The sequence below is a fragment of the Pseudoalteromonas thalassia genome (genome assembly GCF_049257215.1).
GTDB lineage: Bacteria > Pseudomonadota > Gammaproteobacteria > Enterobacterales > Alteromonadaceae > Pseudoalteromonas > Pseudoalteromonas lipolytica_C.
Map to the genome: position 1 here is coordinate 1 of NZ_JBMMUE010000023.1, position 53919 is coordinate 53919.

Consider the following 53919-nt stretch of genomic DNA (forward strand, 5'->3'; position numbering starts at 1 on the left):
TATTAGTAATTATTTGATGAATTATTATAACTGGCGCAGGCCACATAGCCATAATCAAATGGTTGCCCCTGCTATAGCAGAAGAAAAACTTAATTCACTGTCCGGAATTAGTTGACCACAACACTTTGTGCAAAAAATTATTGAACCACAGAGTACACCGAGGCGCTTCGCGCTACATAAAAAAAGTAATACTCACAAAGAGGAAAAGAGACGCTACGCTTTAGAGGAAAGTAACTAATAGTTTTATTGAGTTGCTCATTCACTTCTCATTGTTTTCTCTTTGTGCAAAAGAATATTGAACCACAGAGAGCACCGAGGCGCTCCGCGCTACATAGAGAAAGTAATAATCACAAAGAGGATAAGAGACGCTGCGCTTTAGAAGAAAAACTACATAGCTTTATGGTCTTTCTCATTCTTTTCTCATTATCTTCTCTTTGTGCAAAAAATAGTGAAACGTTGGGTTTCGCTCCGCTCTTCCCAACCGACAAGCTAATAAATCAAACAATGTAAGTCGTCATTTATGGCGACACATAATAGTTAAAATTGACGGGCTAAAGCCAGACCTACGACTTACCCGTTGATTTGAAGAATATCGCGCGAAATAAATTTCACGCCTACAGGTGAGCATTTCAATTTAACTATGCGCAGGCACAATCTAACTAAAGGTTATAGCTTCTTTCTCCTTTATTCTTTCTAACTCGCTAACTTTTGAATCTGATAGCTGATGGCTCGAGACGTTGTGTTTCGCTCCACCTATTAAGTTTTACTTAACACCCCCCCAAACCCAATATCGTAATACAATACTACTGTATTTATTATAAGTGATTTAATTCATAAACTTACAGTTCATACCTGTTTTATTACAAATAGGATTGATTCGCATTACTTTACATGTTTTAATTGCGCCGGTTAAAAAAATCTAAACATACACAGGACACACAATGACACCTAAGTTTATTGTTTCTACGCTTTCTACTGCGGTCGCTTTATCTTTAAGCGCTAATGCTTTTGCAAAAGATGTAACTAAAGAAGAGAAAAACTTCGAGCAAATCACTGTAATTGGCTCTGCATCTGCAATTAACGATATTCCTGGCTCTGCTACTTTTATTGATGAGCAAGAACTAGAAAAGTTTGAATATACTGATATATCTCGTGTTTTAAGTGCTGTACCGGGTGTATATGTACAAGAAGAAGACGGCTATGGCCTTCGTCCTAACATCGGTATGCGTGGTACGGGTACGGGTCGTAACGACAAAATCTCAGTAATGGAAGATGGTGTACTTGTAGCACCAGCACCTTACTCAGCGCCTTCTGCTTACTACTTCCCTACTATGGGTCGTATGGAGTCTATCGAAGTACTTAAAGGTGCGGCATCTGTTAAGTATGGCCCGCGTACAACAGGCGGTGTTTTAAACTTAGTTTCTCGTAGCTTACCAACTGAAGGTTCTAAAGGTTTACTTAACGCTGAACTTGGTAGCGACGGTTTCTACAAAGGTCATGCTTACTTCGGTAAAAAGAAAAACAATGCTGCCGGCCTTGTAGAAGTATTCACTTACGGTGCAGATGGCTTTAAAGATTTACCAGTAGGTAGCGACAACACAGGCTTTGAAAAGAACGATTTCTTATTAAAGTTTGGTTTTGACTTTGGTGATAACGAAGCACACAGCCTAGAAATGAAGTTAAAGTACTCAGACGAGCGCTCTGACGAAACGTACATGGGTTTAACTGACGCTGATTACAAAGAAAACCCTTACCGTCGTTATGCTGCATCGCAAAACGATGAGATGAACACTCAACATAATGCATACCAAATCAACTATGCATACCGCTTTGGTAAAGGTTACGAGTTACTTGCTACTGCTTACCTAAATGACTTCCACCGTAACTGGTATAAAGCAAGCAAAGTAGGCACAAGTAACCTTGAGCAATACAGCGAGTTTGAAGCAAACCCAACGAGCGAAGGTATTGAAGGCGTTGCAGTAAAAGCAAACAACCGTGATTACCAAGCGAAAGGCTTACAAACTGAGTTCCATATTCCAGCAGGTAGCCACTACATCACTGTTGGTGCACGTTACCACGAAGATGAAATGGATCGCTTCCAATGGCAAGACAAATACACGCTAAATCAAGACCTATCAATGACGCTAACTGAAAAAGGCGTGCCGGGTTCTGATAGCAACCGTGTAGACAGCGCCGAAGCGACTACCCTATTCATTCAAGATGAGTGGTCACTTGATGCATTAGTCATTAGCGCGGGTCTTCGCTACGAAGACATCACAATCACACGTGTTGAATGGGCAAAATCTGATCCAAACCGTGAAAATGGTCTAACAAAAGACATCAGCAACGACACAGAGATCTTAGTACCATCACTAGGTGCGACTTACACTGTAAGCGATAACCTAACGCTTCTTGCTGGTATTCAAAAAGGTTACGCACCAGCTGCCCCGGGTAATGCGGATCAAGAAGAAGAAGAGAGTGTTAACATTGAGCTAGGTGGTCGTTACGATTACGCGGGTATTCAAGGTGAAGTAATTTACTTTAACTCTGACTACACAAACATGCACGGTAACTGTACTGCGGCTGTAGGTTGTAGCGATGACAACATTGGCGACCAATACAACTACGGTGAAGTATCTGTGTCTGGCTTTGAGCTAAGTGCAGGTAAAGTGTTTGCTACTAACGCAGCTTCGTTCCCTGTTCGCTTAACTTACACTTACACGGATTCTGAGTTCGACAACGCGTTTGAATCAGATCTTTGGGGTAGCGTAGAAAAAGGCGATGCAATGCCATACGTGCCTGAAAACCAATTAGCGCTTTCAGTGGGTGCTGAGTTCTCAAGCTTTGTATTCGATACGCAAATGCGTTATGTGTCTGATGCACACGCAGACTTAACTAGCTCAGGTCGCAATGCAATCGACAGCCGCGTGGTATGGGATTTAGCTGCTAAATACCTAATCGACGACAAACAAAAAGTATACTTAACAGTAGACAACCTGTTTGACAAAACCTACGTTGCAAACCGTGCAAACGGCGGTATTCAACCGGGTAAACCACGTACCCTACAACTAGGTTACAGCTACTCGTTCTAATAAAACGACTTAGCGAAATATCAAAAGCCGTGTGATGAAAATCCCACGGCTTTTTTGTGAGTGAGAGTTAGCGAGATTGTAGCCGCGATTTTATATCGCGTGACTCAATAGATACTCACAAAGAGGATAAGAGGCGCTGCACTTTAGAGGATAAGAGACGCTCCACTTTAGAGGAAAAACTACATAACTTTATGGTCTTTCTCATTCTCTTCTCATTGTCTTCTCTTTGTGTAAAAAATAGTGAACCACAGAGAGCATCGAGGCGCTTCGCGTTGCATAGAGAAAACAGAATTTAAAAATAATTTTCACAAAGAGGATAAGAGACGCTGCACTTTAGAGAAAAAACTACATAACTTTATGGTCTTTCTCATTCTCTTCTCATTGTCTTCTCTTTGTGAAAAAAATAGTGAACCACAGAGAGCACCGAGACGCTTCGTGTTACATAGAGAAAACATAATTTAAAATAATAATCACAAAGAGGATAAGAGGCGCTGCCCTTTAGAGGAAAAACTACATAATTTTATGGTCTTTCTCATTCACTTCTCATTGTCTTCTCTTTGTGCAAAAAATAGTGAACCACAGAGAACACCGAAACGCCTCGCGTTGCATAGAGAAAACAGAATTTAAAAAAAATTTTCACAAAGAGGATAAGAGACGCTGCGCTTTAGAAGAAAAACTACATAGCTTTATGGTCTTTCTCATTCTTTTCTCATTGTTTTCTCTTTGTGCAAAAGAATATTGAACCACAGAGAGCACCGAGGCGCTCCGCGCTACATAAAAAAGTAATACTCACAAAGAGGAAAAGAGACGCTCTGCTTTAGAGTTAAAACTACATAACTTTATGGTCTTTCTCATTCTCTTCTCATTGTCTTCTCTTTGTGTAAAAATAGTGAACCACAGTGAAAAACAGTAAATTACGCGGGGTAAACCCGCTGCTACGAATTCGGCGCTAAAACGCCTCCTCCACCTCGTATCTCGTCCCTTTCCCCTTGCTAACTCGAAACTCGCTAACTTTTACACACAAAAAAGCCGCGATGATGGGCGTAGCGCGGCTTTGTCTAACTTGAAAAATTAGTTTGCTGGGTTACTTCCAGCTTCTCATCTTATGGCCTTTTAAGGCGTAGAATAAAATGAATACATAACTTGGGATCATCACAATGTAAGCGCCTTGTGCGCCTAGGCCTGCTACGTTTCCTAAACCGATTAATAACGGGCCTAGTGCGCCACCAGCAATACCCATGATCAATAAGCCTGATGCGGTGCCTGTTAAGCGACCTAAGCCAGCTAAAGCCAGTGGCCAAATTGCAGGCCAAACCATAGCATTAGCAAAGCCTAGTAACGCAATGCATAACAATGGGTCTGGTAATTGTGGGCCACCAAATGGCACTAATAATAGGTTTGAAATAATGAACGAGTCATTGCTGCCAAGTACCACTAACAACACGGTGATAATACCGGCAATACCCGACATTAATAACGCCGTTTGTTGGCTCATAAAGCGTGGAATAGTTAAAATACCAATCGCGTAACCAATCAACATACACGCCATGGTGTAAGAGGTCATAACTGAGTAATCAGCAACGCCAATTTGTAATGCGTACGAGCCAATGGTGTCTGCTGCAATAACTTCAACAGCAACGTATAGCGCAATCCCCACTACACCTAAAACTAAGTGAGGGTGTGCTAAGGTTTCTTTAATTTCGCCTTTGCCGTTTGATGTTTCGTCTTCATCAAATACTAAATCAGGCAATGGTGCAAATTTGGCAAATGCTGCAAATAACATAATTAAAGCGGCAATCAACACATAAGGCATGATAAGGCTATTTGCCATAATGTCTTTTTGTTCTTGCGATAATTTACCTGCGCCATCAACAACACCGCTTACAACTACAGCGGCAAAAATAACAGGCACAATAACACCCGCAAATTTGTTTAATAAGCCCATGATACACACGCGCACTGCGGCTGATTTTTCAGAGCCCATTTTAACCACGTATGGGTTAACAGCGGTTTGTAGTACGGTTTGTCCAACACCTATCATTAACTGTGCGAACAAGAATATTTCGATCATTTGCAGTTTCGCAGCAGGAATATACATCAGCGCCGATAAAGCCATAATCGCACAACCAATCGCCATGCCATTCTTATAACCAACGCGTTTGATCAGCATCGCCGATGGTATGCCGGCAACTGTTACCGCAATATAAAAAGAAGAGATGATAAACGAAGCTTGTAACGGCGAAAGCTCAAGCATTTGCTGCAAAAATGGTGTAATTGCACCATTAAGCCACGTTATACATCCTAAGATAAAAAACATTGAGCCAGCCAATACCATTGGCAGCCAGATGCTTTGTTTTGTGTTGTTGTCACACTCAACCGTTGCTTCCATAATTGTTCTCTTAGTTTAATTATTTTTATTTGGTTGGAATCTAGTATACAACTCAAAAGAGCTGTTTAATTTCCATACCATCACAAAAATTTAATCATACACTAACAAAAATGACAGCGCTATCATTTTGCGTTCATATAAGTGCAAAAAAGCCGCAGCTAATTGCTTAGCTGCGGCTTAAACTAAATAGTAACAACTAGTTAGGCGTTATTTACCAATTGCTTCTTTTGCGAACAAATGTTTAATTGGGCCAAGGTTGTCTACAAGGCTTAAACCAACACCACGTACGAGTTTTTTCAGTGGGTTAGCGCCTGCAAATAGCTCTTTTAAGCCTTGCATCATTGCAATGTGTTTTTGTGCATCAAGCTTGCGAGTACGTTCATAATCACGCAGCGTGCGTGCACTTGCAAACTCGCCTTGCTCATTACTTAATAGCTCAATTAAATAAGCGGCGTCTTTTAGGCCAAGGTTCATACCTAAACCAGCTAATGGGTGAATGGTATGCGCTGCATCGCCTATTAATACCACTTTGCCCGACACCCACTGCTGGGCATAACGCATCTTAAGTGGAAACGCCATGCGCTCACTTTGCACTTCACATAAACCACATTGGCCATCGAGAGCTGCCATGACCGCTTTATTAAAGTTGCTATCATCAAGTGCTAAAAGTGTGTCGCAATGCTCAGGGCTTGTTGACCAAACAATTGAGTGCGTATGTTTATCTGGCAGGGGTAAAAACGCCAGCGGCCCGCTTGGTAAAAACACTTGGCGTGCCGTGTTGTTATGCTCATCAGCGGTTTTAACTGTGGCAACAATGGCGTGATGGTCATAATCTTTAAAAGTAATTGGCATATTGAACTGCTTGCGAATAGCCGAGTTAGCCCCATCAGCCGCCACTAATAACTTAGCAATTACAGGCTCGCCGCTTTCAAGAGTAATAAACACATCAGAATCAGTTTGATGAATTTGCTGGTAGCGGGTTTCGAACAATAAAGTGGCATTACTTTGCTTTTCAAGTTCGCTAATTAAAGCGTAGCGAATAATGTCGTTTTCAACGATATGACCTAACTGCGGTAAATCGAGATCGTTATGATCAAAATGAATTTTGCCAAAGCTGTCTTGATCACGTACATCCATCGACGTATACGGTGTAGCACGTTGTTTAATGATCTCTGGCCATACATTTAATGACTCAAATAAGCCCTGACTAGCTAGGCTTAATGCGCTCACGCGAAGTGCGTAATCATCACCCGGTAAAGTTTGATTTTTACTCGCATCAATCACCACAACGCTGATATCTGCTTTTGCTAAACCAAGCGCTAGCGTAAGGCCAACACAGCCACCACCGACAATACAAACTTGTGCTTGTTTCATATCCGTTTACCTTGCTTAACCTGACCCATAAGCTGTTTTGCCAGTGGGGTTTTTAACGAGGAGAATAAATCCATTGAGAAAAGACCAATGCTGCGACCAAGCGCAAGCAATCGTGATGAGTTTGAGAACAAACGCACTAGGCTGTCTGTGAGTGTCATCACGGTAGTAATATCTTTACTGCGAGTTTGGCTGTAATAACGAGTAAAAGCGTAATCACCAAGGTCGCTTCTATTTGCCATATCACACAATAATTGCACATCACGTAGCCCTAAATTAAAGCCCTGTCCGGCAATTGGGTGGATTGCATGGCCTGCATTACCAATTAATACTGTACGGTGGTTGCTCAGTGATTCTGCTTTACCGTACACAAGCGGATAACTTGCACGCATACCCACTTTACTAAATGAGCCACCGCAATAACCAAATGCTTTTTGCAGCGCAGCTAAAAAGGCATCATCTTCAAGTGCCATATGGTGCTCAATTTGCTCAGGCTCCATACACCATGCCAGTGAGTATCGATTGTTACTCATTGGCAACAGTGCCATTGGGCCGTGCTCGGTAAAACGCTCAAAGGCATGATGATGATGACCACCAGCCACTTCGATGTTGGCAATAATCGCCGCTTGCTGATAAGCGCGAGTATTAAACTCAATATTAGCCAGTTTACGACTTTGCGAATGAGCACCATCGGCAATCACCACAAGTTTTGCGCTTAACTGCTCGCCCGAGTTTAGCGTGATGATGGCACAGTCGCTTCGGTATTCAAGCTTGGCAACCGTATCTGGGCAATACAAACTAACATCAGTACGGGTAAGTTGCTGGTGAAGGCTACGACCAAATGGATTCACTTCAACCACATAGCCAAGGGCATCATGACCATATTCTTGGCAATCAATATGTGTTTTACCAAAATGACCACGATCAGATACGGTTACTTTTTCAATCGCTGCTGCAAATGGCGCATGACAATCAAAAGCATTGATTGATTTTAAGTATTGAACAGACTGCTGAGCCAGCGCAATGCTTCTATCATCAAAGCTTGGGTGATAGTCTGCGCTTACTTCATTTGCTTCAATTACAGCGATTGATAACTGATTATTGCTCTGTTTTAGACCCAGAGCACAACTTGCTCCCGCCATTCCACCGCCGATAATGACAACATCAAACTGCTTTGCCACGCTTGCTCCTAGCCTTTATTTGCTTGCATCACTGCTTCAATGTCACTAATGGTTTTAGGAACCGAAATGGTCAGGTTTTCATAGCCATCTTCAGTGACAAGTAAGTTATCTTCAATACGAATACCGATGCCTTTATATTGCTCTGGTGCTTTTGCATCTTCGCTAATATATAAACCCGGTTCGATAGTGAGCACCATGCCCGGCTCAAATACGCGCTCTTTTTCATCAAGCTTGTATTCGCCAACATCGTGTACGTCTAACCCTAACCAGTGACCAAGGCCATGCATGTAAAACGCTTTGCATGCTTGGTTTGCCATAAGCTCATCAAGCTCGCCGGTTAAAATGCCTAAATCAATAAGCCCTTGCGTTAATACCGTTGAAGCCAGTTCATTTGCTTTAGATAAACTACCGCCCGGCTTAACTTGGCTAAATGCTGCTTCTTGGGCTGCTAATACAATGTTGTAAAGCGCCGCTTGTGGTTCGCTAAATTTGCCATTAATTGGGAAGGTGCGTGTAATATCTGCCGCATAACCTTCAAGTTCACAGCCAGAATCAATTAATACTAAATCGCCATCTTTTAGCTCAGCATCATTTTGTGTGTAGTGCAAAATGTTGGCGTTGTCGCCACTGCCGACAATCGTGCCATAAGCAGGGTGACGAGCACCATTCATTGCATAATGATGATGAAGCTCTGCTTCTAATTGGTATTCAGTTGCGCCTGGTTTGGCAAACTGCATAGCGCGAATATGGCCTTGTGCACTAATTTCGCAAGCTGTACGCATAATGTTTAATTCTGAATCAGATTTAAACAAACGCATTTCATGCACTAAACCACGAATGTCTTTAATAGTGTGTGGGGCTTTGTAGCCTTTTTTAGGTGCGCTGCGAAGTGTGCTTAATAAATCCCAAATTTTTGCATCGAAATTTACGTAAGTACCTTGTGCATAAAATAAAATCTGCTGGCCGTTCACCAAATCTAATAATTGTTCATCTAGTTCACTAAGTGGGCAAGTTGCGTCGAATAAGTACTCAGATTTAGCTTTTTCGAAGCCAATTCGACGGCCATGCCAAATTTCAGCTAGTTTGTCTTTGTTACGACAAATAAGCGTACTTGGTGTATCGCTCGACGGGCAAAGCACTAAAACCGCATCTGGTTCGTTAAACCCAGTAAGATAGAAAAAGTCACTGTCTTGGCGAAATGCATATTCAGTATCACGGCTGCGTGTTACTTCTCCAGCAGCTGGAATAATAGCCACGCTGTTTTTATCCATCATCGCAAGCAAGCGCTCACGACGGGCTTTAAATTCAGCTTTATCGATAGCAATAGACGACATGCTAAACCTCTGTAATTTGATTAGTGAAGGGTCTTTTTAGTGCTTTTTCCTACTGGCTCTTTACCTAGCTCAGCAAAACATAGCAATGCAGAAACACGCACATACTCAATCACTTCGTGCAGTGCTTGGCTGTCTTCTTCGGTCTCTTCAAACATGGTGTCTAGGCGGGTAATTTCACTAAAGTCGCTGATCACTTCTTTCACATCAGCTGATAACTTGCCGTAATCTTTTTGTTTTAAACCAAAACCAAGCATAAAACCCGATACCCAAGATACTAAGCCATTGGCTAAATCGATCAGCGTTTCATCATCGCTTGGTAAAAATAGGTCAAACTGAAATTCTTCATCACTAAAACTGGCAACAACCTGAGAATACACATCAGCAAAAAATGCTTTTAAATCTTTACTAAAAGCTTGGCCATCGTTGAATACATCACTTAATAAACCTAAGTATTCATCGGCTTCAATATTGATGCCACAGGCTAATAAACCACTTATCACACCATGGGCTTCTGACGGTGCGACAAAAATTTCATTTTTTTCTAATAACAATTGGGCTTGTTGGTAATCAGGTAACGTGCTCATAACTTTTTCTTTGTTCGGCTAAGTAACGTCATGCTACCACTCGATAAATCGCAACTCCAATTAATTGTATGATTGAGGTCAAAAAGCAATCTGAAAAGTAAATAAGCAGTTAAAGGTGGGGAAAAACTACGCGAACGATCCGCTTTTTTTGCTTCTATGGTTTAAGGATTGAAACTTGTCTTATATACTGAAGGTGTTCCCTAGGGTGCAGGAGCTTGGTTAAGTCCCTGAGCCGATAAATTTTATGTTAGGGTTTCTGTTCGTTTACTATTGTGCAAGCTCGGCATGTACCGAGAAGCCTACGGTAGACCGCAGATCCCCGCCCTGAAACCTCAAGGTTTCAGGACTGACACCGGGCACCGCATACTTGGGGAACACCATCAAGCTATCAGCTATCAGCTATCAGCTATCAGCTATCAGCTATCAGCTATCAGCTATCAGCTATCAGCTATCAGCTATCAGCTATCAGCTATCGAAAATCTTCCATGTAGTTTTTCTCTTATACAAGAACTTATTATTCTTATTCGCGCGAAATAAATTTCACGCCTACGGTATCGGGTTTAGCCATAGCAATGTGCGGGCACAATCTAACTTTACTCTTTCCCCTTGCTAACTCGCTAACCTTATTCTTTTAAAACAAAAAACGCGGGATAAATCCGCCGCCACATCGTTACCTGTAGCAGCGGGTTTACCCCGCGTCCTAGAACCTAGCTTCTAGCGCCTGGTCTCAACCAAGCGCTAATTTTTAACTTCGGGCTCTACTTAAACCATCCCTGAAAGCGCTCCATTAATAGGTAATTAACTGGCACTAATAGCAAGGTGATAAGCGTTGCGAAGATAATCCCAAAGCCAAGGCTTACCGCCATAGGAATAAGGAATTGTGCTTGCGTTGCTTTTTCAAATAGCAATGGCATTAAACCAATAAAGGTGGTTAAGCTGGTTAACATAACTGGGCGGAAACGTGCAGCCCCTGCAATCTTAACGGTTTCAAGTAAGTCACCGCCTTCTTCACGCTTCTTATTGATAAAATCAACCAGTACTAGTGAGTCATTCACTACCACGCCTATCAAGGCTAACATGCCAAGTAAGCTCATAATGGTTAACTCCATACCCATTACCCAGTGGCCCATTACCGCACCTATCATGCCAAACGGAATAACACTCATCACTATCAATGGCTGAGTATACGATTTAAACGGTATCGCTAATAACGCATAAATAATAAAGAATACAAACACGAGGCCCCAAGCCAGTGAACCAAATGACTCACGCTGCTCTTTGGCTTCACCTTCGAGTGTGTAATCAACACCTGGGTATTGCACCATTAGCTCATCTAAGTAAGTTTTTAAGTCTGCTTGCAGTACCGTCATATTGGTATTTGATTTTTCAACATCAGCTGTGACATTCAATGTTCGATAGCGGTCAATACGGTAAATAGACGATGGGCTTTGCCCCGGCACTAAAGTAGCCACATGCGAAAGCGGCACAGTCCCACCAGCAGGTGTTTTAATAAGTATGTCTTTTAAGTCTGCAACCGAGCGACGCTCTTCAATCGGTAAGCGTACCATTACCCGCACATCGTCGCGCCCACGTTGAATGCGCTGTACCTGCGCTCCAAAAAACGAGTTACGCACTTGCTGCGATACATCAACACGGTTTAATCCAAGCGCTAAACCTTGCTCTGTAAGCTCAATTTGCAACTCTTCTTTACCATCTGACATGCTATCGGCTATTTCGTACACAGTTGGATACGTCGATAAACGCACTTTAACTTTTTCAGCAACTGCTTCGAGGGTGTCGATTGAGCTACCGCTTAGCTGTACATCAATCGGGCTAGATGTTCGGCCAAACTCAGCACGGAAAGTGACACTCTCTGCTCCCGGTATAATACCGATAAGATCACGCCATTCGCTGGCAAGTTCTCGTGAGCCTATATCTGATTCACGCTTTTCTGCTGGCATGATCTCAAATCTAACACTACCGGTATTTGACGAACCACCACGGCCACCTGTGGTTGCCAAAATATTTAGAATTACACTTTGGCCGTCTTCATCGCGGTATTTATCTTGTAATTCTTTTGCCTTGTCTGACATTTTAATGACGTATTTATTGGTCACTTCAAACGGTGTTCCGGCAGGGAAAGTTATAGATGCACGTACAGTTTCACTTGGAATACGCGGGAAAAAGGTAAATTTAGTCCAACCACTTGTGATCAAGGTAACAATAATTACAAAAATCCCCACAAATAAGCTAACCGTAGCCATTTTATTCTTTAAAGCTAGATTCAATAATGGTTGGTAATACTTCATTATTGCGTGTTCAAAACCATCAGCAAAACGCTGTTGAAGGCGCTCTAGTCTCGATGGCTCGCCCTTTTCATGACGTAGCTTTAAGTATTTTAAGTGTGCAGGTAATACAAACTTAGACTCAATCAAAGAGAACAGTAAAACCGGAATAACCACGACAGGAATTTGTGCAAAAATGGCGCCTCGAGCACCTTCAATAAAAGCGAGAGGTAAAAATGCCGCAACGGTTGTAAGTACACCAAAGGTGACTGGAGTTGCCACCTCTTGCGTTCCACGAATAGCGGCTTGCTCACCACTTTCTGCAGTTTTTAAATGGGTATAGACGTTTTCTCCGGTAACTATGGCATCGTCAACAACAATACCGAGTACCAAAATAAAACCAAATAAACTGATAACGTTAAGTGTAATACCAAATATCGGCATCATTAAAAACGCGCCCATGAATGACACTGGGATACCAATAAACACCCAAAATGCAATGGCTGGACGCAAGAATAAGGTGAGTAGTGCCAGGACTAAAATTCCGCCCTGAATAGCGTTACTGGTAAGCGTTGCTATTCGGCTTTTTACAACTTCTGAGTCATCATCCCAATAACTTAACTCAAACCCTTCTGGAAGCTGGCTTTGATGCTCAGTTATGTAATTTTTTACCGCATCAGCAACTTCAATCGCACTTTGCGGACCAATACGATACACATCAATAAATGCAGCTTGCTTACCATTAAAGCGAGTGCGAACTGGGGTTTCTTCAAAATCATCACTAATACGGGCTATATCACCTAAACGAATAATCGTGCCATCAGCTTGGTTTTTTACCACTATATTAGCAAATTCATCTTTGCGATAAGCTTGGCCTTTCGAGCGGATGAGTACATCACCCCCTTCTGTTTTTAAGTTACCGGCTGATACATCAGTACTTGAATTGCGAATTGCTGATGATATGTCAGCTAAGCTTAAATCATACTGGCGTAAGGTATCTTGGCTCACCTCTATTGCTATTTCGTAATCACGAACCCCACTTAGCTCAACTTGAGTTACACTTGGTAAACGCAGTAGCTCATCACGCACGGTTTCTGCGTATTCAAGGGTTTCTTTTTCGCCATAAATACTTGAAACAGAAACGGCAATTACTTCTCGCTTCCATTCAGCAAGCGATACTATTGGTTTTTCAGCATCGACGGGAAAGGTGTTAATTGCATCTACTCGGCTTTTAATGTCAGCCAAAAGCTCCCTAGGATCATACCCAGTCTCAACTTCAATACTTACCGAAGAAGAACCTTCAGAAGAGCGGCTAGTGATACGCTTAACTCCCTCAAGATCTTGCACCGCTTCTTCTATGCGAATTGATACCCCTTTTTCAACATCTTCAGGAGTTGATCCTCGAAGTGATACACTGACACTAATTCGGTCAGACTCAAACGATGGAAACACTTCAAGTGGTATTTGCGTCGAAACGCTAAATAAACCCGCTAATAAAATGCTGATCAGCAATAAGTTTGCTGCAACATGATTCTTTGTAAACCAAGCAATCATTATTGCGCTCCTTGCTCTTTAGGCGGCTGTTGATTGCTTGAACGCTTAGCTTTTCCTCTGGTCGCCTGATACTCTTCGCTACCCATAACGGTAACTTGCGTACCAGAGCTCACTTGACCAAGCGGTGTAATCACCAAGTTATCGCCTGCAGACAAACCATCCGCGACAACAGCTTGGTTAGCGTTTTGCCAAGCAAGTGCAATATTTTTACGACGCAGAACACCCTGCTCTTCTACGTAAACATAGGTGCCTTGGTAAATTGCGCTATTTGGGATCACAATGGCATTTTCAATGGCTTTACCAGTAATTTGTGCTTTGATGTACTGACCAATTTTAATTGGATACTGATTCACAGTTGTGGCTTTATAAGGGTCGTTAATTTGCGCAACCACATAAAGCTGCTGCGCATTTTCATCTATAGCACCTTCAGTACGAATAACTTGACCTTGCCAATGCTGTTTACCAACAAGGTCTGAGCTGAATTCAACTAATGAACCCGCGCTATTTTTAGCCCCATCACGAAATTGCTCTGGCAAATTAATAAACGGTAAGTCTTTATTTTTGATTGGTAAACGGATCTCAACTCTATCGATAGCATAAATACTGGCAAGCTCCATGTTATTACTCACCACTTGGCCTAAATCAACGCTACGACTTAAAACACGACCCGCATATGGTGCTGTGATCTTTGTACGCTCTAAATCAAGTTTCGCTTTTTCAAGTGTCGCTTGCGCAGACAACACACTGGCTTCGGCTGCTGCTAATTGTGGTTTACGAAGTACCAAGCTACTTGCTTGCTCGCCTTTACCTAAGCGCTTCCAGTCAGTTTCGGCCTGCCGACCACGAGCCTGTTCTTCAAGTAAACCTTGCTCGGCTGTTAATAAGGCCGCTTGCGCTGATTTTACTTCGGCACGGTGATCTCTATCATCTAATCGCAACAACACATCGCCTTTTTCAAAAAAGCCACCTTCGCGAAATTGCTCACTTATTTCAATAATTTGCCCTGATGCTTGCGCGACTAACATACTTTGCGTTCGCGGTTTTACGGTACCAAAACTATCAATCATCACTTGATAAGTTTCTGGCGTTAAGGTTTTAACAGCCACATTTACTTTCGCTTTCGGTGGTGAAGAAAAACGATTTGCTTGCGGCGGGTTACCTTTAATAAACATGACGAGTAATACCGTCACGACAATGACTGGAATTAATATTTTACGTGTCTTAGTATTCATGATTATTGCTCTGCTACTTCGCTATTTGCTTCACTAAAGTCACCGCCAAGGGCAATGTGTAAGTTGATTCTATTTTTAATAAGTTGGTTTTTGAGTTCGATAACAGAGCTTTGCGCGTTAAAAGAGCGATCTTGCGCATCAAGCACTGTCGTGTATGTTACTAAACCACTTTGATATTGCTCAAAAGACAAACGCTCTGCGGCAATTGCATTTTCTTGTGCTTCTAAGGTTTTTTCATAACGCACTTTCAAGGCTTGCTCTTGACTGATTGCAGTTTCAACTTCATTAAATGCATCATAGAGTGTGGCAAGGTAAGCTTGCTCCTGACGTTTAACGCTAAGCCTTGCCTGCTCTTCATTGGCTTTTAAGCGACCACCTTCAAAAAGCGGCATTGAAATACTACCTATCAGTGACCAAGCTAAGCTTGAAGGCGAAAATAAATCACTCACTCTATCTGTGCTATCACTGATAGATGCTGAAAGATTCAAACTCGGAAAACGTTGTTTGTGCGCGTAAGCAAGTCCTGCATCAGTACTTAACAACTGATACCAGCTTGCCATTAACGCTGGTTTGCGGGTGATAAGCTCTGAAGGTAAACCCAAAGGAATTGTGTTCTCAAGTAGTGGCAAATCGGCACTAACCGATAATGCCCCAGCAGGATATTGGCCTGTTAAACGCTCTAAATCACGAATTGATTTAGTTAAGGTAGCTTGCTGTGCAGCAATATTCGAGCGCTCAGTATTTAGCTCATTACGGGCAAGGTAAACGTCAAGCGCTTCATTTAAACCTTGACGATAACCCGACTCAATAATATCTAAGTTTTTCTCGGCGTTTTGTTCGCGCTGCTTATATAGTTCAAGTAATTTGTGGTTAGTAATTACATCAAACCAACCCGAAACCACATCAGCTACTAATTGTTGTTTGCTTTGCGAAAATGTGGCTTTTTCAGCTAAATATTCAAGGTTTGCTTGCCGTTCAGAGGCCGATAATTTACCCCATAAATCAACTTCGTAGCTTAATTCTAATGATGCTGAACTAGCGTTGTTATAACTAACAGGGCGATTATCTTTACTACGGCTCGCTCGTGTTGATAAATCAAGGCTTGGCCATAAATCGGCTCCAGCAGCAATAAGCTGTTGCTCTTTAATCGCCACATCATAACCTGCTTGTAAAATTGCTTGGTTATGGGCTAATGCTTGTTCCACTAAATTAAAAACTTGAGGGTCTTGTAACTGCTGCAACCAATTATCTTCAACAGCAAGAATTTTGTTGTCCGTAGGTAATTGCTGCCATGCACTTGGCAAGGCCTCAAGCTCAGCGACTCGTTCATTATGAGTCGTCTGGCTTGCACATGCACTTAGCAAAATTACACTTAAAGCCAATAAACTCGGCTTATATTGCCAATTCATTCTAAAAACCTGAAAAACATCTATTTATGATTGTAATTCAAGCACTACCTTAAGTTTTGCTCAACTGACTTTACATAACATTACACAGTCTGGTATTTGGTAAGGATGAACTGTAGAAAAATAGGGATAAGCTGCGAGCTTACAAAATTGTAGCGATTATATATCGCATAGAAATGGTTTAAATGGTGAAGAATTTAATTTGATAACATGGGGTAAACCCGCTGCTACGAGTTCGGCGTTGAAACGCCTCCAACTTCTCGAGTCTCGCTCCTTGTAACTCGCTAACTTTACTCTTTCTCCTTGCTAACTCGTATATTTTAAATCTGATGGCTGATAACTCTGAGTTGGTTGGGTTTCACTCCGTTCTACCCAACCTACAAGGAAACAGAAACAAAAAAGCCTCGCGATTGCGAGGCTTTGAATCAATGGTGCCCAGAGGCGGAATCGAACCACCGACACGAGGATTTTCAATCCTCTGCTCTACCGACTGAGCTATCTGGGCATTTTAAACTTTCGTTTAAAAATAAATGGTGCCGACTATCCGAGTTGAACGGATGACCTACTGATTACAAGTCAGTTGCTCTACCAACTGAGCTAAGTCGGCACACTAAAATCGTGTGCGCTGTGCACTATAATCACTTTAAAAGAGATTATCAAATAATGGTGCCCAGAGGCGGAATCGAACCACCGACACGAGGATTTTCAATCCTCTGCTCTACCGACTGAGCTATCTGGGCAATATTCGGTTTTTGTGCTGAACATCCAAAGAGGATTTTCAATGCAATTCCCAATGGCTCTACTGACTGAGCTATCTGGGCAATATTTAGTTTTATGCATAATATCCATAAGGATTTTCAATGCAATTCCCGATGGCTCTAGCGACTGAGCTATCTGGGCATAACAAAAAGCTATAAGCTTGATGTTTAAATAAATGGTGCCGACTATCCGAGTTGAACGGATGACCTACTGATTACAAGTCAGTTGCTCTACCAACTGAGCTAAGTCGGCACACTAAATCTGTGTGCTATGCACGATACTGATGCTTAGTCTTAAGCACCAATATATAAATAATGGTGCCCAGAGGCGGAATCGAACCACCGACACGAGGATTTTCAATCCTCTGCTCTACCGACTGAGCTATCTGGGCAAACTTCGGTTTTAAGCTGAAAATCTTATAGGATTTTCAATACAACTTCCACAGTGCTCTACCGACTGAGCTATCTGGGCGTGCGGCGTATTAAACGGGTTTTGCCTTCTCAAGTCAACTATTTTTTGAGGATTCTATCTGTTTGCACAGTTTTCAATCAAGATTGCTGTTTTTAATGGTTTTTAGACTATTTATTCAACAAACTTATGCGCTTTTACAACGTCTTATGTTTTTAATCAATTTCCTAGTCTAAAAACGTGGTGAATTTTTCTTCATTGATGGTAGGATTATCTAATTATCAAGAATATACCTACTATTGCAGTATAAATTGTTGGATTAAAGCTATGCGAAGTAAATCAACTTCTCCTGTAAAAGGCCTGTTACCGCTTTTTATTATTACGAATCTTGTTATCACACTTTTAGCAGTTACTGCTCTAGCTTTTTACCCTTCCAACAATTCTGAAAAACAAACATCACAACCCAAACTCACCGCATCACAAGTTGCATCTCAGTTATCAGCTCCTTTAATAAGCGCATTAACAATGCCAGGACAAGATAAAGTAAAAGAGGTATTAGATGTTAGTTTGTTGCTAAACAATAATTTTGATTACTACTTATACCGGTATGAAGTAAATGGTGATGTCTCACTGGTGTTTGCAAGTAATCAAGAGCGAATTGATGCAAGTAAAGTTAATCAGCAACTCGAACAAAACATGCTTGTTCATACTGTGCTTGAGTTTAACGACCAACCAGTCGGCGAGCTTATAGTTAAACAGCATCCAACTGAACAGCCTGTAGTTCAATCAGCTGGGGTTTCATATGCTTTAGCCGCTTTAGCTGTATTAGCGCTGATAATTTTGTCAATTGCGATGAGTATATTTATCAATAAGCGTTTTACTAAAAGTAGCGGCTCTTTAAGCCAAGAGTTAATTGCGATCACGAATAATGCTGACTACAACACGCATGTTACAGAGAATCTTGAGTTCGGATTAGATATTGTTGCTGAAAATATCAATCAATTGCTGAGAAAGGTTCAATCCGCAATTAAAGAAAACAAAGCAGCGCAAGCCGATCTGCAAAAACTACAAAGCGGCCTAGAAACAGAAGTACACAACAGAACTCTCGCGCTTGAACAAGCAACTTTAAAAGCAGAACAAGCGAATGAGACCAAAACAACCTTCTTAGCAACCATGAGTCACGAAATTCGTACACCGATGAATGGTGTGATTGGTACCATTGATTTACTTCGCCAAACTGAGCTTGATGGTGCCCAGCACAGGCTAAGTACTATTATCCGTGATTCTGCGTTTTCTTTATTAGGTATTTTAGACGATATTCTCGATTTCTCGAAAATTGAGGCAGGTAAGCTTAATATTGATAATATTCCATTTTCTGTTTCGGATACTGTTGAAGAAGTAGCTCGCGTTCTGTCATCAGTTGCAAAAAAACGAAACCTTGAACTTGAACTTGCTATAGCACCCGATATTCCCACAAACTTAATCGGCGATACCGTTCGAGTTCGTCAGGTACTCTATAACCTTTGTAGTAATGCTATTAAGTTCACAAGCACAGATGAAAACAAAAAAGGTCATGTAAAAATATCTGTTGAGGTTGCTCAGAACACAACCGATCATTACACATTGCGTTTTACTGTTTCTGATAATGGTAAAGGAATGACACAAGCCCAGCTTCGTGAAATTTTTAACCCCTTTATTCAAGCCGAAGGCTCTATTACTCGAGAATATGGCGGTACCGGTTTAGGATTATCAATTTGTAAAAGCTTAACAGAACTTATGTTGGGCAGCATTTCTGTTAGTAGTGACTTAGGTATTGGTAGTGAATTTGTTGTCGATTTACCATTTAGCACCGAAGGTAAAGTAGATCTCGCCCACAGACATACAATGAAAGGCCATCGTGTTGTTGTGGTAACACAACATAGTGGCCGTAAAGCTTTGCTTGCCCGTTATTTATCTTTTATGGGAGCGACTCATGTTTTTGCCGATAGCAATGATTTAATAGAAGCGGAACAAGATAACGAAAACATTATCTGGATCCTCGATGGTATAGAGGGAATGGAGGATATTAACTATATCTTGCGCCGTTTACTCTACACACTAGAAGATAATAACCAGCAAGTTATCGTGTTGAGTAAATTAGATGAAGCGGCGGTAAATCATAAAAATATCTTCTACTTAAATGCGTCACCATTTTGTAAGTCAAACTTCATGATGTCGCTGTTAGTGGCTGCGGGTTTACACACACCGAAACAAGTTGTCTCAACCAAATCTTTCAATGATTACTTGAGCGTTGACCAAGCTCGTGACGAAAACAAACTTGTGCTTTTAGTAGAAGATAATGTGCTAAACCAGCAAGTATTAACAGATCAACTTCACTTGTTAGGCTATGGTGTTGAGCTTGCTGAAAATGGCGAAAAAGGTCTTAATATATGGCGAGCAGGCCATCACTCAATTATTTTAACTGATTTGCACATGCCAAAAATGTCAGGATATGACATGGTTGAAAAGATCCGCAATGAAGCATCTCAACTCGAAGACATTAATGCTCAACCTTACATAATTGCTATCACAGCAAACGCTCTTAAAGGCGAAAAAGAGCGCTGTTTAAATGTAGGAATGAATGACTATATAACAAAGCCTGTTGAGTTAAATGTACTTGAAGCCGCACTTCATAAATGTGCTTATAAAGCTAACCCTGAAGAGGTGAAACTGGCTCCACCTAAACCTGCAATCCCTATTGATATGAGCGTATTATCTAAATACGTAAATAATGATGAAGCTAAAAAGCTACGCTTTTATAAAATGTATTTAGAGCAAAGTAATCAACTTAGTCGTGAAGTAAATGCAGGGGTTATCGAGCTTGATCTTGAGAAAATAATAAACTCATGCCACCAGTTAAAATCTATCTCAAAAACGATAGGTGCAATGAAAGTCGCTGAGTTAGCTGAACAATTTGAACATCGCTGTAAAAATGAAGACCCTACAAGTGATGAATTAATTGAGCTTAGAGATAATTATGAAATTGAATACTCTAAAGTCGCTCAATATATAAAAGAGCAAATACAAAAAGCCGAACAAGAAAACAAATAGTACTTATCAAAAAAGGGCCATAACGGCCCTTTTTACTTTATTTTATTGGTTTATTTTTCTGGTGGACGGTAGCCTTCTATTTCTACGTCTTTACCTTCAAATAAGAAACCGACCATTTGCTCTTCTAAAAAAGCACGGTGCTCTGGGTCCATCATGTTTAAATGCTTTTCGTTAATCAACATCGTTTGCTTGTGTTGCCATTGGCCCCACGCTTCTTTACTGATGTTGTTGAAAATCTTTTCACCAAGCTCACCTGGGTATAGTTGGAAGCCTAAGCCTTCAGCTTCTTTTTGTAACTTTTGACAAAATACTGTACGTGCCATAATTGCTCTCTACTCTTATTGCGTGATGCTATTGTAATCTATTGTGCTTAATTGTTTAACCAGCTTTTTCGTTGGGGCTGCAAGGCCAACTTCAACTGACTCATCAAGCGGATACCAAACCAGTTGTCGCTCATTGATAAGGTCTGGAATATTTGGCAATGTTAAAACATGCGGATTAATGGTCAGTTCAAAATGCGAAAACACATGGGTAAAGGCTTCAAGTGCCTGCGTATTTGCAGTTAAACCGTGCTGAGCTAAAAATGTTTCTAGTTCAGTTAATTCGCTAAACTCAAAAAAGCCAAACAAGCCGCCCCATATTCCAGAGCTCGGGCGTTTTTCCATAAGTACTTTATTGTCACAGGCTAGGATCAGCTGATGACATGACTTTTTAGGCACTGCCTTTTTCGGTTTTGAATGTGGGAACTCTTTAACTTTGCCTTCATTAAAAGCAAGGCATTTACTATTTAAAGGGCACGGCTCACAATCAAATTTACTACGCGAACAAAGGCTTGCACCTAAATCCATCATTGCCTGATTAAACTCAGTGACCGACTCTTTAGGGGTTAATTGCGATGATAATGACCAAAGCTGGTTTTCGACCTTTTTCACCCCATACCAGCCTTCAATCATAAAAAAGCGCGCCAGTACTCGTTTTACATTACCGTCTAGAATTGGGTGATGTTGGCCAAGCGATAAAGACAAGATAGCCCCTGCAGTAGAGCGACCAATGCCCGGCAAGTCCATCACCTCTTCAAGTGTGGTTGGAAATTGCCCTTGGTACTTATCACGAACTATTTTTGCTGTTTTATGTAAGTTGCGTGCACGAGCGTAATAGCCAAGGCCAGTCCAGTGGTGCAACACCTGATCTTCATCCGCATTTGCAAGCGCAATGATGTCAGGAAAGCTTTGCATAAACTTTTCAAAGTAAGGAATAACAGTTACGACTTGAGTCTGCTGTAGCATGACCTCAGAGATCCATACCTTATAAGGGGTTTTATTTAACTGCCATGGAAGAGTTTTACGGCCGTGAAGGTGATACCAGTCAACCACTTGGTTTGCAAACCAAGTTGACTCCTTATTGCTTAAATTCAAAATAACATCTTTACTTGCTGAAGCTCATTGCGGCCAAGTCTATTGCAGTTAGTTAGGCCAAGCAAGTCGAACAGACTCCGCCTTGCCTAAATAGCCCACATATGGCTGCAAAATTAATCTCGAAAGATAAACAGGTTCTTACTATTGTACTCAAGGCGCAGGTCAGGGATAATATGCAACCTTTTTCTATAGTCAGTGTTTTTTATCAGGCCAAATTATATGAATGACTCAAGTAACCCAAACCTCGAGCAAGCAAAGCAAGAGGGTAAATATATCCGCACGATTCGTAGTTTCGTTAAGCGCGAAGGTCGCCTAACAAAGGGCCAAGCAGCCGCCATCGAAAAGTGTTGGCCAACAATGGGCCTTGAGCATAAAAATGGTATGCTCGATCTAAAAGAAGTATTCGGTAACGATAACGATGTCGTACTAGAAATCGGCTTTGGTATGGGTAAATCACTGGTTGAAATGGCTAAAAACGCACCAGAGCTTAACTTTATTGGTATTGAAGTTCATCGCCCTGGTGTTGGCGCTTGTTTAATGGACGCTGACGAAGCAGGGATCACCAACTTACGTGTATTCGAGCATGATGCAGTTGAAGTGCTTGCTGATTGTATTGCTGATGAGAGTTTATCTAAACTGCAATTATTTTTCCCTGATCCATGGCATAAAAAGCGTCACCACAAGCGTCGTATCGTGCAGCCTGAGTTTGCGCAAAAACTACGTAGCAAATTAAAAATTGGTGGTGTTTTTCACATGGCGACTGACTGGGAAAACTATGCCGAGCATATGCTTGAAGTAATGCAAGTTGCTGAAGGTTACAAAAACCAATCAGAAACCAATGATTACGTTCCTCGCCCAGATTCACGTCCATTGACAAAATTTGAGCAACGCGGTCATCGCTTAGGTCACGGCGTATGGGACTTGATGTTTGAGCGTACTAAGTAATAAAAGGTAAAGCAGCATGAGTAAGTTAACCAACCCAAGTTTATTATTGCTTCGAAATGAAGACGAACTTGTTGGGCAGTCGATTTTAGTGGTTAACTTTGAGCAAGATGGCTTTTTACGCGAACTTAAAACGCTAAACCCAGACGCAAAAATTACTGCGTTCAGTTATAACCACGCTAATGCCATGTATGCCAGCAAAATTGCAGGTGTACATGCTGTGGTTGATCACACTATTCCAAATGGTAACTACGATTTAGTTATCTATTACTACCCAAAAGCTAAGCCAGAGGCACTAATGTGCCTTGATAATATCCGTGCTGTTTGCCAGCAAGATGCTCAGCTTTTTGTGGTTGGTGAAAATAAAAGCGGCGTTAAATCAGCAGAGAAACAACTAAAAGACTACTGTGGCTTTAGTAACAAAATCGATAGTGCTAAGCATTGTATTTTGTATATGTTCTCTGAGCTTACGTTAAATGATAACTTCGATATCAGCCGCTATCACAAACAATTCCAAGTTAAAGCTGGTGATGTTGAATTCACTGCTATCAGTGTACCAGGGGTATTTAACCACGGTGCTCTTGATGTTGGTACCGCGGTACTACTTAACCATGCCCCTTCTATTAACAAGGGAAAAGTGCTCGATTTTGCTTGTGGGGCAGGCATAATTGCCACCTACTTAGGTTTAAAGCAGCCTGAGCTAGAATTTGTTTGTAGCGATGTAAGCGCCCTTGCAACTTACGCCACAGAACAAACACTGGCACTAAATAACCTCAAAGGTGAAGCCATATTAAGTGATGGTTTAGCAAGCATTGAGGGTAAATTTGATTTAATTATCAGTAACCCGCCTTTCCACACGGGTATTGCCACAGACTACACCATTGCCGAGGCCTTTCTAAGCTCTGCAAAGCAGCACTTGAGTAAGCAAGGAAAATTGACCATTGTTGCTAACAGCTTCTTAAAATATCCACCCATTTTAGAAGCGCAATTTGGCCGGTACAGCACCGATTTTAAAAATACTAAATTTGCCGTTTACTCAGCTTCATAACAATTTGTAAAATAGCTTATTCATAACAAAAATATTTTATTAAATATTTAGTTACTTTTTCTGTTTTTGCTAGACTTAATTTTTAATAACAATATAAAAAGATTGGCCTTCTATCGCGCATGTCACTATTTTCGGCACAAACAAGTATTCGTAAAGCGTTGGCAAATGCGGTCATGCTCGTCACTGCGCTATGCCTATCTTTGTCGATTTCGATATCGACTTACCTTGACGTTAAAGAACAAAAAGCCTTAATCGTTGATAAAATCACCCTACTTGCAGAAATCATTGCCTACAATGCGCAAGTAACAGTGCTTTTTGATGATAATGAAACAGAAGCAGAGCGTTTAAAACTATTTGAATCTGTGCCTATGATCAAAAATGTGCACATTTATGCTATTGATGAGTTATCAAATAAGCCTAAATTCTTTAGTAGCTTTAACGCAATAAGAACCCCTCCAGTACCAATTAAAGTTAATAATATTGATGAGCTATTAGAACCTCAATTTAAAAACAAAGCGATAGAGCTAATAAAACCTATTGTTTATGAAGGTAATACTATTGGCTATGCCTATGTCCGTGGTGACTTAGAAAGACTAAACCAATATATTAACAAGAAGATTTTTATCGATATTTTGTTGACTCTTTTTGTCTTGGTTATTGTGTATTTTGTTTCTAGACGCATTCAAAAACGCATAGCAAGCCCAATCGATAATTTGAGTAACCTGCTGCAAGATGTATCTAGAAACCACAACTACGAAACACGTGCGCAAAAAACCAATGTTGACGAGATCAATCAACTAGCTAATAGCTTAAATATCATGCTTGCCCGTACTCAAAAGCAGATTGAGCGCCATGAAAATGACAAGCAAGAAATTAAGCAACTGAACCAAAGCCTTGAAGAAAAAGTAAATCAGCGCACAATCGCCCTACGAGAAGCGAATCAAGAGCTACTCAATACCCTTGAGCGAATGCATCAATATCAAAACCAAATTGTAGAAAATGAAAAAATGGCCTCTCTTGGCCAAATGGTCGCAGGCGTTGCCCATGAAGTTAACACGCCGATTGGTTTAGGTATCACAGGTTCAACATTACTTCGCGATAAACTTGCAGAAATAAACAGTTTATTTGAGCAAAAAACCTTAACCTCATCACACCTAAAGCGTTTCATAGATGATGGTATTGAAAACCTCGACTTAATTTATCGAAACCTTAACCGTGCAGCAGAATTGGTTTCTAGCTTTAAAAAAGTAGCTGTGAATCAAGATGTAGAAATGAGTACCAAAATAAATCTGCATGACTTATTAAGTGATGTAATTATGTCGATGCGCTCAGAAATACAATACCGCAACCCAAAAATCATTATCAATTGTAATAGTAACTTTAGTATCGAAACTAAATCTGGACCGTTACAACAAGTATTACAGCAACTGTTAAGCAATTCTGTTATTCACGGCTTTACTGATGATATTGGCAACGAAGTTAGGTTTGACGTTGAACGTAATGAGAGCAGCCTTATTATCGATTACTATGACAATGGTATTGGTGTTGATAAATCAATTAAGAAGCGTATTTTTGATCCTTTTGTCACCACTAAGCGAGGTGAAGGCGGAAGCGGTTTAGGTATGCACCTAGTGTACAACCTTGTAACCCAAGCGCTTGGAGGAACGATTGTATATGATGAGCTTAATCAAGAAGGCGTGCACTTTATAATCACACTACCTTTGCATGAAGGTGACATGTGATGCGTTGGATGTGTTATTTAGTCGTTCTTTTGCTTAGTGTGAACTCTGCTTTCGCAAAGTCACCAGAGCAAGTTAAGTCTGCATTTTTATATCAGATTGCCAAGTTCACCAAGTTTGATGATCAAGTAGATCCTCCCCCTGTTACATTTTGTTTTTACGATTTAGAAAATGGTCCGGGCTCGTATCTTAAAGAGAAAAATGAACTGCAAATTAACAAAAAACCAATCAAAGTAATTTTAGTGAAAAAAACTCAGCAAATTTCTGAACTTTCTCAAGTTTGTGATATCACATACATTGATGAAACATTAGAAAATGATATACTTCCACTTTGGACCGATACAATTTCATTAAATACTTTAACAATAGGCGAAAGTATTAGTTTTTTAGAAAATGGCGGTATAGCCTCTCTGGTTCAAGAAGGAAATAAAATCCGACTGTATATCAATAAGCAGCACGTATTGCAGCATAACTTTAAAGTGCAATCTCGATTGTTAGCTATGGCTAAGTTTTATCCAAATTGATTTTACTTGTTAACAATTGGATCTAATCCTATAATCTCTAGTATTCGGTTTTGCTTGATAATACCGAATTTTTGTAAATAAAATTTCCGAAAAGGTTAATATACAATGCAAACGCCAGTCATTCTGATCGTAGAGGATGAAGACGTAACTCGACTAAACCTCGTTAGTTTATTTGAAGCTGAAGGTTACAAAGTTATTGAAGCCATTGATGGCGATGATATGCATGACAAGCTTACAAATAATGATGATGTGAACCTTGTAGTTATGGACATCAACCTACCAGGTAAAAACGGGCTAATCTTAGCACGTGAACTTCGTCAAAAACGAAACGTGGGTTTAATTTTCTTAACAGGTCGTGACAACGACGTTGATCGCATTTTAGGTCTAGAAATTGGTGCTGATGATTACATCACAAAACCATTTAACCCGCGCGAGCTAACTATCCGTGCTCGTAACCTAATTTCGCGCACAGCTTTAGGCGGCGAAGAAGCAAATATCGAAACAAACGGTGTTATTACATTTAACGGTTGGGAACTTGATGAAAACAGCCGTTGTTTAACATCTCCAAGTGGTGACGCTAAACGTTTACCTAAAGGTGAATATCGTGCGCTACGCTTAATGCTTGACTCACCGGGCCGTATTTTCAGCCGTGAGCAATTAATCAAGCACATGACTGGCCGTGAGCTTCGCGCTAATGACCGTACTGTAGACGTAACAATTCGTCGTATCAGAAAACACTTTGAAAGCGATAACAGCACATCTGAACTAATCAGCACCATCCATGGTGAAGGCTATCGTTTCATCGGTAAAATCGACAGCTAATTAGAATTAATTTTCTAGTTGTTGTAAAAATAATTGGAGGGCTTCGCGCCCTTCATTTATTTTAACTGCTAGTTCATCAAGCCACTGTTGTAACTCTTCACTACTTTCTTCAAGCGCTCCATGTTCCATCTTCTTAGCGTGTAACTGAACATCGTTTAAGCCTACAGAGCCAGCTGCGCCTTTTAATTTATGCGCCACCGATTTATATTCTTCTCTATCATCTGCTGCTAACGCATCTGCAAGCTCAGTTTGATACTGTGGGTTTAGCTTATTAAACAGCTCACAACTACGGTTGAAGATAGTTAACCCCATTGAACCAACAAAGTCTTCAATGGTTTCAATATCAAGTAACTCAACGCGGATACCTGACAAATCTTTGACTGACACAGGCTTGATTGTTTCTGACTGAGAACTTTTTTGTTGTTTAATATCAAACAGCTCACCAAGCATTTTATCAAGCTTGGTTGTATTAATAGGCTTCGCAAGCGCGCCTTGAATGTTAATACCAGCAAGCTCTTCTTCTGCACTACGCACGTTAGCAGTTAAGGCAACGATTGGTAGGTTATCAAAGTGCTCATCGTCACGAATTTGGCGAGCAACTTCATCACCGTTGATATCTGGCAATTGCATATCAAGTAACACGAGGTCTAAGTCATCTTCTGTGTAGACAAATGACAGCGCATCTTCACCGGTTTCAGCCCAAATAACTTCGTGACCACGCTGCTCAAGTAAATTTGTGGCAATTTCAGCGTTAAGCGGGACATCTTCAACAAGTAGAATGTTTAAACTACGAACCGCATAATTTTGCTCTGTAGGCGCAATGCAGAGTTTAAGTGGGATCTCTACCACAAAAACGCTGCCCTCACCTTCTGTGCTGCTTACATGTATTTCACCTTTCATCGCAGTAACCAGTGCTTTTGTTACTGCAAGCCCAATACCTGAGCCAATAGCATTGGTGCCATTGATGTCTGGTGCTTTGTAGTACATGTCAAAAATACGGTGTAGTTGTTCTTGCGGGATCCCCTGACCGGTATCACTAACACGCATGACTAACCAAGGACCATCTGGGCGATTTTCACGAATACATTCAAGCTCAACATGACCTTGCTGTGTAAACTTAACGGCATTATTTATTAAGTTCCACACAACTTGACGTAACCGAGTTGGGTCAAGCGATGCATACACATCCAACGTGCCTTTTCGTTTGATATTAAAATCAAGGCTCTTTTGTTCAGCAATCAGGCCAGCAAAGTTAACAACATCATTGATAAAGTCAGCTACATTTACTGAGTCAGTAACGATATCTAGCTGCTCACGGTCAATTTTATCTAAATCAATAATATCGTTAAAAATATTACCAAGGGTTTCAGCACTCGAAAACACTGTGTTACACCAACTACGCTGCTGTTTATCAAGCTCGGTATCAAGCAACATGCGTGTTAAACCTACAATACCATTCAAAGGCGTTCTAAGTTCATGGCTCAATGTTGCAATAAACTTCCCTTTGTCTTTATAAGCTGCTTCAAGCGCTTGTGCGGCTTCTTTACGGCTGGTGATATCACGGCCGAAAGCGAGCAAACCAATATACTCCCCTTTTTCGTTAATAAACGGTAACTTACGCATCTCAAACCAGCGCTTTTCACCATTAACGGGATATTCAACATCAAGCGTTAGGGCTTGGTGCGTTTGCGATACTTTTTTGTCGGTGCGCAGTACTTCAGGTAAGTAATTACTTGGGTAGATTTCCTCTACACTTTTGCCAATTAACTCTTCGCCACTTTTTCCAATTACTTGCTCAAACATTTTATTACAGCCAGCAAAGACGCCGTTGTTATCACGGTAATAAAATAAATCAGGAGAGGAGTCGACAATTGAGCGCAATAACATACCTTGTTGGGCGAGTTCTTGTTGAGTTTTCTTGCGCTCAGCGATTTCACGTCTGAGCTCTTCAATTGCTCTGTGCTTAGCGTGAAACGCCATTTTACGCTCATCAATCTCTTCATTTAAGCGACTGATATTGTCTTTTAACGTTTGGTTTAATAGTTTTTCTTGCTTAGTGGCACTATCTAAATAGCTATATGATGCTTCGAGCTGGCGAATTGAATTTAGCAGTACCGAAATCAAAATTGGCGATACAACTGCGGTAAAAAACATCACCGCTAAAACATCCACCAAGGTGACAGTACCCACTGCAACATAATAAAACATGCAAGATAAAATCAGCGACATCACTAATAATAAGGCATAGCAAGCCGCAGCGGTCTTAAATTCACCGTATTTAGAAATAAAGCTTGAGAGTGTGCGAGCCCACGGACTCATAGAAGAATCAATCATATATTAAAGCTTAGGCACATAATCGAAAAAAACAGCATAGCTAATTTTATCACTAATCCTTTAGAAATATTCACATTGTGCGATAAACATATAATTTTTTCACGTATGGCACTTCTTTTTATATTTTTTCATGTAAAATATCGCGCTTTATTAATTGCAAAGAATGAGTATTACCATGCAAACCACAATGCCAGATATTGCTGATACGGCCCCAGCGTTAAAAACGGGTAAGTTAGACTGGGTTGGCATGGGTGAGATTGAACTACCTTTCATTTTTGAAACTCGTAACCAAGCCCCAGTAAATGTAATTGCTAAAGCACGCGCCTTTGTTAATTTACATAAAGAAGATGCCAAAGGCATTCATATGTCGCGTTTATTTTTGGCGCTTGATACCTTATCAACCGAGCAACAAGTTAATCCCCAAACCCTTGCTCAAGCACTTGATGCCTTTATCAGTAGTCATGATGACCTAAGTGACAAAGCACAGATCGAGTTTAAATTTGAGTTGCCTTTGCGCCGCAAATCACTATTAAGTGGTAAAGTGGGCTGGAAAAACTACCCTATCCACTTAATCGCTAAAATAAACCAAGGTGTATTAAGCTTTGAATTAATGGTTGATGTGACCTACTCGTCAACATGCCCATGCTCAGCGGCCCTTGCACGACAACTAATTCAAAATGCATTTAGCGAAAAGTTTGCAGAGCAAGATATTGATAAGCAGACTGTTTTAGAATGGTTGGGCACAACAGATGGAATTGTGGCTACACCACACTCACAGCGCTCAATTGCAAACGTCAAAGTAAAGCTCGACAGCGAAATTGATAGTTTTGATGTGGTTGGCTTGATTGATGCTTTAGAAGCAGAGCTTAAAACGCCTGTGCAAGCAGCCGTTAAACGTGAAGACGAGCAAGAGTTTGCCCGCTTAAATGGTCAAAACCTAATGTTCTGCGAAGACGCTGCACGTAAAATTAAAGGCTTACTCGAAGAGCAAAATTACGCAGATTACTGGCTACAAATAAACCACTACGAATCACTTCATGCCCACGATGCAGTGGCAATTGCTGTTAAAGGAATTGATGGCGGCTACACGGCTTAAAAAATTCAGGTGACTCCGCACACTTAGGCACACTAATTGCTAATTATTTTGAGTGTCAATTTGTTGTTGTGGAGTTACCATATGGAATTCGCTTTATTATCAATTTTAGTTTTAGTCGTAGTAGCCTCTGTTGTTGCGTCAAAGTTTACCGATGAAGGCGGAAACCCTTATCCTTTCACTCGTAAGCAAAGTGTTTTTACGCAAGTAGAGAGTGCATTTTTACATCTTCTTGAACGTGCCGTTGGCGATCAATACAAAATTGTGAGTCGCGTTAAACTCATTGATTTAATTGACTGCAAACAAGGCTTGTCTGTTAAAGCTAAACGCGCAGCTATTGCCAAAGCCAAAAATAAGCAACTAGATTATGTACTAATCGACAAAGACAAACTTACCATTGTTGCCGCTGTTGATTTAGTTAATAACACTAACCGCGATGGCCATAAAGCTCAGCGTGATTGGTTTGTAAGTGGCGCATTAGAAGCTGCGGGTATTCCTCATATTCGTATGAAAGTAAAATCAGGATATCAACCAAGAGAAGTACGTGATGCAATCATGTTTAAGCTTGGTAAGCCTGCGGCAGCACCAATTAGACCAACGCGAAATCGCGTAACTAAGCCAGCTGTATTATCACCATCACAAGCAAAAGCACATTCAACAGCTACAGCACTTGCTGAAATATAAGCTGTCATAAATTTGGCGAAAGCAGACTTTAGGTCTGCTTTTTTGTTTTTCCGCTAGCTGATTCTCGTAACCATACCTGGTTGCGTATATAATCTCGGTATTCAATCTAAGGAATCAAATATTATGCACGTTGGTATTATTGGCGCGATGGAGCCAGAAGTAAAAATTTTACGCGAAGCAATGGCAAACCCAAGCACTATGACTAAGGCTGGCTTTACATTTTACACTGGTGAATTAGCGGGTAATAAAGTTACTTTAGTACAGTCAGGTATTGGTAAAGTTGCGTCTGCTGTTGCAACAACACTGCTTATCGATAATTTTAGCCCTGATTGTGTGATCAACACAGGCTCTGCAGGTGGTTTTGAGCCATCATTAAACGTTGGCGATGTAGTTATCTCATCAGAAGTACGTCATCATGACGTAGACGTTACTGCATTTGGCTACGAAATCGGTCAGGTGCCACAAATGCCAGCAGGCTTTGCTGCACACCCTAAATTGATTGAAGCGGCTGAGCAAAGTGTAAGTCAAATTAGTGATGTTAAGACCATGATTGGTCTAATCTGTACAGGTGACTCATTCATGTGTGACCCAGTACGAATTGAAAAAACTCGCGCTGAATTCCCAACTATGCTTGCAGTAGAAATGGAAGGCGCAGCAATTGCACAGGCTTGCCACGTATTAGAAACACCATTTGTTGTTATTCGTTCAATGTCTGACATAGCAGGCAAAGAATCACCGCAATCATTTGAAGAGTATATCGAAACTGCATCTATCAACTCATCAAAAATGGTTGTTGCTCTTTTAGAGAAGCTGACGTCGGTGAGTTTATAAGGTGATTACAAATATTGTTCAAAACCATTTGGACATTATTGTATTTTCTGTAGCGCTCATTGCTGAGCGCTTTTTTCCTTTGGTTAGTTGGTATCATCCTAATACCTTTTTAAGCGTTATTTTTTCTGCTCTTGGTGAGCGTTTATACAGCCCTTCTAACCCCAAAAGTTATCAGTATTTAGCATCAACCTTGGCATTCACCTTCACTGTGTTAGTTATAGTGACACTGGTTGTACTTTTTTTAGAATTTGCTTTTTATCCTGAGCTATTAAACGGCTTAATTTTGTATTTATTACTAAGTAGTCGTGCCCAAGAGAAAAAATCACTGCGGATAGCAAGATTAGTTAAGCTAAATCAAAAAGCGACAGCAAGAGAGCTACTTACAAGCCTTGTTGCTCGTGATGTTTCACGTTTATCTGCTCCTGGAATTTGTAAAGCCACCATGGAGTCACTGGTGCTGCAAAGTGCGCGGCATTATTTTGCCGTTATTTTCTTTTATATAATTGGCGGCGCTATCCTTGCTTTAGTTTATCGCTTACTCACTTTAATACATCAAGCATGGCGTAAGAATCGTAAGCCAAATAACCCGTTTTTAACTACCATTGCTAAATTACTGTTTGTATTAGAGTGGTTACCCATTCGATTATTGGCTTTAACGATTGCTACAAGCAATGCCAGCAAGCAGAGTATTCATTATATTAAGCACTATGGAAGACACTTTTATCAAACTAATACAGGCTGGCTATTAAGTGTGACCTCTGCGGCATTACAAGTGCAATTAGGCGGTCCGGCGCTATATCAAGAAGAGCGATTTAATAAGATGCGTGTAGGTACCGACCGTTTACCAAATGCTGATGATATTGCCGCTTTAGTGAATCGTTTAAACCAAGCGAAAGCATTTTGGTTACTACTGATAGTCGGGATTGAAGTAATTAGCCTATTCACAAACTAATCAAAATATAAGCACAAAAAAACCAGCCGTAGCTGGTTTTTTTATTTCTATTAGCTTGATTAAGCTAAGGTGATTTTAGCAAACTTACGCTTACCTACTTGGTAAATCTGAGTTGTGCCTTTTGCAACTTCAAGCTTAGTATCCGTTACTTTTTCTTCACCATTTAATTTAACTGCACCTTGCTTGATCATACGCATCGCTTCTGAGGTACTTGCAACAAGATTAGCTTCTTTTAGTAAGTTAGTGATAAACACTGTGTCTTCAGCGATAGTAACTGTCACTTCAGGGATCTCATCTGGTAATGCATTCTTTTGGAAACGCTTGATGAAATCTTGATGAGCACCTTCGGCTGCTTCTTCACTGTGGAAACGTGCAATCAGTTCTTTCGCTAATTCAATCTTGATGTCGCGCGGGTTTGCACCATCAGCAACACGCTGCTTAAGAGCTGCAATTTCTTCGATTGATAATGCACTTAATAAGTCATAGTAACGCCACATTAGCTCATCGCTAATAGACATCACTTTACCAAACATATCGTTCGGCTCATCAGTAATACCAATATAGTTACCTAATGACTTAGACATCTTTTGAACGCCATCGGTACCTTCAAGCAGTGGCATCATAAGCACTGTTTGTGGCTTTTGGCCTTCGTCTTTTTGTAGTTCACGACCCATTAGTAAGTTAAAGCGTTGGTCTGTACCGCCAAGCTCAACATCAGCTTCTAATGCAACTGAGTCCCAACCTTGTACCAGTGGATATAAAAATTCGTGGATAGCAATTGATTGACCGTTGGCATAACGCTTTTTAAAGTCATCACGTTCTAGCATACGTGCTACTGTTTGACGCGCAGCCAGTTTAATCATACCTGCCGCACCTAAGTTCTCCATCCAAGTAGAGTTAAATGCAACAGTTGTTTTAGCAGGATCGAGGATCTTAAATACTTGCTCTTTATATGTTTCAGCGTTGGCTAAAACATCTTCACGAGTTAACGGTTTACGTGTTACGTTTTTACCCGTTGGATCACCAATCATACCGGTGAAATCACCGATTAAGAAAATCACTTCGTGACCTAGGTCTTGGAAGGTTTTCATTTTGTTGATAAGAACTGTATGACCTAAATGCAGATCAGGCGCAGTTGGATCGAAACCCGCTTTGATCTTAAGTTTCTTACCTGACTTTAGTTTTTCAACTAATTCGTCTTCAATTAATATCTCTTCTGCACCGCGTTTTATCTCAGCTAGAGCGGTTTGTAAATCCACTGTGTATTACTCCAAAAATTCAGCTACCGGGGCGTGGTGGCCTGTCAGGGTTATAATTATAGAGCTAAAAACTTTAAAATTTAGCTAGTTAGCATCAAAAGAGTGACACTAAAAAAAGCCTAACTTAAATAGTTTATGAAACAGCCCTGCAGGCAGCGCGCATGATTGTTCTTTATACCGCGTTATTGCATTTTATTGAAGGTACTTTAGTTAACTAACAGCAAATTAGTTTAACTGACGACACATGCTGCAAATTCAACCAAAAAAGTTTAACGCGCAGGCCAATTCTAGCGCAAATTAGCGCCAGTTTAAATCTACAAAACACTGGTATTTGCGCTATTTTAGGTATATCCTGCAATATTAGTAATTAATTTTCTTGACAGCAGAAAAGGCACGTTATGGTTCATGTAGTGCACAAACTCCCCAAAAAACACAAACTGCTCATTCTAGGTTTGGTTTCTGCTATTGCCGGCTTGGCACTTTTGCCTTCTGAAAAGGCCACCGCCTCAAAGGATAACAGTGCAAACGCACTTGAAATTGGTAAACGCTACGAATTACAAGTTAAAGTTGATGATAACGAAAAACTAACTGAACTAAATTCGGAGCAAGCAGCAGCAAAACTTCCAGAATACGAGCTTGTTGATCATGAAGTTCGCAATGGCGATAATTTAGCTCTTATTTTTAAGCGCGCGGGCTTCTCAGCGCAAACTCTGCACAAACTAGTTAACACAAACGCTGAAACGCGCAAGTTAACAAAAATTCATCCGGGTGAAATTTTAAGTTTTGCAACCGCCGAAGATGGCTCATTAGCGCAGCTTCGTTATGTAATTTCAAAAACAGATACCTTATACGTTACATTAAATGACGAAGGTAACTACGATACATCAATCGACAGCAAAGAAATTGAAACCCTCAGCAAGTCTGCCGGTGGTGAAATCAGCAACAGCTTCTGGACATCGGGTATTGCCGCTGGTTTAAGCGAGCGTCAAATAATGAACTTTGCCGATATTTTTGGTTGGGATGTCGACTTTGCAAATGATATTCGTAAGGGTGACCAATTCGGTCTAATCTACGAAACCCACTATGTTGATGGTGAATACATTGGTGATGGCAAGATCATTGCAGCAGAATTCATAAACCAAGGTGAACGTTATACAGCGATTCGCCATACTGATGGTAACTTCTATACGCCTGAAGGCCGTAGTATGAAAAAAGCTTTCTTACGCGCGCCTGTTAACTTTAAGTATATTAGCTCAAGCTTCAACCCTCGCCGTTTACACCCTGTAACTAAAACTGTTAAGCCGCATAATGGTATTGATTATGCTGCTCGCACAGGTACACCGGTAGTTTCATCGGGTAATGGTAAAGTGATTAAAGCGGGTTACAGCAAATACAATGGTAACTACGTATTTATTAGCCACGGCACTCAATATGTAACTAAATACCTTCACTTGAACAAACGTCTGGTAAAAACAGGTCAAAAAGTGAAGCAGGGGCAAAAAATTGGTACGGTTGGTGCGACTGGCCGTGTAACTGGCCCACACTTACACTATGAATTCTTAGTAAACGGTGTACACCGTAATCCGAAAACGGTCAAACTACCTAAATCAGAGCCTTTACCGCGTGATGAGCTAGCTAAGTTTAAACCGATTGCTGATAACTTCTTAGCGCAATTACAACGTAACCGTGAGTTACAATTAGCGTTAAATAAGTAATTGAGTAAACATTAAAAAAGCCGCTTCAATGATGAAGCGGCTTTTTAGTGCCTGCCACAAAATCAGCCTTAATGACCTTTATTCTCTTCAATAATTGAAAGCAAGTATGAGCTTGCGCAGGCGCGATTCATGCCTGAAATTAAACACAAGACAGAAGCTATTATCACCTTAATAAAACATAAATAAGTTGAATAATTAGCGAAATCATCACCAGTGGCCAAATGTACTTTGCGTATTTTGTTGCGCCATCAAGCCCCATTTTAGACTGATACTTCTCAAGTAGCGGTATTAGAATAACCAAGGCAACAAAAAGGCATAGTAAGATAATAAAGATATTCATGGTGGCTTCCTTACACAACTATCATTTAACTACAATTTCTTTAGGGTGACCCTAGTCTATAGGCAAAAAAAAGCGCAGTAAAATTACTGCGCCAGTCGGTTGGAAGTAAATCGACTTAGCCAACAATCGCTAACAAAATACCTGCTGCAACGGCACTTCCTAATACCCCTGCAACGTTTGGTCCCATAGCATGCATTAACAAGAAGTTATGCGGATTGCTTTCAAGACCTACTTTATTCACCACACGTGCCGCCATTGGTACCGCTGAAACACCTGCAGCGCCTACTAATGGGTTTATTGGCGATTTAGAGATCTTATTAAGACCTTTTGCCATAAACACCCCTGAAGCTGTACCAATCGCAAACGCCAATGCACCTAACACCAAAATACCGATAGTTTCTACCGTTAAGAACTTATCAGCAGCAAGCTTTGAACCTACCGCTAAGCCTAAGAAAATCGTGGTAATGTTGATGATTTCGTTTTGTGCACTGTTACTTAAACGATCGACCACACCCGATTCGCGCATCAAGTTACCTAAGCAGAACATGCCTACAAGCGGTGTTGCAGCTGGTAAAAACAAGATAGTTAAACTAAGCACCATTAAAGGAAAAATAATCTTCTCTTTTTTCGATACAGTACGAAGTTGCGGCATTTGAATTTCGCGCTCTGCTTGCGTTGTTAGTGCACGCATAATTGGCGGCTGAATAATTGGCACTAGTGCCATATATGAATAAGCCGCTACTGCGATAGCCCCCAGTAAATCAGGTGCCAATTTAGATGCTAAGAAAATAGCCGTTGGACCATCCGCACCACCAATAATAGCGATAGCCGATGCATCTTGTAGCGTAAATTCAAAGCCAGGAATAAAGTTAAGTAGAATTGCACCAAATAAAGTTGCGAAAATACCAAACTGCGCAGCTGCACCTAACAGCAACATACGCGGATTTGCTATCAAGGCACTAAAGTCTGTCAGCGCGCCAACCCCCATGAAGATCAGAAGTGGAAACACCCCAGAATCAATCCCTATGTGATACACATAATAAAGCAGTCCACCCGGTTCAGATAAGCCTGCAGCAGGAATATTCGTTAAGATCGCCCCGAAGCCTATTGGTAACAATAGCAAGGGTTCAAAATTACGAGCAATTGCTAGATATAACAATAAGCAACCAACCGCAATCATGATCAAGGCAGGAAAGGTAAAGTTAGCGATACCTGTTGCATGCCAGAGATTTAAAAGACCATCCATTCTCTGTCTCCTACGCCAGTGCGATTAATGCATCGCCAGTGGCAACAGAATCACCTTCGGCAACTAAAACTTCAGCAACCGTGCCGGTATGTGCAGCGCGAATTTCAGTTTCCATTTTCATCGCTTCCATAATGATGACTACATCACCTTGATTTACTGTTTGGCCTGGCTTTACTTTCACTTTGAAAATATTACCCGCCAATGGCGCGTTTAAAGTTTCGCCAGCAGACGCTGAAGCAGACTGAGGAATTAACTCACTGTCTTTTAAAGTCACCTCTTTAAGCTCACCACCTTGCGCTACAACGACATCGTAAACTTTGCCATCAACTTTAACGCTGTATTGCTCAGCTTTTACTGAGTTTGCAGCAGCTGGTTTGCTTTCTGGCTTAGCAACTTCACCTGTAGGAATAGCTTCAAATGCATCAGGATTATTTCGGTTTTTAATAAACTTAAGACCAATTTGTGGAAATAATGCATAGGTAAGCACATCATCAATCACATCATCAGCAAGCTCTAAACCTTGCTCTTTAGCTTCTTTTAATAATTCAGCTTCTAGCTTCTCAAGTTCAGGTTCAAGTTTATCTGCAGGACGACAAGTAATTGCTTCTGCGCCATCTAGAACACGCTCTTGTAGCTCTTTATTCATAGGCGCTGGCGTTGCACCGTACTCACCTTTAAGTACACCAGCGGTTTCTTTGGTAATCGTTTTATAGCGCTCACCAGTCAATACATTAAGTACCGCTTGCGTACCCACAATTTGAGAGGTTGGAGTAACCAGTGGAATATAGCCTAAGTCTTCACGAACACGTGGGATCTCAAGTAATACTTGATCAAGCTTATCGGCAGCACCTTGCTCTTTAAGCTGGTTTTCCATGTTAGTTAACATACCACCTGGCACTTGTGCTAATAAGATACGGCCATCAACACCTTTTAGGCTACCTTCAAAAGCAGCATATTTTTTACGAACATCACGGAAGTACGCGGCAATTTCTTCTAGTTGGTTTAAATCTAGGCCGGTATCTCGCTCTGTGCCTTCAACAATCGACACGATTGTTTCTGTGGCGCTATGACCATAAGTCATACTCATAGAAGAAATTGCGGTATCAAGCATATCGATACCTGCATCTATAGCTTTTTGGTAAGTTGCAGTACTTAATCCTGTCGTCGCGTGACATTGCATCGCGATAGGAATAGATACGGTTTCTTTTAAACCTTTGATTAACTGCTCACAATCATATGGCTTCAATAAACCAGCCATATCTTTAATACAAATAGAATGACAGCCTAGTTCTTCGAGCTGTTTCGCAAGTTTAAGCCACATATCAAGTGTGTGTACTGGGCTTACGGTGTACGAAATAGTACCTTGAGCGTGTGCGCCTACTTTAACCGCTGCTTTAATTGCAGTTTCAAGATTACGTACATCGTTCATAGCATCGAAAATTCGGAACACATCTACACCATTTTTATGGGCTCGTTCTACAAACTTTTCGACAACATCGTCTGCATAATGGCGGTAGCCTAAAAGGTTTTGTCCGCGCAATAGCATTTGCTGTTTAGTATTTGGCATTGCCGCTTTTAATTCGCGAATACGTTGCCAAGGATCTTCACCTAAATAACGGATACATGAGTCAAAGGTTGCTCCACCCCATGATTCAATAGACCAATAACCTGCATTATCAAGTTTTTCAGCCATGGGTAGCATGTCGTCTAAACGCATACGCGTGGCCAATAAAGACTGATGAGCGTCACGCAATACTAATTCTGTAAGTTTTAATTTAGCCATGTTTAAGCTGCCCCATTATTTTTGTTTATTACGAAATTGTGCAATTGCAGCGCTGATCGCGGCAATATGTGCCTGAGGCACACCCTGTTGAGGTTGAATTTTTGCTGTTCGTGTTGGCTCTACACTTGTAGGATCATCGAATCGGCTTACAACTTTTGACATTAAAATAACCGCAGATATTAAAATGCTCAGAAAAACAAACACGCCAACCATGCCTGTTACCATTAAGCTGCCTGCAGTTGTGAGCAATTCACCAATATCCATACAACTCCCCTTCGATGATTAAAAATAAAAAATCATTTTTGTTAAATATTTATTCATCAATAATAACAAACAAAAATGATTTGTATAGCCTATTGTAAATTGGTAAAACCAATTAAACTCAAAATAACATAGAGCACAACTAATTAACACCATACTATTTCAGCAATTAACCTTACGTTATAGATGATAAAAATAATGAACATAGCCATCAGTTATATTAAAGCAAACCAACGAAAAGCAAGTTCTGTTCAAAAACCCTGCTTAACAAGGTGTTACAGTAACAACCCATAACAAAAAGTGAAATTGGTCTTACCAATAAAGACAAAACTAAATATAAAATGAATTTAATTAATATGAAAAAATATCACTATGAATAAGTTACACGCTTGATCGTAAAAGTTACCAAAAGAATAACCATGCCCCGACCACAAAAACCGCTAAGCAACTGAAATATAAAGATAATAATGATTGGCATAAAACTCGCTTTATTCAACTCGACCATTTGAAAAATTAATTAGGCAAGGAGACCACTATGTTACGCTGGACCATTACTTTTTTAGTTATTGCATTAATCGCTGCAGTGTTAGGTTTTGGCGGTATTGCTGGAGCCGCAGCAGGCATTGCTAAGATTATCTTTTTCATTTTTTTAGTATTGCTTGTTATTTCGTTAGTGTCAGGTGCTCTTAGAGGCAACGTACCTAAGTAAAGCAAGTTAAAATTTAATTAACCCTAATATTTAATTTACAAGGAATTTAGTTATGAAAAATTCAACTTTAAAAGCCGCTACTATCGCCCTATTTTCAGGTTTATTCATTATGGGCTGTGAAGACAACTCAGCAGAGGAAGCCGGTGAGCGTATAGATGAAGCAATCACTGATACTCAAAATGCAGTTGAAGATGCATGTGAAGAAGTTAAAGAAGGTGTTAAAGCAGAAGAAACTAACTGCTAATATCACACCTTACGAAAAAAGCGGCCTAGTGCCGCTTTTTTGTGTATGCAATTTAGCAACTCTAGGTTGCCTACTGCTTGTGTCAAGAAACTTACTAACTTGTTGGGTTTCACTCCGTTCTACCCTATGTCATATTGGTCGTCATTTATGGCGACACATGTTTTATCACTCATACATAACGGGCTAAAGCCCGACTTACAGCTGCATTAATTGAGAAAATCGCGCGAAATAAATTTCACGCCTACGCGAGCCTCAAGTTAGCAACTTTACTCTTTCCCATTGAAACTCGCTAACTTGTTGGGTTTCACTCCGTTCTACCCAACCTACAAGCTGATGGCTAAGAGTACGTTTTCATTCACAAGACGTTGTGAGAGGCTTATTTGTCGTTACACTCGCTATGTGCCACTGACCGTCGATAAAACTCACTTTTGCGACATCACTTACGGCAAAATCACCGGGGACATTTAAGCGCGTTAAGTTACTCGCTAACTGTTGTGTACAGTATGGCCCTGTATCACCATGCATCACGAGCACTGGCTTATTGGTATGCTTTGCAAAATCGCTGATGGCATCTCGGTATACTTTAAAGGCATCACAATCGGCGCGCAGTGACTCACTGCAAGCGGATTTACTGGTTGGGTGGTAAATATCTGCCTGAAAGCCAAACACATAGGCCTTAGCATCCTGATGAACATGTGCTTGCTTTAGCCAAACAAGATTGTATTTATCACGCATATCGGCGGCATCCAGTGCTGCGTTTTTATCACTTTTTAAGATTTGCGAGCGACCATTAAAGGTGCCCGGTATATGCAAGGTACGAAACTCAATGCCATTAAATTGCCATCGGGCATTTTCTAGCATCTCTGCTTGTGTCGCATAACCCTGTAGCCGCTTTGCTTTTTGTGTATAAGCATCGTCGAACATTAAGCCTTTTATAAAACTTAGCCGCTCAAGCTCATCAAAACGCACAGATAGCTTTTCTCGGTCGCAATCGGTCCATTCATTATCACCTGGGGTGTAAATAAAAGGTTTTTCGGTCAACGATGTTAGTAACGCCTTGTTAGTTTGCAAAAGCTTATTCGTGCATGCAAGTGAGCCCGATTTCATATCGCCCAAGTGCATCAAAAATTCATGAGGTGTCGCTGCGATTGCCTTGGCAATTTTTCCGCCTTCTGCGAGATTAATTTCATCTATTGGGGTGTATGGCATATCGCCCATAACCAAAAAAGTATTTGTAGTCATTGCAAGTGCTAACGACATTGAACTAACAAACATATAGCTTACACCTTTAAAATACACATACCTTAAGCTCTCACAATGACAACTAAATGAAAACCAACTGCGGCAGATTTTTTTTATCAATGTTAAACTGCTATCAGCAAATTAAGTGAGTCCACGAATGACATTAACTACAACTTACACATTAGATAAACCGTATTACTACGAGTGCTTTAATGAGTCTTTACCCTACTCATCTCAGGCTAAACCTAAATATCCTCTGTTAGCATTGCTCATAACATTAGGCCTACTAGCCTTTTACCAGTTAGAAAACCATTATTTAGGTAGTTTTATGATAATGCTTGCCGTAGTGGAGTGCTTATCGTTTTATTATAAACGTCCATGGTGGGTGGCCAGACAAATGATGAGTCGTGCTTCAGGTAGTGAAGTAACTATCGTGTTTGATGATGAAGGTGTTAAAGCCGAAAATCCCTATAAACACTATCAACTAACATGGCAACAAATCACAGACATAATTGAGACTGAGCGAGGCTATATTTTGAAAGCTAGTCGAGGTATGCAATACCTGTCTAAAAAAGCGCTAAATGAAGAGATTGTTGCAGAACTAAATAAAAGAGCCACTCAATGAGTGGCTCTTAAAATATCTTTCGCTGATTAAACGTTGCCCGGATTTGGGTTAGATTTCTCTGCTTGGATGCGCATGTAGATTTCTTCACGATGTACTGATACATCTTTAGGCGCATTAACACCAATGCGAACTTGATTTCCTTTAACACCAAGAACAGTAACTGTAACTTCGTCACCGATCATAAGGGTTTCACCTACTCTACGAGTTAGTATTAGCATTCTCTTGCTCCCATATTCCAAAAAATTAAAAGATTCCGCGTCAAAAACATTCTAATGAAATCTAGACTTAAAAGTAAGTAAAAACTCTAAATCTTATTCATTTTCAGTTAAAAAAACTTTGTGCAGCGCACGTACTGCCAGCTCTAAATATTTTTCGTCTATTAGAACTGAAATCTTAATTTCAGATGTCGACACCAAAATGACTTTGATGTTTTCTTCGGCAAGCGCATTAAAAAATAAACTTGCTACTCCAGAGTGTGACTTCATCCCCACTCCTACTGCTGACACCTTAGCAACATTGCTTATTCCTTTAATAGAATCTGCGCCAAGCGCAGCCTGATTTAAGGTTAAAACTTCCAATGCTTGTTCAAAATCATTGGTGTGCACAGTAAAAGCATAGTCTATTTTTTCAAAGTTATGATTAACTTGATTAATCATATCAATTTCGATACCAAACTCTGCAAAAAGTTTCGTAATTTTAGCCAGGTTTTCAATCCCATATTGCATTTGATTGATATAAATCAAACTTTCATCACGATTGAAAGCAATACCTGACACAATATTTGCTTGCACTTCCGGTTCCTCAAAACTGATCAAGGTCCCTTGATCTGGGTTAAAACTCGATAGTACTCTGAGCGGTATATTGTATTTTCCTGCCGCTTCTACACTACGAATATGCAATACCTTAGCACCTAAACTCGCCATTTCGAGCATTTCTTCGAAAGTAACATGGCTCATTCGACGAGCATTTGGTTCAATACGCGGATCAGTTGTATATACGCCATCAACATCGGTATAGATCTGACATTCGTCAGCATTAATCGCTCCCGCAATCTCAACTGCTGAAGTATCAGTACCACCTCGGCCAAGTGTGGTGATATTACCTTCGATATCTCGGCCCTGAAAGCCTGCGATTATAGCAATACGGTTGTGCTCAAGCTCATGCTTTAAACGAGTCGCTGCAACCTCTTCAATACGCGCTTTACCAAACATATTGTCGGTGCGAATGTTGACCTGATCAGCCAGCAAACTTACCGCTGAGTGGCCACGTTTAATGATAGCCATTGCCAGTAAAGAAACAGACACTTGCTCACCTGTGGTAAGCAGTACATCAAGCTCACGGGCGCTTGGTCGAGAATCGATTTGTTTAGCGAGTTGAATAAGACGGTTAGTTTCTCCCGACATAGCCGAGAGCACCACCACAACTTGATGGCCTTGCTGCTTGGTTTTTACAACAAGGTCGGCGACGGCCTCAATTCGCTCAATTGAGCCAACTGAGGTGCCACCGAATTTTTGGACGATAAGTGCCACTAGTAGTTAAGAACGCTCAGATAACCAACCAGTTACACTTTCTAAGGCTGCTGCAAGGTTCTCTGGCTGAGTACCACCAGCTTGTGCCATATCAGGACGACCACCGCCCTTACCGCCTACTTGTGCAGCCATGTGATTTACAAGCTCACCGGCTTTCACTTTACCTGTTAGGTCTTTAGTTACACCTGCAATTAGGCTTACTTTGTCGCCATTAGCTACGCCAAGGGCAATAACACCTGAACCAATCTTCGTTTTCAGGTCATCAACCATGCCGCGAAGTGCTTTAGACTCAGTACCAGCAACATCAGCAACCAGTAGCTTAATACCGTTAACTTCAACAACAGAGTCAAGTAACGATGCACCTGCCGCGCTTGCTAGCTTGTCGTTAAGCTGTGCAATTTGCTTCTCAAGGCCTTTTGATTTCTCAAGTAATGCCGTTACTTTTTCAAGTACTGTGCTGCTATCACCTTTTACTAGCGCTGCAACATCGTTTAGTTGTTGCTCTTGCTCACTTACATAAGCAACAGCTTCAGCACCTGTTACTGCTTCAATACGGCGGATACCGGCAGCGATACCGCTTTCTGATACGATTTTAAATAAACCGATGTCACCTGCACGCTTAACGTGAGTACCACCACATAACTCGATTGAGTAATCACCAATGGTTACTACACGCACTTCGTCGTCGTATTTTTCACCGAATAATGCCATTGCACCTTTCGCTTTAGCATCTTCGATAGCCATTAGTTCAGTCTCAAGTGCAAAGTTACGACGGATTTCGTCGTTCACTGCGCGCTCGATTTGACGTAATTCGTCTTTTGTTACCGCTTCAAAGTGTGAGAAGTCAAAACGTAAACGCTCTGGGTCAACAAGTGAACCTTTTTGATTTACGTGCTCACCTAAAATTTGACGTAACGTTTCGTGTAAAATGTGTGTTGCAGTGTGGTTTTTCTTGATGCTATCGCGACGTGCTGCATCAATGGTTGCCTCTGCTTTATCGTTTGTACCAATGCGGCCTTGTACACGACCATGGTGCGCAAATGCATTACCAAGCTTAGTGGTGTTAGTAACGACAAACTCACCGCCAGCAACTTTTAACACACCGGTATCACCAACCTGACCACCTGATTCAGCATAGAACGGTGTGCGGTCAAGGATTGCGATACCTTCTTGACCATCTTCAAGTACAGAAACAGATTGACCTTCATGGAAAAGCTCAACCACAGTGCCTGTGTAATGCTCTGCATCGTAACCTTTAAAGTCTGTGTGTTTTTCAGACTTAAGTTGTTGGTTGTAATCAGCACCAAACTTACCAGCTTGCTGTGCTTGCTTACGTTGCACTGCCATGCACTCTTGGAAGCCGTGCTCATCAATGGTCATAAAACGCTCACGCGCCACGTCTGCCGTTAAATCAGCAGGGAAACCATAAGTGTCGTAAAGCTTGAATACTAAATCACCCGGGATCACATCACCTTTGATGTCTGCTAGGCTTTCTTCAAGAATTGCCAGACCACGTTCAAGTGTTTTACCAAACTGCTCTTCTTCAATACGTAGTACTTTTTCGATAATTTCTTGTTGCTTAGCAAGCTCTGGGTAAGCTTGACCCATTTGCTCAATTAACGCAGCAACAAGCTTATAGAAGAATGCGCCTTTCGCGCCTAACTTGTTACCGTGACGAACCGCACGACGAATAATACGACGTAGTACATAACCACGGCCTTCGTTAGATGGCATAACGCCGTCAGATACTAAGAATGCACATGAACGAATGTGGTCAGCCACAACGCGTAACGATTTATCATCTAAGTCTTGTGCGTTAGTCACTTTAGCCGCAGCTGCAATGAGTGCTTGGAATAAATCGATTTCGTAGTTTGAGTGCACGCCTTGTAAAATTGCAGAGATACGCTCAAGACCCATACCTGTATCAACAGACTGCTTGGGAAGCGGCTCCATTGTACCGTCGGCATGGCGGTTAAACTGCATGAATACTAGGTTCCAGATCTCAATGAAACGGTCACCGTCTTCTTCTGGTGAACCCGGAGGACCACCCCAAATGTGCTCACCGTGATCGTAAAATATCTCAGAACATGGACCACACGGACCCGTATCGCCCATTGACCAGAAGTTATCGCTAGTTGCAATGCGAATAATGCGGTCTTCACTCAGACCTACTTCTTTATGCCAAATGTTGAAAGCATCTTCGTCATCGTGATAGATGGTAACAAGTAGCTTTTCTTGCGGAAGTTTTACAACTTCAGTTAAAAATTCCCAAGCAAACTTAATTGCGTCTTGCTTGAAATAATCACCAAAGCTGAAGTTACCTAACATTTCAAAGAATGTATGGTGACGTGCTGTGTAACCTACGTTTTCAAGGTCGTTATGTTTACCACCGGCACGCACACAACGTTGTGAGCTGGTTGCACGTGAATAAGGGCGGCTTTCCGCACCTAAAAATACATCTTTAAATTGCACCATACCGGCATTATTGAATAATAACGTGGCATCGTTACCCGGGATCAGCGAGCTTGAAGGAACAATTTGGTGTTGTTTAGAGGCAAAAAAGTCTAAGAACTGTTGCCTGATCTGTGCGGTAGTCATATGCTGCATGTGAAAATCTCACCCGTTTATTGCTGTGCTTGCATTGCAAAATCAATTTGTTCGTAATTAAAGCCTCGATACATCAAGTAGCGAACACGTTTCGCTTTTTCTTTCTGGTCGAGTTCTTTACCTGAATTTGAAAACTTCTTTAAATATGCGTCCTGTGCGAGTTCAAACCAATCGATTTCGAACTCTTCGAGCGTCTTATCTAATAATGCTCGGTCTATCCCTTTTGCCATCGCTTCGCTCTGAATGCGTTTTGCACCATGATACTTTGCTAAATGGCGGCGTACAAACCCTTCACAATAGCGCTGCTCGTTAATAAAGTTGTGTGACTCACACCAATCTAACAAACGCTCTGTGAACTCTGGCGTCGCCTCTTTTTGCTGTAACTTTCGGGTTAGATCCCGACGCGAATAATCTTGTCGAGATAGTAACCAAAGTACGTAATTCTTTAACTTTTGTTCTTTATCATCCATTACGCGTCAAAACGTCCTGATTGCGACGGTGATTCAGGCGCATTAGCTTGGTCATCACTTTTTGGTACAACCGGCATAAAAATAGCCTGAAATGACACGAAGAAACTAATGTAACAAATTGGCATTAAAACCAATAGAGGAATAAACGATAAAGGAATACAGATCACCATTAACACGGCACAAATAAGGCCATACACACTCAGTGGTGCCATATTTTTATAAAATACCATAAAAGAGGTTTTTAACACCGCAAACATGTTGCTTTGCTTTTGAAAGTAGACCAAAGGTACTGCGTAGGCAAAAGCCGTTAAATACACACAGATAGCCAATAAAAATACCGCAACTTGCCCCATAGAAATGGTCGCTAATAAATCAGCCAAATGAGCTTGATTTTGAGGGTCAAAAGTCTGACTCGAGATAACAGCGTAAGCATCTGCAAAGATAAAATTAGAAAGTAATGCCAATAAAATACCCGCCGCCATCTGATACACAGCGACTCGCACTAAACCAATACGGTTTCCTTTGTTGCTAAATGGCTTAAAAATATCAGCTTGGCTGATAGTCCCACCTTGTTGTTTTGTGAGCACAGCTTGATAAAACCCCGCCATTAAAAACGGCGTCACAAACGCACCAACAACTTGCAATAGAGGCAGTACTAGCGCCAAAAAGCTAATTACCACTATTAGCAGATGCATTAAGATAAAAGTAAACGGTTGCAGCTTAAAGATTTCCCAGCCTGCTTTAAACCACTTTACGCCTGCACCAGCTTTAAAAACACGAACTTCGATTGACATAATTTCTCATTCAATAACGACAAAACGCACCGAGTATAACTGGGTGCGCTACTTGTTTATAGTCACCTGTTGTGAAATTTATTCAGGCTTTTTAATTTTTTTAATATCAAGCATGTGCGAACCATGTTTGATTTTCGTTTCGAGGTAAGCACGATTGCCTACTACACCTGCTTTAATATGAGCGTGCGTGCCCACAACAGAGTCAACCTCAATGCCTGCATCACGCAGTGCTTTAAGTTTATTTGGGTTATTGGTCATTAACTTAACGTGCTTTTGCCCAAGAGCCTCTAACATTAAAACCGCATCTGAAAAGTCGCGTAAATCATCAGCAAAACCCAAGTGGTTATTCGCTTCGTAAGTATTCATACCTTGTGACTGCAATACGTAAGCATCAATCTTATTGTATAAACCAATGCCACGGCCCTCTTGGCGTAAGTACAGTAAAATGCCGCCTTGCTGATGCATCATTTCGATACACTCATTTAATTGTTCACCACAATCGCAACGTGACGAGTGAAATACATCGCCAGTTAAACACTCTGAATGCATGCGAATTAATGGCACATCTTGCTCAGAGTCGGCTTGATTAAATACTAATGCCACATGCTCTTGACCATCTTTTAAACCACTAAAAGATACGATTTCTGCAGGAATATCACTGTTTTTGCCAACATTTAGCTGGACTCTTGCTCTTACTTGCGCCACGACAAATCCAAAATTAAAAAATAAATGCGATACTGCAAATGTGATTACAACAGCTTGAAGGTTGTAAGAATGCAACATACGACGAGTGATAACTAATATTGAGGCAGTTACCAGCAATTCAAGTATTATACACTCAAACCACCCCAAGATACGAGCTTTGCGCCTCGCTCAAGCTGCGCTTAGCAAACACGATAAACACCCTTCATTTTATACCTAGCTTATTGAATTGAAACAAATTGCTACAAATGAGCATTTAATCGATTCGAAAAAATAGATTAGTTTAATCTAAATAAAGCAGTAAACCTTTTTCAAACCGTTAATAAAAACAACAATAATAGGGAATATTATGAAAAAAGCCTTCGTGCTAATTTGCAGCGCCCTGCTACTAAGCCTGCCAAGTTTGCCAATCAAGAGTCCAGTGAATCGCAACACGTACCTTAAAGCCAAACAGTGACACATCGACTGTAATTTGCTACCTTGCACTTAATGATGATAATAATTATCATCTACAAGTATTAATCCCCTGTTCTTTGGGCAAAATAATAAGGAATATTATGAAAAAGAGCTCACTTGCCTTATGTGTTGCATTACTATTTAGTCAGCAAGGCATTGCCAATGAAACGACCACACAAGAATTTAACGACACCTACCGCGCTTATGTCGCTGCTATAGAAAATAAGCAAGACAGTAGCGAGCTTGCTAAAAAAGCGTTTGAGCTTGGCAAAGAAATTTATGGTGAAAGCGCCGACAACACCGCCAATCTTGCCATTAACTATGCAAACAGCCTAGATAAAAGCGAACAAGAACAACGCTTTGAGTTATATCGCACAGCCTACGAAATACTCGAAAAAAACCACGGCAAGCTAAGTGTACAAGTATATGATTCATTAATCGGCATGGCAGAATCAACTGCCTCAGCTAAGCGCGCTGATACGTATCTTGATGATGTCATTGCTATTGCTGAAAAACAAAACTCAGACAAGCTTGTTGCTGATGCAAAAATGACCGCTGCTCGTATCCTTGCTTATAAAGGCACTGGCGAGCGCTATTACACAGCAAAGGAGTATCTTGAAGAAGCTGATAAGTACTACCAAGAAAACTTACCAAATAACGCTGTCGATCGTATTAGCGCAGACTTTTTAGTTGCCGCATTTGCAGAAAACCAACGTAAATACAGCACCGCTATTGAGCGATTGAATCACGTAGTAAGTGTATTTGATCAAGAGCTAGACTTTGATCATCAAACCGAATTAAACGCCCATTCAAAGCTAGTTCACTTATACGAAAAAACTGGTAAAAGCGACGAAGCAACCAAACACTGCTTAGCGATTGCAAAAATGGTACCTTGGAAAGAAAGCCAAGAACAAGAGCCGTTGTACCGTGTGCCGCCGAAATACCCAATGTCAAAAGCACAACGTATGGAAGACGGCATTGTCGTGATGGAATTTGAAGTCACCCCGTCAGGCTTTGTAGACAACATAACTGTAGTTGACTCTGAAGGTGGTACTGCATTTGAAAGAGAAGCAGTAAAAGCAATGAAAAAATGGCGTTATGCGCCTAAGTTTGAAAATGATCAAGCCATTGCTGCAACTTCTCGGGTGCAATTAGACTTTAAAATAAAAAGATAAATAACAGGGTCGCAATGCGACCCTTTTTATACCAATTCGCTTAATTAAGTGGTCTATTTTGAGGCAAGAAAACCTCGTTGATAGCAAGGCAAACATTTCGTTATTTAGTTGTGCTCGACAATTGCTCCTGCATTGCTCTACCTTCTGCATCCATGCAGTCGTAAATCAGAAATTTTTAACGCAGATAGCGATAGGTTTAATCCCTCAAAATGATTAAGTATTATTGCGGATTGATATTAAAACTTTTTAAGCAGGTTATCGGCTGCGTCCTCAATTAAATCAAGTACCTTTTCGAAACCTTGATCGCCACCATAATAGGGATCAGGGATCTCGCTCTGCCCTGCATCACCATGACTTAAAAACAGCGACAACTTATATTGTAAGTGCTCTGGACACTGAGCTTGTAAATCAGCAAGATTTTGCTTGTCTGCCGCAAAGATTAAATCAAACTCATAAAAATCAGCTTGAGTCACAGGTCGTGAATATATCCCTTTAAAACTATAACCGCGCTTTTCGGCTGCTGCTTTTGAACGTGAATCAGGTGGATTGCCTTGGTGATAGCCAATGGTGCCAGCAGAATCAACTTTAACATTGACACCCAATGCCTTGGCACGGCTACGAAGTACCGCTTCAGCAGTAGGTGAGCGGCAAATATTGCCCAAGCAAACAATCAAAACCTTTTTCATTATTCGTCCTTAAAATTGCTTTAAGATTGACTCATCATAACGTTCTGCATCAAGCGAGAGATTGTATTTTTCTGCCACACCATCAAGCTCTGCCTGCTTAATTGCCAACTCATCCATGGTAATGGTGTTGTCATCAAGCTGCCATAACAAACGCGAACCGGCATAGCTGTAATGAATTGCTAATAAAGCATCTGCATTGCCCTCGCGCCCTGCAGCTTTTAACTTTGGCATTTTTCGAGTAATTTTATTTAGCGCTTTTTTTAGCTCCCACACATAGACAATTTCAGTCATGTAATCATGGTTGCGGTATTTATTAAGCACAAAACCCACCAGCAAACTACACACAACAACACCTAATAGGTTCCAATGAAAATGGCTACCGCTTGGGTCAGGGAATAACGCAATTAATGTTTGTGAAATGGCTAAACTGCCAACGGCTAAAGCAATTACACAAGCAATAATCACTTGGTTTAAATGTTTACGGTAACGGGCTTTATCTATTTGAATAAGTTTCATAACAACCTAAAAAGTCACACTAAAATTAGTGAAAAATAAAAAGTGAAAAAAATTTCACCCCTTTTTTATTTGCCAGCCGTTTTAGCTATGAAAGCAATTATCCAAAGAGGAACGGCTATGCATACTTTACCACTAAACTCAGCAAGCTTGAATAACAGCAATACAGCTTTAAAGACAACCGCAGCAATTATTGGTGGCGGTGTAATGACCTTTGCAGCATTTGCATTTATGCAGTACTTAATTTCTGCTGAGCAAAGAGCCGATGTAAAAACAGGTCCAGATATTACGGTTGAAATTTATGAAGTACCAGAAGATTCAAAAGTGCAAGTAAAGCAAACACTGCCGCCACCACCAGTTGCTAAAATGCCACCAAAAACGCCGCCACGCCCAACGAGTGATAATCCAGATACGGTTGTGGTAGCAGATTTAACACCAACGATGACATTCGATAACATTGGCGACACGCTTAGCAAAAGCATTAACCAACCAACGGGAGATGCAACGCCAATTGTACGCATAAATCCTAAATACCCACCGGTTGCAGCCCGTGATGGGATTGAAGGCTGGGTGCAAATTAGCTTTAGCATTTCACCGTCTGGCGAAGTTATCGACCCAGTTATTATTGATGCCGAACCTAAACGGGTATTTGACCGCGAAGCAATTCGCGCTATTAAACGTTGGAAATATCGCCCTAAAGTTGTTGAAGGTGTGGCACAATTACAAACAAACCAAAGCGTTCAACTTGATTTTAAAATAGATGGATAACGGCCTATGCTAATGAGCATCAAGACATGGTTATTTGACAAGCCAAACACTGATTGTTTGGCGCAGTATGCCAAAACAGGCGACAACCGTTATCTTAACCAACTCGTTGCTCAGTACGGGAACGATCTTTATCACTACCTAGTCACCCAAAGTGATAAAGATCTTGCTCTCGATATATGCCAGCAAACTTGGTTAAAAGTTATTGATAAACGCGACTTTTACAATGAACAGAACAATCCAAAAGCGTGGCTATTTCGTTTAGCACGTAATTTGTTGATTGATGAGTTTCGTAAGCAGCAAAAGTTCGTTGAATTAGAAGACAACCAAGTTTTTTCTGAACCAAAAGGTGCAGAATATCACTACGACTATGAAGCCTTTGATAAAGCACTCATGGCGCTTAGCTTTGTACAGCGAGAAGCACTGACCCTACAGCAAGAAGGCTTTAGTCTCGAAGATATTGTTGCTATTACACAAAGTAACCCAGAGACCATTAAAACTCGGCTGCGATATGCCCGTCAAAACCTGAAACAACAACTAGGAGGCCATCATGAAGCGTAACGACGAGCAACTCGATGCTGATTTAAAAGCACATTTTCAAAAGCGTAAAACACAGCACAGCTTAAGCACCGAACAACTTGCACAAATGCAAACGCCACAAGTAACACGGCCTAAAAAACAACGTTTTTTGAAAATACAAATGGCCAGTTTATTTGTTGCCCTAGCGTTATTTGGCTTTGTTATGCTTGAATATAATTATCGAGAACTAACAAACATTTATGCTGTTGATCTTTCTGATTATCAGTGGGTAGAAGTTCACGAGCTCGACTCTAAAGGCAGTTATGTAAGCAATCTAAAGCAGCAAAAGCAAACGCTAGATACTAACTACCAACAAGCATTAGCCAATCACCAAGCCCGCACCAGCTTCACGGGGCGTCTAGTCAGTGTTGATAACGACTGGTATATCGCAGACTGCGAGCAAAATGTACTCGTACAAATTAAACAATCGCTACTTGAAGAATTACAAAAGCACGGCACCCTAGATACCCATATTCACCAAGGTGACCTACTGGCACTTGACCAAAACAAACAAGGCCAAATTATCGCTCTCAAACAGCTAACCCACGAAGCGAAAAAGTGTGCATCTTAATAAAACGAGTTAGCGAGTTACAAGTTTTTAGGTTGCAGCGGATTTACCCCGCGTAGGCGTGAAATATATTTCGTGCGATGGATTAGAGAGCCATCAGCTTGTAGGTTGAGTAGAACGGAATGAAACCCAACGATAATGGTATCGTCAGATATCCGATTCAAAGCAAAATAGCTGTAAGTTATAACCTAAACGACTATTACGATATTTAGACTTAGGAAGTAGAATAACTCATTGTAAAACAGGTTTAGCACTAGCTACCCCATATAAAAACTTTTTAGATCTTCAATTTGCTTCACCGTTTTTATTATCTCTTTGTAGCTATCTTCTTGAAATAACTTACTATAAGTATTTGAGCAAGTATTGGATTCATTATTGTATTTTGAAAACTCCTTTTTACAATTTTTGTTATCAGGATGTGCGGGCAATTTTACCCCTAACATTTTTAACAATGTAGCCTCTGTTGTGGTCAACTAATTCCGGACAGTGAATTAAGTTTTTCTTCTGCTATAGCAGGGGCAACCATTTGATTATGGCTATGTGGCCTGCGCCAGTTATAATAATTCATCAAATAATTACTAA

The 53919-nt window shown here is 40.8% G+C and carries 44 protein-coding genes, 5 tRNA genes and 1 other RNA gene; 20 read left to right on the forward strand and 30 right to left on the reverse strand.

Annotated features, from left to right (window positions below; translation table 11 throughout):
• Nucleotides 1-941: 941 nt before the first annotated feature.
• Entirely contained in the window at nt 942-3092 is a 2151-nt protein-coding gene (locus AAEU31_RS19325) for a TonB-dependent receptor family protein (RefSeq protein ID WP_348714708.1), read from the forward strand.
• A gap of 1084 nt (nt 3093-4176) precedes the next feature.
• Here AAEU31_RS19325 and nagP read toward each other — a convergent pair.
• From nagP to AAEU31_RS19350, 5 genes are all read right to left on the reverse strand, one after another.
• Nucleotides 4177-5481, reverse strand: a complete 1305-nt coding sequence (nagP, locus tag AAEU31_RS19330) for an N-acetylglucosamine MFS transporter NagP (protein ID WP_055198117.1) — start codon at nt 5479-5481, stop codon at nt 4177-4179.
• A 207-nt stretch (nt 5482-5688) separates the two neighbouring features.
• Nucleotides 5689-6855, reverse strand: a complete 1167-nt coding sequence (locus tag AAEU31_RS19335; protein WP_421968060.1) for an FAD-dependent monooxygenase — start codon at nt 6853-6855, stop codon at nt 5689-5691.
• Entirely contained in the window at nt 6852-8033 is a 1182-nt protein-coding gene (gene ubiH, locus AAEU31_RS19340; RefSeq protein ID WP_421968061.1) for a 2-octaprenyl-6-methoxyphenyl hydroxylase, read from the reverse strand. The genes AAEU31_RS19335 and ubiH overlap by 4 nt, the downstream gene beginning before the upstream one ends.
• An 8-nt stretch (nt 8034-8041) precedes the next feature.
• Nucleotides 8042-9367, reverse strand: coding sequence for a Xaa-Pro aminopeptidase (pepP, locus tag AAEU31_RS19345; protein ID WP_421968062.1), 1326 nt, complete (start codon nt 9365-9367; stop codon nt 8042-8044).
• 20 nt (nt 9368-9387) lie between these two features.
• Nucleotides 9388-9951 (reverse strand): UPF0149 family protein, encoded by a 564-nt coding sequence (locus tag AAEU31_RS19350; protein WP_135925810.1) that lies wholly within the window; start codon nt 9949-9951, stop codon nt 9388-9390.
• A 194-nt stretch (nt 9952-10145) separates the two neighbouring features.
• Between AAEU31_RS19350 and ssrS the strand changes: the two genes are divergently transcribed.
• Nucleotides 10146-10329: non-coding RNA, 6S RNA (gene ssrS / locus AAEU31_RS19355), on the forward strand.
• Nucleotides 10330-10709: 380 nt separating this feature from the next.
• Here the strand turns inward: ssrS and AAEU31_RS19360 are convergent.
• The 8 genes from AAEU31_RS19360 to AAEU31_RS19395 form a co-directional block, all read right to left on the reverse strand.
• Nucleotides 10710-13790: an efflux RND transporter permease subunit gene (locus AAEU31_RS19360; RefSeq protein ID WP_421968063.1), complete on the reverse strand. Its 3081-nt coding sequence runs from the start codon at nt 13788-13790 to the stop codon at nt 10710-10712.
• On the reverse strand, nt 13790-15022 hold the full coding sequence (locus AAEU31_RS19365) for an efflux RND transporter periplasmic adaptor subunit (protein WP_421968064.1): 1233 nt from the start codon (nt 15020-15022) through the stop codon (nt 13790-13792). Before AAEU31_RS19365 ends, AAEU31_RS19360 begins: the two co-directional genes overlap by 1 nt.
• A gap of 2 nt (nt 15023-15024) precedes the next feature.
• Nucleotides 15025-16431, reverse strand: a complete 1407-nt coding sequence (locus AAEU31_RS19370; RefSeq protein ID WP_421968065.1) for an efflux transporter outer membrane subunit — start codon at nt 16429-16431, stop codon at nt 15025-15027.
• A 426-nt stretch (nt 16432-16857) separates the two neighbouring features.
• A tRNA-Phe gene (locus AAEU31_RS19375) sits at nt 16858-16933 on the reverse strand.
• A 26-nt stretch (nt 16934-16959) separates the two neighbouring features.
• A tRNA-Thr gene (locus AAEU31_RS19380) sits at nt 16960-17035 on the reverse strand.
• Nucleotides 17036-17092: 57 nt separating this feature from the next.
• Nucleotides 17093-17168, reverse strand: a tRNA-Phe gene (locus tag AAEU31_RS19385).
• Nucleotides 17169-17363: 195 nt separating this feature from the next.
• Nucleotides 17364-17439 (reverse strand) — tRNA-Thr (locus AAEU31_RS19390).
• Between the two features lie 63 nt (nt 17440-17502).
• Nucleotides 17503-17578: transfer RNA gene (locus AAEU31_RS19395), tRNA-Phe, on the reverse strand.
• Between the two features lie 344 nt (nt 17579-17922).
• Here AAEU31_RS19395 and AAEU31_RS19400 point away from each other — a divergent pair.
• The gene (locus tag AAEU31_RS19400; RefSeq protein WP_421968066.1) at nt 17923-20685 is read left to right on the forward strand and encodes an ATP-binding protein; all 2763 of its coding nucleotides are present in this window, start codon (nt 17923-17925) and stop codon (nt 20683-20685) included.
• Nucleotides 20686-20735: 50 nt separating this feature from the next.
• On the opposite strand, the gene AAEU31_RS19405 is transcribed toward AAEU31_RS19400, so the two are convergent.
• Nucleotides 20736-21008, reverse strand: a complete 273-nt coding sequence (locus AAEU31_RS19405) for an oxidative damage protection protein (protein WP_036970432.1) — start codon at nt 21006-21008, stop codon at nt 20736-20738.
• A 15-nt stretch (nt 21009-21023) separates the two neighbouring features.
• On the reverse strand, nt 21024-22100 hold the full coding sequence (gene mutY, locus AAEU31_RS19410) for an A/G-specific adenine glycosylase (RefSeq protein ID WP_206769093.1): 1077 nt from the start codon (nt 22098-22100) through the stop codon (nt 21024-21026).
• Nucleotides 22101-22319: 219 nt separating this feature from the next.
• On the opposite strand from mutY, the gene trmB reads away from it, so the two are divergent.
• The 5 genes from trmB to arcA all read left to right on the forward strand — a co-directional run bounded on the left by trmB (nt 22320) and on the right by arcA (nt 27175).
• Nucleotides 22320-23045 (forward strand): tRNA (guanosine(46)-N7)-methyltransferase TrmB, encoded by a 726-nt coding sequence (trmB, locus tag AAEU31_RS19415; RefSeq protein ID WP_135925827.1) that lies wholly within the window; start codon nt 22320-22322, stop codon nt 23043-23045.
• A 16-nt stretch (nt 23046-23061) separates the two neighbouring features.
• On the forward strand, nt 23062-24090 hold the full coding sequence (rsmC, locus tag AAEU31_RS19420; protein WP_421968067.1) for a 16S rRNA (guanine(1207)-N(2))-methyltransferase RsmC: 1029 nt from the start codon (nt 23062-23064) through the stop codon (nt 24088-24090).
• 119 nt (nt 24091-24209) lie between these two features.
• Nucleotides 24210-25832, forward strand: a complete 1623-nt coding sequence (locus AAEU31_RS19425; protein WP_199526241.1) for a HAMP domain-containing sensor histidine kinase — start codon at nt 24210-24212, stop codon at nt 25830-25832.
• A complete protein-coding gene (locus tag AAEU31_RS19430; protein ID WP_138558647.1) occupies nt 25832-26353 on the forward strand; it encodes a YfiR family protein in 522 nt (173 codons plus the stop codon). Before AAEU31_RS19425 ends, AAEU31_RS19430 begins: the two co-directional genes overlap by 1 nt.
• A 105-nt stretch (nt 26354-26458) precedes the next feature.
• The gene (arcA, locus tag AAEU31_RS19435) at nt 26459-27175 is read left to right on the forward strand and encodes a two-component system response regulator ArcA (RefSeq protein ID WP_054551295.1); all 717 of its coding nucleotides are present in this window, start codon (nt 26459-26461) and stop codon (nt 27173-27175) included.
• 6 nt (nt 27176-27181) lie between these two features.
• Here the strand turns inward: arcA and arcB are convergent, their stop codons facing one another.
• On the reverse strand, nt 27182-29509 hold the full coding sequence (gene arcB / locus AAEU31_RS19440) for an aerobic respiration two-component sensor histidine kinase ArcB (protein WP_421968068.1): 2328 nt from the start codon (nt 29507-29509) through the stop codon (nt 27182-27184).
• Nucleotides 29510-29684: 175 nt separating this feature from the next.
• Here arcB and folE2 point away from each other — a divergent pair, with 175 nt between their 5' ends.
• The 4 genes from folE2 (at nt 29685) to AAEU31_RS19460 (ending at nt 33069) form a co-directional block, all read left to right on the forward strand.
• Nucleotides 29685-30605, forward strand: a complete 921-nt coding sequence (gene folE2 / locus AAEU31_RS19445) for a GTP cyclohydrolase FolE2 (protein ID WP_421968069.1) — start codon at nt 29685-29687, stop codon at nt 30603-30605.
• Between the two features lie 81 nt (nt 30606-30686).
• Nucleotides 30687-31286, forward strand: coding sequence for a DUF2726 domain-containing protein (locus AAEU31_RS19450; RefSeq protein WP_135925833.1), 600 nt, complete (start codon nt 30687-30689; stop codon nt 31284-31286).
• Nucleotides 31287-31409: 123 nt separating this feature from the next.
• A complete protein-coding gene (gene mtnN, locus AAEU31_RS19455; protein WP_135925834.1) occupies nt 31410-32117 on the forward strand; it encodes a 5'-methylthioadenosine/S-adenosylhomocysteine nucleosidase in 708 nt (235 codons plus the stop codon).
• Between the two features lies 1 nt (nt 32118).
• Nucleotides 32119-33069, forward strand: a complete 951-nt coding sequence (locus AAEU31_RS19460) for a cobalamin biosynthesis protein CobD/CbiB (protein ID WP_421968070.1) — start codon at nt 32119-32121, stop codon at nt 33067-33069.
• Nucleotides 33070-33128: 59 nt separating this feature from the next.
• On the opposite strand, the gene tyrS is transcribed toward AAEU31_RS19460, so the two are convergent.
• On the reverse strand, nt 33129-34328 hold the full coding sequence (tyrS, locus tag AAEU31_RS19465; RefSeq protein ID WP_135925836.1) for a tyrosine--tRNA ligase: 1200 nt from the start codon (nt 34326-34328) through the stop codon (nt 33129-33131).
• Between the two features lie 398 nt (nt 34329-34726).
• On the opposite strand from tyrS, the gene AAEU31_RS19470 reads away from it, so the two are divergent.
• Nucleotides 34727-36043, forward strand: coding sequence for a peptidoglycan DD-metalloendopeptidase family protein (locus AAEU31_RS19470; protein WP_135925837.1), 1317 nt, complete (start codon nt 34727-34729; stop codon nt 36041-36043).
• 163 nt (nt 36044-36206) lie between these two features.
• On the opposite strand, the gene AAEU31_RS19475 is transcribed toward AAEU31_RS19470, so the two are convergent.
• The 4 genes from AAEU31_RS19475 to AAEU31_RS19490 form a co-directional block, all read right to left on the reverse strand.
• On the reverse strand, nt 36207-36383 hold the full coding sequence (locus AAEU31_RS19475) for a hypothetical protein (RefSeq protein ID WP_165385086.1): 177 nt from the start codon (nt 36381-36383) through the stop codon (nt 36207-36209).
• A gap of 115 nt (nt 36384-36498) precedes the next feature.
• On the reverse strand, nt 36499-37629 hold the full coding sequence (locus AAEU31_RS19480; protein WP_135925838.1) for a sodium ion-translocating decarboxylase subunit beta: 1131 nt from the start codon (nt 37627-37629) through the stop codon (nt 36499-36501).
• Between the two features lie 10 nt (nt 37630-37639).
• A complete protein-coding gene (oadA, locus tag AAEU31_RS19485; RefSeq protein ID WP_138558651.1) occupies nt 37640-39412 on the reverse strand; it encodes a sodium-extruding oxaloacetate decarboxylase subunit alpha in 1773 nt (590 codons plus the stop codon).
• 15 nt (nt 39413-39427) lie between these two features.
• Nucleotides 39428-39676 (reverse strand): OadG family protein, encoded by a 249-nt coding sequence (locus AAEU31_RS19490; protein ID WP_135925840.1) that lies wholly within the window; start codon nt 39674-39676, stop codon nt 39428-39430.
• Nucleotides 39677-40208: 532 nt separating this feature from the next.
• On the opposite strand from AAEU31_RS19490, the gene AAEU31_RS19495 reads away from it, so the two are divergent.
• A complete protein-coding gene (locus tag AAEU31_RS19495) occupies nt 40209-40382 on the forward strand; it encodes a DUF1328 domain-containing protein (protein WP_064485886.1) in 174 nt (57 codons plus the stop codon).
• Between the two features lie 52 nt (nt 40383-40434).
• Entirely contained in the window at nt 40435-40626 is a 192-nt protein-coding gene (locus AAEU31_RS19500) for a hypothetical protein (RefSeq protein ID WP_135925841.1), read from the forward strand.
• A 351-nt stretch (nt 40627-40977) separates the two neighbouring features.
• Here the strand turns inward: AAEU31_RS19500 and AAEU31_RS19505 are convergent, their stop codons facing one another.
• The gene (locus tag AAEU31_RS19505) at nt 40978-41901 is read right to left on the reverse strand and encodes a hypothetical protein (protein WP_421968071.1); all 924 of its coding nucleotides are present in this window, start codon (nt 41899-41901) and stop codon (nt 40978-40980) included.
• A 124-nt stretch (nt 41902-42025) separates the two neighbouring features.
• Between AAEU31_RS19505 and AAEU31_RS19510 the strand changes: the two genes are divergently transcribed.
• Entirely contained in the window at nt 42026-42493 is a 468-nt protein-coding gene (locus AAEU31_RS19510) for a YcxB family protein (RefSeq protein WP_421968072.1), read from the forward strand.
• Between the two features lie 26 nt (nt 42494-42519).
• Here the strand turns inward: AAEU31_RS19510 and csrA are convergent, their stop codons facing one another.
• The 6 genes from csrA to AAEU31_RS19540 form a co-directional block, all read right to left on the reverse strand.
• Nucleotides 42520-42711: a carbon storage regulator CsrA gene (gene csrA, locus AAEU31_RS19515; protein ID WP_036970495.1), complete on the reverse strand. Its 192-nt coding sequence runs from the start codon at nt 42709-42711 to the stop codon at nt 42520-42522.
• A gap of 93 nt (nt 42712-42804) precedes the next feature.
• Nucleotides 42805-44022, reverse strand: a complete 1218-nt coding sequence (locus AAEU31_RS19520; protein ID WP_138558653.1) for an aspartate kinase — start codon at nt 44020-44022, stop codon at nt 42805-42807.
• A 6-nt stretch (nt 44023-44028) separates the two neighbouring features.
• Entirely contained in the window at nt 44029-46629 is a 2601-nt protein-coding gene (alaS, locus tag AAEU31_RS19525) for an alanine--tRNA ligase (protein WP_199526249.1), read from the reverse strand.
• A 17-nt stretch (nt 46630-46646) separates the two neighbouring features.
• Nucleotides 46647-47099 (reverse strand): regulatory protein RecX, encoded by a 453-nt coding sequence (locus tag AAEU31_RS19530; RefSeq protein WP_135925846.1) that lies wholly within the window; start codon nt 47097-47099, stop codon nt 46647-46649.
• Nucleotides 47099-47893 (reverse strand): BPSS1780 family membrane protein, encoded by a 795-nt coding sequence (locus tag AAEU31_RS19535; RefSeq protein WP_138558654.1) that lies wholly within the window; start codon nt 47891-47893, stop codon nt 47099-47101. The genes AAEU31_RS19530 and AAEU31_RS19535 overlap by 1 nt, the downstream gene beginning before the upstream one ends.
• A gap of 78 nt (nt 47894-47971) precedes the next feature.
• The gene (locus tag AAEU31_RS19540; protein ID WP_235382774.1) at nt 47972-48598 is read right to left on the reverse strand and encodes a GTP cyclohydrolase II; all 627 of its coding nucleotides are present in this window, start codon (nt 48596-48598) and stop codon (nt 47972-47974) included.
• Between the two features lie 554 nt (nt 48599-49152).
• Between AAEU31_RS19540 and AAEU31_RS19545 the strand changes: the two genes are divergently transcribed.
• A complete protein-coding gene (locus tag AAEU31_RS19545) occupies nt 49153-50226 on the forward strand; it encodes a TonB family protein (protein ID WP_421968073.1) in 1074 nt (357 codons plus the stop codon).
• A 236-nt stretch (nt 50227-50462) separates the two neighbouring features.
• Here the strand turns inward: AAEU31_RS19545 and AAEU31_RS19550 are convergent, their stop codons facing one another.
• Together AAEU31_RS19550 and AAEU31_RS19555 are read right to left on the reverse strand one after the other, a co-directional pair.
• Nucleotides 50463-50912: a low molecular weight protein-tyrosine-phosphatase gene (locus AAEU31_RS19550; protein ID WP_421968074.1), complete on the reverse strand. Its 450-nt coding sequence runs from the start codon at nt 50910-50912 to the stop codon at nt 50463-50465.
• 9 nt (nt 50913-50921) lie between these two features.
• Nucleotides 50922-51428, reverse strand: coding sequence for a DUF3087 domain-containing protein (locus AAEU31_RS19555; protein ID WP_421968075.1), 507 nt, complete (start codon nt 51426-51428; stop codon nt 50922-50924).
• A gap of 117 nt (nt 51429-51545) precedes the next feature.
• On the opposite strand from AAEU31_RS19555, the gene AAEU31_RS19560 reads away from it, so the two are divergent.
• Genes AAEU31_RS19560 through AAEU31_RS19570 form a run of 3 tightly spaced genes read left to right on the forward strand, consistent with a single transcriptional unit; the run spans nt 51546 to nt 53340 of the window.
• Complete coding sequence (locus AAEU31_RS19560; protein ID WP_421968076.1) at nt 51546-52193, forward strand: energy transducer TonB; 648 nt, start codon at nt 51546-51548, stop codon at nt 52191-52193.
• 6 nt (nt 52194-52199) lie between these two features.
• The gene (locus tag AAEU31_RS19565) at nt 52200-52751 is read left to right on the forward strand and encodes an RNA polymerase sigma factor (RefSeq protein WP_421968077.1); all 552 of its coding nucleotides are present in this window, start codon (nt 52200-52202) and stop codon (nt 52749-52751) included.
• Complete coding sequence (locus AAEU31_RS19570; RefSeq protein ID WP_421968078.1) at nt 52741-53340, forward strand: hypothetical protein; 600 nt, start codon at nt 52741-52743, stop codon at nt 53338-53340. Before AAEU31_RS19565 ends, AAEU31_RS19570 begins: the two co-directional genes overlap by 11 nt.
• Nucleotides 53341-53919 lie beyond the last annotated feature (579 nt).

Coding starts and splice junctions, on each gene's coding strand:
- AAEU31_RS19325 (WP_348714708.1), top strand. CDS start 942: ATGACACCTAAGTTTATTGTTTCTACGCTTTCTACTGCGGTCGCTTTA.
- nagP (WP_055198117.1), bottom strand. CDS start 5,481: ATGGAAGCAACGGTTGAGTGTGACAACAACACAAAACAAAGCATCTGG.
- AAEU31_RS19335 (WP_421968060.1), bottom strand. CDS start 6,855: ATGAAACAAGCACAAGTTTGTATTGTCGGTGGTGGCTGTGTTGGCCTT.
- pepP (WP_421968062.1), bottom strand. CDS start 9,367: ATGTCGTCTATTGCTATCGATAAAGCTGAATTTAAAGCCCGTCGTGAG.
- AAEU31_RS19350 (WP_135925810.1), bottom strand. CDS start 9,951: ATGAGCACGTTACCTGATTACCAACAAGCCCAATTGTTATTAGAAAAA.
- AAEU31_RS19360 (WP_421968063.1), bottom strand. CDS start 13,790: ATGATTGCTTGGTTTACAAAGAATCATGTTGCAGCAAACTTATTGCTG.
- AAEU31_RS19365 (WP_421968064.1), bottom strand. CDS start 15,022: ATGAATACTAAGACACGTAAAATATTAATTCCAGTCATTGTCGTGACG.
- AAEU31_RS19370 (WP_421968065.1), bottom strand. CDS start 16,431: ATGAATTGGCAATATAAGCCGAGTTTATTGGCTTTAAGTGTAATTTTG.
- AAEU31_RS19400 (WP_421968066.1), top strand. CDS start 17,923: ATGCGAAGTAAATCAACTTCTCCTGTAAAAGGCCTGTTACCGCTTTTT.
- AAEU31_RS19405 (WP_036970432.1), bottom strand. CDS start 21,008: ATGGCACGTACAGTATTTTGTCAAAAGTTACAAAAAGAAGCTGAAGGC.
- trmB (WP_135925827.1), top strand. CDS start 22,320: ATGAATGACTCAAGTAACCCAAACCTCGAGCAAGCAAAGCAAGAGGGT.
- rsmC (WP_421968067.1), top strand. CDS start 23,062: ATGAGTAAGTTAACCAACCCAAGTTTATTATTGCTTCGAAATGAAGAC.
- AAEU31_RS19425 (WP_199526241.1), top strand. CDS start 24,210: ATGTCACTATTTTCGGCACAAACAAGTATTCGTAAAGCGTTGGCAAAT.
- AAEU31_RS19430 (WP_138558647.1), top strand. CDS start 25,832: ATGCGTTGGATGTGTTATTTAGTCGTTCTTTTGCTTAGTGTGAACTCT.
- arcA (WP_054551295.1), top strand. CDS start 26,459: ATGCAAACGCCAGTCATTCTGATCGTAGAGGATGAAGACGTAACTCGA.
- arcB (WP_421968068.1), bottom strand. CDS start 29,509: ATGATTGATTCTTCTATGAGTCCGTGGGCTCGCACACTCTCAAGCTTT.
- folE2 (WP_421968069.1), top strand. CDS start 29,685: ATGCAAACCACAATGCCAGATATTGCTGATACGGCCCCAGCGTTAAAA.
- AAEU31_RS19450 (WP_135925833.1), top strand. CDS start 30,687: ATGGAATTCGCTTTATTATCAATTTTAGTTTTAGTCGTAGTAGCCTCT.
- mtnN (WP_135925834.1), top strand. CDS start 31,410: ATGCACGTTGGTATTATTGGCGCGATGGAGCCAGAAGTAAAAATTTTA.
- AAEU31_RS19470 (WP_135925837.1), top strand. CDS start 34,727: ATGGTTCATGTAGTGCACAAACTCCCCAAAAAACACAAACTGCTCATT.
- AAEU31_RS19475 (WP_165385086.1), bottom strand. CDS start 36,383: ATGAATATCTTTATTATCTTACTATGCCTTTTTGTTGCCTTGGTTATT.
- AAEU31_RS19480 (WP_135925838.1), bottom strand. CDS start 37,629: ATGGATGGTCTTTTAAATCTCTGGCATGCAACAGGTATCGCTAACTTT.
- oadA (WP_138558651.1), bottom strand. CDS start 39,412: ATGGCTAAATTAAAACTTACAGAATTAGTATTGCGTGACGCTCATCAG.
- AAEU31_RS19490 (WP_135925840.1), bottom strand. CDS start 39,676: ATGGATATTGGTGAATTGCTCACAACTGCAGGCAGCTTAATGGTAACA.
- AAEU31_RS19495 (WP_064485886.1), top strand. CDS start 40,209: ATGTTACGCTGGACCATTACTTTTTTAGTTATTGCATTAATCGCTGCA.
- AAEU31_RS19500 (WP_135925841.1), top strand. CDS start 40,435: ATGAAAAATTCAACTTTAAAAGCCGCTACTATCGCCCTATTTTCAGGT.
- AAEU31_RS19505 (WP_421968071.1), bottom strand. CDS start 41,901: ATGTTTGTTAGTTCAATGTCGTTAGCACTTGCAATGACTACAAATACT.
- AAEU31_RS19510 (WP_421968072.1), top strand. CDS start 42,026: ATGACATTAACTACAACTTACACATTAGATAAACCGTATTACTACGAG.
- csrA (WP_036970495.1), bottom strand. CDS start 42,711: ATGCTAATACTAACTCGTAGAGTAGGTGAAACCCTTATGATCGGTGAC.
- alaS (WP_199526249.1), bottom strand. CDS start 46,629: ATGCAGCATATGACTACCGCACAGATCAGGCAACAGTTCTTAGACTTT.
- AAEU31_RS19530 (WP_135925846.1), bottom strand. CDS start 47,099: ATGGATGATAAAGAACAAAAGTTAAAGAATTACGTACTTTGGTTACTA.
- AAEU31_RS19535 (WP_138558654.1), bottom strand. CDS start 47,893: ATGTCAATCGAAGTTCGTGTTTTTAAAGCTGGTGCAGGCGTAAAGTGG.
- AAEU31_RS19545 (WP_421968073.1), top strand. CDS start 49,153: ATGAAAAAGAGCTCACTTGCCTTATGTGTTGCATTACTATTTAGTCAG.
- AAEU31_RS19550 (WP_421968074.1), bottom strand. CDS start 50,912: ATGAAAAAGGTTTTGATTGTTTGCTTGGGCAATATTTGCCGCTCACCT.
- AAEU31_RS19555 (WP_421968075.1), bottom strand. CDS start 51,428: ATGAAACTTATTCAAATAGATAAAGCCCGTTACCGTAAACATTTAAAC.
- AAEU31_RS19560 (WP_421968076.1), top strand. CDS start 51,546: ATGCATACTTTACCACTAAACTCAGCAAGCTTGAATAACAGCAATACA.
- AAEU31_RS19565 (WP_421968077.1), top strand. CDS start 52,200: ATGCTAATGAGCATCAAGACATGGTTATTTGACAAGCCAAACACTGAT.
- AAEU31_RS19570 (WP_421968078.1), top strand. CDS start 52,741: ATGAAGCGTAACGACGAGCAACTCGATGCTGATTTAAAAGCACATTTT.